Annotated in this window: 55 protein-coding genes and 1 pseudogene; 24 read left to right on the plus strand and 32 right to left on the minus strand. The window is 62.5% G+C overall.

Annotation, left to right across the window (positions count from 1 at the left end; genetic code table 11):
• The first annotated feature begins 155 nt into the window (after positions 1-155).
• Entirely contained in the window at positions 156-1397 is a 1242-nt protein-coding gene (locus NKJ37_RS10465) for an MFS transporter (RefSeq protein WP_023809817.1), read from the plus strand.
• A 76-nt stretch (positions 1398-1473) separates the two neighbouring features.
• Here the strand turns inward: NKJ37_RS10465 and NKJ37_RS10470 are convergent, their stop codons facing one another.
• Positions 1474-2331, minus strand: coding sequence for an alpha/beta fold hydrolase (locus tag NKJ37_RS10470; protein WP_352674781.1), 858 nt, complete (start codon positions 2329-2331; stop codon positions 1474-1476).
• Positions 2332-2481: 150 nt separating this feature from the next.
• Here NKJ37_RS10470 and NKJ37_RS10475 point away from each other — a divergent pair, with 150 nt between their 5' ends.
• Positions 2482-2910 carry a MarR family winged helix-turn-helix transcriptional regulator gene (locus NKJ37_RS10475; RefSeq protein WP_352553456.1) on the plus strand — a complete coding sequence of 143 codons (429 nt, stop codon included), beginning with the start codon at positions 2482-2484 and terminating at the stop codon, positions 2908-2910.
• A 96-nt stretch (positions 2911-3006) separates the two neighbouring features.
• Here NKJ37_RS10475 and NKJ37_RS10480 read toward each other — a convergent pair whose 3' ends face one another.
• The 8 genes from NKJ37_RS10480 to NKJ37_RS10515 form a co-directional block, all read right to left on the minus strand.
• Positions 3007-3789 (minus strand): ABC transporter ATP-binding protein, encoded by a 783-nt coding sequence (locus NKJ37_RS10480; RefSeq protein WP_128303763.1) that lies wholly within the window; start codon positions 3787-3789, stop codon positions 3007-3009.
• Positions 3790-3838: 49 nt separating this feature from the next.
• Positions 3839-5188, minus strand: a complete 1350-nt coding sequence (locus NKJ37_RS10485; protein WP_352440471.1) for an ABC transporter substrate-binding protein — start codon at positions 5186-5188, stop codon at positions 3839-3841.
• An 86-nt stretch (positions 5189-5274) separates the two neighbouring features.
• Positions 5275-6606, minus strand: a complete 1332-nt coding sequence (locus NKJ37_RS10490) for an ABC transporter substrate-binding protein (RefSeq protein ID WP_128303762.1) — start codon at positions 6604-6606, stop codon at positions 5275-5277.
• A complete protein-coding gene (locus NKJ37_RS10495) occupies positions 6603-7673 on the minus strand; it encodes a branched-chain amino acid ABC transporter permease (protein WP_128303761.1) in 1071 nt (356 codons plus the stop codon). The genes NKJ37_RS10490 and NKJ37_RS10495 overlap by 4 nt, the downstream gene beginning before the upstream one ends.
• A 3-nt stretch (positions 7674-7676) precedes the next feature.
• Positions 7677-8558, minus strand: a complete 882-nt coding sequence (locus NKJ37_RS10500) for a branched-chain amino acid ABC transporter permease (RefSeq protein WP_023809823.1) — start codon at positions 8556-8558, stop codon at positions 7677-7679.
• Positions 8555-9349 (minus strand): ABC transporter ATP-binding protein, encoded by a 795-nt coding sequence (locus NKJ37_RS10505; protein WP_031212725.1) that lies wholly within the window; start codon positions 9347-9349, stop codon positions 8555-8557. The genes NKJ37_RS10500 and NKJ37_RS10505 overlap by 4 nt, the downstream gene beginning before the upstream one ends.
• A gap of 91 nt (positions 9350-9440) precedes the next feature.
• The gene (locus NKJ37_RS10510; protein WP_352553454.1) at positions 9441-10874 is read right to left on the minus strand and encodes an LLM class flavin-dependent oxidoreductase; all 1434 of its coding nucleotides are present in this window, start codon (positions 10872-10874) and stop codon (positions 9441-9443) included.
• A 482-nt stretch (positions 10875-11356) separates the two neighbouring features.
• Entirely contained in the window at positions 11357-13363 is a 2007-nt protein-coding gene (locus NKJ37_RS10515; protein ID WP_352773834.1) for a putative bifunctional diguanylate cyclase/phosphodiesterase, read from the minus strand.
• A 292-nt stretch (positions 13364-13655) separates the two neighbouring features.
• Here NKJ37_RS10515 and NKJ37_RS10520 point away from each other — a divergent pair, with 292 nt between their 5' ends.
• The 4 genes from NKJ37_RS10520 (at position 13656) to ychF (ending at position 17524) form a co-directional block, all read left to right on the plus strand.
• On the plus strand, positions 13656-14690 hold the full coding sequence (locus tag NKJ37_RS10520; protein ID WP_352773796.1) for a class I SAM-dependent methyltransferase: 1035 nt from the start codon (positions 13656-13658) through the stop codon (positions 14688-14690).
• Positions 14691-14938: 248 nt separating this feature from the next.
• On the plus strand, positions 14939-15580 hold the full coding sequence (locus NKJ37_RS10525) for a 50S ribosomal protein L25/general stress protein Ctc (protein ID WP_023809827.1): 642 nt from the start codon (positions 14939-14941) through the stop codon (positions 15578-15580).
• 23 nt (positions 15581-15603) lie between these two features.
• Positions 15604-16329 (plus strand): aminoacyl-tRNA hydrolase, encoded by a 726-nt coding sequence (pth, locus tag NKJ37_RS10530; protein ID WP_352553450.1) that lies wholly within the window; start codon positions 15604-15606, stop codon positions 16327-16329.
• A gap of 91 nt (positions 16330-16420) precedes the next feature.
• On the plus strand, positions 16421-17524 hold the full coding sequence (gene ychF, locus NKJ37_RS10535) for a redox-regulated ATPase YchF (protein ID WP_023809829.1): 1104 nt from the start codon (positions 16421-16423) through the stop codon (positions 17522-17524).
• Positions 17525-17591: 67 nt separating this feature from the next.
• Here the strand turns inward: ychF and guaD are convergent, their stop codons facing one another.
• Positions 17592-18956, minus strand: a complete 1365-nt coding sequence (gene guaD, locus NKJ37_RS10540; protein ID WP_352773797.1) for a guanine deaminase — start codon at positions 18954-18956, stop codon at positions 17592-17594.
• A 136-nt stretch (positions 18957-19092) separates the two neighbouring features.
• Between guaD and NKJ37_RS10545 the strand changes: the two genes are divergently transcribed.
• The 4 genes from NKJ37_RS10545 to NKJ37_RS10560 all read left to right on the plus strand — a co-directional run bounded on the left by NKJ37_RS10545 (position 19093) and on the right by NKJ37_RS10560 (position 22705).
• A complete protein-coding gene (locus tag NKJ37_RS10545; RefSeq protein ID WP_023809831.1) occupies positions 19093-20427 on the plus strand; it encodes a uracil-xanthine permease family protein in 1335 nt (444 codons plus the stop codon).
• A 236-nt stretch (positions 20428-20663) separates the two neighbouring features.
• The gene (gene corA / locus NKJ37_RS10550; RefSeq protein ID WP_023809832.1) at positions 20664-21638 is read left to right on the plus strand and encodes a magnesium/cobalt transporter CorA; all 975 of its coding nucleotides are present in this window, start codon (positions 20664-20666) and stop codon (positions 21636-21638) included.
• Positions 21639-21761: 123 nt separating this feature from the next.
• The gene (locus NKJ37_RS10555) at positions 21762-22238 is read left to right on the plus strand and encodes a MaoC family dehydratase (RefSeq protein ID WP_352440375.1); all 477 of its coding nucleotides are present in this window, start codon (positions 21762-21764) and stop codon (positions 22236-22238) included.
• On the plus strand, positions 22235-22705 hold the full coding sequence (locus tag NKJ37_RS10560; protein WP_023809834.1) for a MaoC family dehydratase: 471 nt from the start codon (positions 22235-22237) through the stop codon (positions 22703-22705). The genes NKJ37_RS10555 and NKJ37_RS10560 overlap by 4 nt, the downstream gene beginning before the upstream one ends.
• Before the next feature lie 45 nt (positions 22706-22750).
• On the opposite strand, the gene NKJ37_RS10565 is transcribed toward NKJ37_RS10560, so the two are convergent.
• From NKJ37_RS10565 to petA, 6 genes are all read right to left on the minus strand, one after another.
• Positions 22751-23296 (minus strand): adenine phosphoribosyltransferase, encoded by a 546-nt coding sequence (locus tag NKJ37_RS10565; RefSeq protein WP_013529989.1) that lies wholly within the window; start codon positions 23294-23296, stop codon positions 22751-22753.
• A gap of 9 nt (positions 23297-23305) precedes the next feature.
• A complete protein-coding gene (locus tag NKJ37_RS10570; RefSeq protein WP_023809835.1) occupies positions 23306-24451 on the minus strand; it encodes an alpha-hydroxy acid oxidase in 1146 nt (381 codons plus the stop codon).
• 176 nt (positions 24452-24627) lie between these two features.
• The gene (locus tag NKJ37_RS10575; RefSeq protein ID WP_023809836.1) at positions 24628-25323 is read right to left on the minus strand and encodes an acid phosphatase; all 696 of its coding nucleotides are present in this window, start codon (positions 25321-25323) and stop codon (positions 24628-24630) included.
• Between the two features lie 127 nt (positions 25324-25450).
• Positions 25451-26323 (minus strand): cytochrome c1, encoded by an 873-nt coding sequence (locus NKJ37_RS10580; protein WP_023809837.1) that lies wholly within the window; start codon positions 26321-26323, stop codon positions 25451-25453.
• Between the two features lie 28 nt (positions 26324-26351).
• Positions 26352-27653, minus strand: coding sequence for a cytochrome b (locus NKJ37_RS10585; protein ID WP_013529985.1), 1302 nt, complete (start codon positions 27651-27653; stop codon positions 26352-26354).
• Positions 27654-27669: 16 nt separating this feature from the next.
• Positions 27670-28230: a ubiquinol-cytochrome c reductase iron-sulfur subunit gene (gene petA, locus NKJ37_RS10590; RefSeq protein WP_023809838.1), complete on the minus strand. Its 561-nt coding sequence runs from the start codon at positions 28228-28230 to the stop codon at positions 27670-27672.
• 260 nt (positions 28231-28490) lie between these two features.
• Between petA and NKJ37_RS10595 the strand changes: the two genes are divergently transcribed.
• The 3 genes and pseudogenes from NKJ37_RS10595 to NKJ37_RS10605 all read left to right on the plus strand — a co-directional run bounded on the left by NKJ37_RS10595 (position 28491) and on the right by NKJ37_RS10605 (position 29534).
• A complete protein-coding gene (locus NKJ37_RS10595) occupies positions 28491-28766 on the plus strand; it encodes a type II toxin-antitoxin system Phd/YefM family antitoxin (protein WP_031212730.1) in 276 nt (91 codons plus the stop codon).
• Positions 28766-29188, plus strand: a complete 423-nt coding sequence (locus NKJ37_RS10600) for a type II toxin-antitoxin system VapC family toxin (protein ID WP_023809840.1) — start codon at positions 28766-28768, stop codon at positions 29186-29188. Before NKJ37_RS10595 ends, NKJ37_RS10600 begins: the two co-directional genes overlap by 1 nt.
• Positions 29189-29534, plus strand: a pseudogene (locus NKJ37_RS10605) (cupin domain-containing protein).
• A gap of 62 nt (positions 29535-29596) precedes the next feature.
• Here the strand turns inward: NKJ37_RS10605 and NKJ37_RS10610 are convergent.
• From NKJ37_RS10610 to NKJ37_RS10630, 5 genes are read right to left on the minus strand one after another with little or no spacing between them, the layout of a single operon-like run.
• Positions 29597-29908 carry a DUF6665 family protein gene (locus tag NKJ37_RS10610; protein ID WP_023809841.1) on the minus strand — a complete coding sequence of 104 codons (312 nt, stop codon included), beginning with the start codon at positions 29906-29908 and terminating at the stop codon, positions 29597-29599.
• A gap of 1 nt (position 29909) precedes the next feature.
• Entirely contained in the window at positions 29910-30401 is a 492-nt protein-coding gene (locus NKJ37_RS10615) for a GNAT family N-acetyltransferase (RefSeq protein ID WP_023809842.1), read from the minus strand.
• A 3-nt stretch (positions 30402-30404) separates the two neighbouring features.
• Positions 30405-32288, minus strand: a complete 1884-nt coding sequence (locus tag NKJ37_RS10620) for an ABC transporter ATP-binding protein (protein WP_352440373.1) — start codon at positions 32286-32288, stop codon at positions 30405-30407.
• A 10-nt stretch (positions 32289-32298) separates the two neighbouring features.
• A complete protein-coding gene (locus tag NKJ37_RS10625) occupies positions 32299-34185 on the minus strand; it encodes an ABC transporter ATP-binding protein (RefSeq protein ID WP_352440372.1) in 1887 nt (628 codons plus the stop codon).
• A gap of 29 nt (positions 34186-34214) precedes the next feature.
• On the minus strand, positions 34215-34610 hold the full coding sequence (locus NKJ37_RS10630) for a hypothetical protein (RefSeq protein ID WP_352440371.1): 396 nt from the start codon (positions 34608-34610) through the stop codon (positions 34215-34217).
• Between the two features lie 464 nt (positions 34611-35074).
• On the opposite strand from NKJ37_RS10630, the gene NKJ37_RS10635 reads away from it, so the two are divergent.
• Entirely contained in the window at positions 35075-35533 is a 459-nt protein-coding gene (locus tag NKJ37_RS10635) for a tRNA (cytidine(34)-2'-O)-methyltransferase (protein WP_023809846.1), read from the plus strand.
• 161 nt (positions 35534-35694) lie between these two features.
• Complete coding sequence (gene soxR, locus NKJ37_RS10640) at positions 35695-36156, plus strand: redox-sensitive transcriptional activator SoxR (RefSeq protein WP_023809847.1); 462 nt, start codon at positions 35695-35697, stop codon at positions 36154-36156.
• Here the strand turns inward: soxR and NKJ37_RS10645 are convergent.
• A complete protein-coding gene (locus tag NKJ37_RS10645) occupies positions 36153-36410 on the minus strand; it encodes a hypothetical protein (protein ID WP_013529975.1) in 258 nt (85 codons plus the stop codon). The two genes, soxR and NKJ37_RS10645, sit on opposite strands and share 4 nt — an antisense overlap.
• A gap of 167 nt (positions 36411-36577) precedes the next feature.
• On the opposite strand from NKJ37_RS10645, the gene hemF reads away from it, so the two are divergent.
• The 3 genes from hemF to NKJ37_RS10660 all read left to right on the plus strand — a co-directional run bounded on the left by hemF (position 36578) and on the right by NKJ37_RS10660 (position 38478).
• Entirely contained in the window at positions 36578-37492 is a 915-nt protein-coding gene (gene hemF, locus NKJ37_RS10650; RefSeq protein WP_023809848.1) for an oxygen-dependent coproporphyrinogen oxidase, read from the plus strand.
• A gap of 311 nt (positions 37493-37803) precedes the next feature.
• Positions 37804-38064, plus strand: a complete 261-nt coding sequence (locus NKJ37_RS10655; RefSeq protein ID WP_023809849.1) for a DUF1344 domain-containing protein — start codon at positions 37804-37806, stop codon at positions 38062-38064.
• A gap of 228 nt (positions 38065-38292) precedes the next feature.
• Positions 38293-38478 carry a DUF1059 domain-containing protein gene (locus NKJ37_RS10660; RefSeq protein WP_013529972.1) on the plus strand — a complete coding sequence of 62 codons (186 nt, stop codon included), beginning with the start codon at positions 38293-38295 and terminating at the stop codon, positions 38476-38478.
• A 1-nt stretch (position 38479) separates the two neighbouring features.
• On the opposite strand, the gene NKJ37_RS10665 is transcribed toward NKJ37_RS10660, so the two are convergent.
• From NKJ37_RS10665 to NKJ37_RS10675, 3 genes are read right to left on the minus strand one after another with little or no spacing between them, the layout of a single operon-like run.
• Entirely contained in the window at positions 38480-39745 is a 1266-nt protein-coding gene (locus NKJ37_RS10665) for a CCA tRNA nucleotidyltransferase (protein WP_352773798.1), read from the minus strand.
• Positions 39742-40374, minus strand: a complete 633-nt coding sequence (locus NKJ37_RS10670; RefSeq protein ID WP_023809851.1) for a CoA pyrophosphatase — start codon at positions 40372-40374, stop codon at positions 39742-39744. The genes NKJ37_RS10665 and NKJ37_RS10670 overlap by 4 nt, the downstream gene beginning before the upstream one ends.
• On the minus strand, positions 40374-41003 hold the full coding sequence (locus NKJ37_RS10675; RefSeq protein WP_352773799.1) for a DUF1285 domain-containing protein: 630 nt from the start codon (positions 41001-41003) through the stop codon (positions 40374-40376). Before NKJ37_RS10675 ends, NKJ37_RS10670 begins: the two co-directional genes overlap by 1 nt.
• Positions 41004-41157: 154 nt before the next feature.
• On the opposite strand from NKJ37_RS10675, the gene NKJ37_RS10680 reads away from it, so the two are divergent.
• Genes NKJ37_RS10680 through NKJ37_RS10695 form a run of 4 tightly spaced genes read left to right on the plus strand, consistent with a single transcriptional unit; the run spans position 41158 to position 48026 of the window.
• Positions 41158-42162 (plus strand): AAA family ATPase, encoded by a 1005-nt coding sequence (locus tag NKJ37_RS10680; protein WP_352773800.1) that lies wholly within the window; start codon positions 41158-41160, stop codon positions 42160-42162.
• A complete protein-coding gene (locus tag NKJ37_RS10685; RefSeq protein ID WP_023809854.1) occupies positions 42162-43127 on the plus strand; it encodes a DUF58 domain-containing protein in 966 nt (321 codons plus the stop codon). Before NKJ37_RS10680 ends, NKJ37_RS10685 begins: the two co-directional genes overlap by 1 nt.
• A complete protein-coding gene (locus NKJ37_RS10690; protein ID WP_352773801.1) occupies positions 43124-45946 on the plus strand; it encodes a DUF4159 domain-containing protein in 2823 nt (940 codons plus the stop codon). The genes NKJ37_RS10685 and NKJ37_RS10690 overlap by 4 nt, the downstream gene beginning before the upstream one ends.
• Position 45947: 1 nt before the next feature.
• Positions 45948-48026: a hypothetical protein gene (locus NKJ37_RS10695; RefSeq protein ID WP_352773802.1), complete on the plus strand. Its 2079-nt coding sequence runs from the start codon at positions 45948-45950 to the stop codon at positions 48024-48026.
• A gap of 2 nt (positions 48027-48028) precedes the next feature.
• Here NKJ37_RS10695 and clpS read toward each other — a convergent pair whose 3' ends face one another.
• From clpS to NKJ37_RS10715, 4 genes are all read right to left on the minus strand, one after another.
• Positions 48029-48334 carry an ATP-dependent Clp protease adapter ClpS gene (gene clpS, locus NKJ37_RS10700; RefSeq protein WP_023809857.1) on the minus strand — a complete coding sequence of 102 codons (306 nt, stop codon included), beginning with the start codon at positions 48332-48334 and terminating at the stop codon, positions 48029-48031.
• A 240-nt stretch (positions 48335-48574) separates the two neighbouring features.
• Positions 48575-48940, minus strand: a complete 366-nt coding sequence (locus tag NKJ37_RS10705; RefSeq protein ID WP_352773803.1) for a hypothetical protein — start codon at positions 48938-48940, stop codon at positions 48575-48577.
• A gap of 215 nt (positions 48941-49155) precedes the next feature.
• Positions 49156-49389, minus strand: a complete 234-nt coding sequence (locus tag NKJ37_RS10710; protein ID WP_013529962.1) for a hypothetical protein — start codon at positions 49387-49389, stop codon at positions 49156-49158.
• Between the two features lie 39 nt (positions 49390-49428).
• Positions 49429-49731, minus strand: a complete 303-nt coding sequence (locus NKJ37_RS10715; protein ID WP_023809859.1) for a hypothetical protein — start codon at positions 49729-49731, stop codon at positions 49429-49431.
• Positions 49732-49983: 252 nt separating this feature from the next.
• Between NKJ37_RS10715 and NKJ37_RS10720 the strand changes: the two genes are divergently transcribed.
• Both NKJ37_RS10720 and NKJ37_RS10725 read left to right on the plus strand, forming a co-directional pair.
• Complete coding sequence (locus NKJ37_RS10720) at positions 49984-50700, plus strand: response regulator (RefSeq protein ID WP_127290180.1); 717 nt, start codon at positions 49984-49986, stop codon at positions 50698-50700.
• Positions 50697-52103 (plus strand): ATP-binding protein, encoded by a 1407-nt coding sequence (locus NKJ37_RS10725; RefSeq protein ID WP_352773804.1) that lies wholly within the window; start codon positions 50697-50699, stop codon positions 52101-52103. The genes NKJ37_RS10720 and NKJ37_RS10725 overlap by 4 nt, the downstream gene beginning before the upstream one ends.
• Before the next feature lie 51 nt (positions 52104-52154).
• On the opposite strand, the gene choV is transcribed toward NKJ37_RS10725, so the two are convergent.
• The 3 genes from choV to NKJ37_RS10740 form a co-directional block, all read right to left on the minus strand.
• Complete coding sequence (choV, locus tag NKJ37_RS10730; RefSeq protein ID WP_352773805.1) at positions 52155-53336, minus strand: choline ABC transporter ATP-binding protein; 1182 nt, start codon at positions 53334-53336, stop codon at positions 52155-52157.
• Positions 53333-54187 (minus strand): choline ABC transporter permease subunit, encoded by an 855-nt coding sequence (choW, locus tag NKJ37_RS10735; RefSeq protein WP_023809862.1) that lies wholly within the window; start codon positions 54185-54187, stop codon positions 53333-53335. Before choW ends, choV begins: the two co-directional genes overlap by 4 nt.
• Positions 54188-54310: 123 nt before the next feature.
• The gene (locus tag NKJ37_RS10740; protein WP_023809863.1) at positions 54311-55246 is read right to left on the minus strand and encodes a choline ABC transporter substrate-binding protein; all 936 of its coding nucleotides are present in this window, start codon (positions 55244-55246) and stop codon (positions 54311-54313) included.
• Positions 55247-55394 lie beyond the last annotated feature (148 nt).

The following is a 55394-nucleotide window of genomic DNA, read 5'->3' on the forward strand; positions in this document are numbered from 1 at the left end:
GAAACTATTGGACCAAACCACGAAAGAAGTCATCCCGCTAGCAGCTTATAAGGCACCGTCCCCAAGCGCTCCACAGGAGCGTCCGACAAGGCGGCCGCAGGTGCGTCCGTCAACTGCCTGCGGGCCTGCCCGCCAAAAAGACCACGGAGCCTACCTTGACCGATACGATAGCCGCCAGCGTCGCCCCACCGGCGACCACCAGTCACGCTTCAGCCCAGGCGACGGCCTTCACCGTCATCCTGGCGGTGAGCTTCTGCCATTGCATCAACGATATCATGCAGTCGCTGCTGTCGGCCATTTACCCGCTCCTGAAAGAGAATTATGGCCTCGATTTCTGGCAGATCGGCTTGTTGACCTTCACCTTCCAGGTGACCGCGTCGCTGCTGCAGCCTGTGATCGGCATGATCACCGACAAGCGGCCGATGCCCTACTCGCTGCCCTACGGCATGGCGTCATCGCTGATCGGCCTGATCGTGCTCGCCTATGCCGGGCATTATTCGCTGCTGCTGATCGGCGCCTCGCTGATCGGCATCGGCTCGGCGATCTTCCATCCGGAATCCTCGCGCATCGCCCGCTTCGCCTCCGGCGGCCGCTTCGGCCTGGCGCAGTCGCTGTTCCAGGTTGGCGGCAATTTCGGCCAGTCCATGGGGCCGCTGCTGGCGGCCTTCATCGTCGTGCCGTTCGGCCAGACCAGCATTTCCTGGTTCGCCGTCGGCTCGCTGATCGGCATCATCGTTTTGTGGCAGGTCGGCGGCTGGTACAGCCGGCTGCGTGCCGCGCAGGGCACCCGCAAGGCGGCGAGCTTCGTTTCGCCTTTCCCGCGCCGCAAGGTGACGAATGCATTGATCGTGCTGACATTGCTGGTGCTGAGCAAGAATGCCTACATCGCCAGCCTCGCCAGCTACTACACCTTCTATTCCATGCATAAGTTCGGCGTTTCGGTGCAGATGTCGCAGGTCATGCTGTTCCTGTTCCTCGGTGCCTCGGCGCTGGGCATCCTGCTCGGCGGCCCGTTCGGCGACCGCTACGGACAGAAGGCGATGATCTGGTTCTCCATCGTCGGCGTGCTGCCTTTCACGCTCGCCCTGCCCTACGCCAATCTGGAATGGACGATGGTGCTGACGGTGCTGATCGGCCTGATCCTGTCCTCGGCCTTCTCGAACATCGTCGTCTTTGCGCAGGAGCTCGTGCCGGGCCGCGTCGGCATGATCGCCGGCATCTTCTTCGGCTTCGCCTTCGGCATGGGCGGCATCGCGGCGGCCGTGCTCGGCATCGTCGCCGACATGAAGGGCATCGATTTCGTCTTCCAGATCTGCTCGTATTTGCCGTTTCTTGGATTGCTCACCGTGTTCCTGCCGAACATGAAGGAAGCACGCAAAGCGCAGTTAGTTGCCTAGATCACGCTAATCTGAACCTCACAAAAAATGCACCCGCCTGATGGCGGGTGCATTTTTGTAGGCTATTCGGAAAGCCCTATGCCTTGAAGAAGGCCAGCAGGTCGGCGTTGATGACATCGGCATGGGTTGTGGCCATGCCGTGCGGAAAACCCTCGTAGACCTTAAGCTCGCCCTTCTTGAGCAGCTTGATCGTCAGCAGCGCCGAGTCGGCGATCGGAACGATCTGGTCGTCGTCTCCGTGCATGACCAGGACCGGCACGTCGATTGCCTTCAGATCCTCCGTGAAGTCGGTTTCCGAGAAAGCCATGATACAATCATAATGCGCCTTGGTGCCGCCCATCATGCCCTGGCGCCACCAATTGTCGATGACGCCCTGCGAGATGTCCGCGCCCGGGCGGTTGAACCCATAGAATGGACCGGCGGGAACATCGCGGAAGAACTGGGCGCGATTGGCTGCCTGGGCAGAGCGGAAGCCGTCGAAGACCTCGATCGGCAGGCCGCCGGGATTGGCAGCGGTCTTGAGCATGATCGGCGGCACCGCGCCGATCAGCACCGCCTTGGCGACACGGCCTTCGGCGCCGTATTTGGCGACATAGCGCGCCACTTCGCCGCCGCCGGTCGAATGGCCGACATGGATGGCGTTCTTGAGGTCCAGATGAGCGGTGAGTTCCGCGACGTCGGCGGCATAGGTATCCATCTCGTTGCCGATATCGGTCTGGGTCGAGCGGCCGTGGCCACGACGATCATGTGCAATGACACGGTAGCCCTGTGACAGGAAGAACAGCATCTGAGCGTCCCAATCGTCGCTGCTCAACGGCCAGCCGTGATGAAAGACGACAGGCTGCCCGGTCCCCCAGTCCTTGTAGTAAATCTGCGTTCCGTCCTTGGTGGTGATCGTACCGCTGCCGGAACTGGGCTTGGTTTGCGAGGTCATCTCAATCTCCTTCTGTTATTTTCGCGATAAACGATGTCGCGATAACGATTTAGCTAGCGCGACTCAAAACCCTTGTCCACAAAAATATGTATCGCGATATTATTTTTCGTGGTATCGAATTGACGCCCATATTGGCAAAAGGAATGCGCCGTGCCTCTCCCGTTGGACAATCAGCTCTGTTTCACGCTCTATGCCACCAGCATGGCCATCAACCGCAGCTACAAGCCTATGCTGGACGAGATGGGCATCACCTATCCGCAGTACCTGGTACTGAACGCACTTGGAGAGGCTGACGGCATGTCGGTCGGCACGATCGCCCACAGGCTCGCTCTGGAATCGAGCACCGTCACGCCGCTGGTAAAGCGAATGGAGCAGGCCGGGCTGGTGACCCGCCAGCGCAGCCAGACCGACGAACGCCAGGTGCAGGTCGACCTGACATCAGCCGGGCGCGGGCTGCTGGTGCAATGCAACTGCCTGAATGAAGCCTTGATCGAGCGCTCGGGCATGACGCTGGCGCAGCTCGATGCCTTGAACCGGCAGATCCAGGCGCTACGCACCGCGTTGATCGGCGACCGGTAGCCGGCCCGGCCTTCTCGACGGTCGGACCTCACCCGCCGGCCTCTGCCCGCGAGATGCATCCTCGAAGACATTCGCGGATCGAACGCGACGACTGCGTCAGGGCGCGTCGCCCAGATAGATGCGGTGGAGATCGTCACGCGCTGCAAGGTCGGCCGCCGGCCCTTCGAGCGCCACGCGGCCGGTGTCAAGAACATAGCCGCGCTGTGCGTAGGCAAGCGAGAGAGCCGCATTCTGCTCCGCCAGCAGAAAGGCCGTCCCTTTCTCCCGGTTAAGGCGCGCGATGATCGCGAAGATTTCCTGAACGATGCGCGGTGCGAGCCCCATGGAGGGCTCGTCGAGCAGGACGAGCCTTGGTTGCGTCAACAACGCCCGGCCGATGGCCAGCATCTGCTGTTCGCCGCCGGACGCAAGCCCGGCATGCGTGCGCCGCTTGTCGCGCAGGCGTGGAAACCAGCCGTAGACGTCGTCGAGCTGACGCTGCAGCTCCTTGCGGCTTGGCCGGTGCAGAAATGCGCCGGTCAAGAGGTTCTCCTCGACCGTCAGATGCGAAAAGACATGGCGCCCTTCCATGACGTGGACGATGCCCCGCGTTGCCAGTCTGTTGGCCGCAAGCCCGAGAATATCCTCACCGTCGAGGCGAATATGCCCCCGGCGCACCTTGGCCCGATCGGCGCTGGCCAGGCCCGAAATCGCCTTGAGCACAGTACTCTTGCCGGCACCGTTGGCTCCAAGCAAAGCAACGATTTCGCCGTTGCCGATCGTCAGCGACACATCGGCGACGGCCAGAATGGCGCCCCCATAGACGACTTCGATGCCCGACACTTCGAGAAGGGTGTCCTGATCAGCCGCCGGGGCGACGGGCTTCGATGTCGTGGTCATGGCGTTTCTCCTTATCGTGGGAAACCGTCAAAGCGGCCGCCGCGTCCTGTCAGTTGCTGCCGATATCGCGGGGCGTAATTCCATGCTCCTTGGCATAGGCCTCGGATTTCGCGTCGATCAACGGACGCAGCGTTGTGCGATCGGCCTGCACCCAGTCGCTGACGAGAGACCATTTGGACCCGTTCCATTGCTGCACGCGCACCGCGCCGCCGCCCTCATGGTCCGCGGGCGTCAGTTGGAGGTTCTGCACCAGGCCTCGGAAACCTGCCCTTTCAAGGGCTGCGTCATCAAGCTTCAGGTGCTCCAGCGCCCACTGGCCTTCTTCTCCGGTGATCGGGCGGTTGCCGAACTTGGCCTGGGCCTGCCGAACGATCTCCACAGAGAGCAGGGCGCCGACGAGACCTGAATTGTAATAGACGCTGCCGAAGGCCTTGGTATCGCGCAGGTCGGACTTGCCGGCGTCGATGATGTCCTTCTTCAAACGCTCGTGGATCTTGAAGTCGGCGCCGGCCGGATAAGGCGTCAGCGCCAGATATCCCTTCGCCGCTTCGCCGGCCGGGATCACGTCTTCCTCGGACGAAGCCCAGACATCGCCGATGATGTGGTCGGCGGGAAAGCCGAAACGCACCGCGGTCTTGATGGCTACCGGCGTCGAAACACCCCAGGTTCTCAGGAACACCCAGTCCGGCTTTGCTTCGCGGACCTGCCGCCACTGCGAGGATTGTTCGCTGCCCGGATCGGCAACGGGAATCTGGATATTCTCGAAACCGTATTTCTTTGCCAGAAGGGCGAGCGGATCAAGCGTCTCGCGGCCATAGGCGCTGTCATGGTAGACGGTGGCGATCTTCTTTCCCTTGAGCTTGTCGAAGCCGCCTTCGCGCTCGGCAACATAGTTCACGACCGCCGACGCCTCGCTGTAGAAGGTCACCATGACCGGAAAGATATAGGGGAACACACGCCCGTCGGTGGCCTCGGTGCGACCGTAGGCAAGTGTTACCAGCGGTATCTTGTCCGCGGCCGCGCGGTCGGAAAGTGCATAGGCGGCAGGCGCGCCGTTCGGGAAATAGGCGGCGACCGGAGCGCCGTTCAGCCCGTGCTTGAAGCGCTCATAGCATTCGATGCCCTTTTCGGCCGTCCATTCCGTCTCGCATTCCTGCCAGGCAATCTTGACGCCGTTTATGCCGCCTTCGACTTCGTTGATATAGCGGTAATAATCGATCTGCCCGGCCCAGATGGAAGCGCCCGACGCCGCATAGGGGCCGACGCGATAGCTGGCGATCGGGAAAAACTGTTTGTCGCTGTCGGGACCCGGCTGGGTTTCAACGGCCTTGGCTGCACTGGCAAGCAGCAGCAACGAAGTGGCAGCCGCCAGGGCAGCGCGCAAGAGCTTTTGGTGCATGGCGAGCTTTTGGTGCATGGTGAACTCCTGTTTCAGGCAAGGAGGGGCACGACGCCCCTCCCCCGGTGGGACTATCAAGTGGAATATCAATTGGTTTCGGTATCTGGCGTACGCGGTGCGATGCCGTGTTCCTTGGCATAGGCGGCGGCTTGCTGCTCGATCAGCGGCCGTAGCGCTTCGTGGTCGGCCTTGATCCAGTCGGTCTGGAGAACCCACTTCTTGCCATCCCAGCTCTGGATGCGGGCAGCGCCGCCGCCTTCATGGTCAAGCGGCGTGATCTGGATCGGCTGCAGCAGGCCGACAAAGCCGATCTCCTTGAGACGGTTTTCGTCGATGGTCAGATGCTCGAAGGCCCACCGGCCTTCCTCGCCATTCAGGGGACGAGCGCCAAACTTCTTGTAGCCGGTGCGGAGCGCCTCCACGGCGAGCGCGGCATTGACCAGACCGACATTGTAATTGACGGCGCCGAAATACTTCTGATCGCGCAGGTCGGACTTGCCGGCGTCGAGAATGAATTTCTTGAGCCGCTGATGGATCTCGAAATCGGCCCCCGCCGGATAAGGCGCAAGGGCGGAATAGCCGATCGCCGCCTTCCCGGCCGGGATGACGTCGGATTCGGAGCCGGCCCAGACGTCGCCGATGATATGATCGGCCGGAAAGCCGAAGCGGGCTGCCGTCTTGATGCCCACCACGGTGGAGACACCCCAGGTGCGCAAGAACACCCAGTCCGGCTTCAGCTCATGGACCTGGCGCCATTGCGGCGACTGTTCATTGCCTGGATCGGCGACGGGGATCTGGATGTTCTCGAAGCCGTATTTCTTGGCGAGCAGGTCGACAGCGGGCTGGGTGGCACGCCCATAGGCGCTGTCGTGATAGACGGTTGCTATCTTCAAGCCCTTGAGCTTATCGAACCCACCGACCTTGGACGCGATATAGTTGATGCCGGTCGAGGCCTGGCTGTAATAGCTGAACAGCAGCGGGAAGGCATACGGGAACACCCTGCCGTCGATGGATTCGGTGCGCCCACCGGCCGGATCGATCAGCGGGATCTTGTCGGCGGCAGCCTTCTCGAGCAGCGCATAGGTCGCGGGCGTGCCGTGCGTGAAGAAGAAAGCGATCGGCGAACCATCCTTGCCGCCCTTGACCCGCTCGTAGACCTCGACAGTCCGGTCCGGGCTCCACTCGGTCTCGAACTCTTCGTAGTTGAGTTTTATCCCGTCGATGCCGCCCTCGACCTCATTGATATAGCGGAAATAGTCCCTTTCGCCTGCCCACCAGAGTTCGCCCGAAGAGGCGTAGGCACCGACACGATAGGTCGGCAGCGGGATATATTGCGACACGTCCGCGGCGTTGAGCGTGGCGGGGCTCGCCACGAAGGCGCCACCCGCCAAAAGCGCGGCAATGATCAGTTTCTTCACGTCTGTCTCCTGATTTTGAGCCGCGCAAGGCGGCGATTGCCTAAATCTCCACGCTGTCTTTGCAGCAAGCGGGCTAGTCCCTCCGGTTCCTTGATGAGAAACCAGAGGATGAGGACCCCGAAGATCACCTTCTGGATGTTTTGAAGCAGTCCGGCGTCGACATGGCCGCCGAGCAGCCGCTGGAACAGCCAGTCGAGCGCCAGCGGCAACAGGCTGACGAAGGCGGCTCCGAAATAAGCGCCGCGAATGGTGCCCATGCCGCCAATGATGATGATGAAGAGTATCTGGTAGGATCGCGTCAGGCCGAAGCTCTGCACGCTGGCCGATCCGAGATACGCAAATGCCCAGAGTGCGCCCGCAATGCCCAAGATGAAGCTCGATACGGCGAAGGCCTGGAGTTTCGCGCGCAGGATCGGCACGCCGATCACGGCCGCTGCCGTATCCATGTCGCGGATGGCCATCCAGTTGCGACCGGTCTGGCTGCGCACGAGATTGTAGGAAAGCCAGGTCAGCACGGCGACGCTGGCGAGCGTCAGGTAATAGCGTCCGTGCGGGCTGTTGAGATCGATGCCGAAGACGGACAGACCCGCTGGAAGCGAGATCGTGGCGGACGGATCACCGTTGTAGAACCACGGAAATTTGAGAAACAGCCATTCGAAGAAGAACTGCGCGGCAAGCGTGCTGACGATCAGATAGAAACCCTTGATGCGGGTCGAGGGAAAGCCGAAGGCGAACCCGACCGCGCCGGCGACGATGCCGGAAGCTATCAGCGCGAATGGCAGCGGCAGTTCGGGCAGCCGCAGCTGGAAGGCAAATGCCGCATAGGCGCCCACCATCATGAACGCACCGGCGCCGAGCGATATCTGGCCGGCATAACCCGTCAAAAGGTTAAGGCCGAGACCTGCCAGCGACAGAATAAGGAACGGCACGGCGATAGCATTGATCCAGTATTCCGTGGCGAGGAAAGGTAGGGCAACAATGAGGGCAGCTGCGGCTATGCCGGCCAGTGTCCGGGTGCTTGCGCCCTCGCCTATGCCGCCGGTAAGCCGGAGTTCAATATCGGACATGATTCAGACTCTTTCGATTTTCTGTTCGCCAAACAGACCGGCGGGGCGGATGAAGAGGAAGGCGAGCGCCAGCGCATAGGCAAACCAGGGCGTGATGCCGCCGCCGAGGAAGGGGCCGATATAGGTTTCGGCTAGGCTTTCCGTTGCACCGACAACGAGCCCGCCGACGATGGCGCCGGCAATAGAGGTGAAGCCGCCGATGATGAGCACCGGCAGGGCCTTCAGCACCACCAGCGACAATGAGAACTGCACGCCCTGGCGGGCGCCCCAGAGCAGACCGGCCACAAGCCCGACGAGCCCCGCAATGGTCCAGACGATCTGCCAGATGCGGTTGACATCGATGCCGATGGAGAGAGCGGCGCGAGTATCGTCGGCCACGCCCCTGAGCTCAACTCCGAGGCGGGTCTTGTTGAACAGCAGCGACAGGGCCACCACCAGGACGAGCGCGACTGCGGCGGCGGTGAGATCAAACTGGCTGATCATGATGTCACCGAGGAAGATCGGCAGATCCTCGATGCCGAGATCGAGCGCCCTGACCTGCGACCCCATGAGCCCTTGGGCTGTCCCTTCGACGATGTAGGCCAGCCCGAGCGTCGCCATGAACAGCGTCATCGGGCTGCGGTTGACGAGCGGGCGCAGGATCAGCCTCTCGATCCCGACTGCCATCAGCGCAAGCACGACCACCGTGATCGCCAGCGCCACCAGCACCGGCACACCCTGATCGGTCAGCGACACGAAGGTCAGGGCTGCAAACAGCAGGATGGACCCCTGCGCGTAGTTGAAGACGCCGGAGGCCTTGTAGATAAGCACGAAGCCGATGGCGACGAGCGAGTACATCGTGCCCGCCAGCAGGCCGCCGATGAGGGTTTCGAGAAACATGTTCATGCGGCGATCTCAACCTTGTCGTGGCCCAGATACGCGGCGATGACCTCGGGATTGTCGCGAATGGTATCCGGCGCGCCATCGGCCAGCTTGCGCCCGTAATCGAGCACGACGACATGGTGAGCGAGCTTCAGCACGATGCCGATATCGTGCTCGATCAGCACGATCGTCAGCTTCAGGTCGCGGTTCAGCCTGGCAATGATCTGCGCGATTTCCTGTTTCTCGGCGCTGTTCATGCCTGCCAGCGGTTCATCGAGAAGCAGCAGGCGGGGAGCCGCGACAATGGCGCGCGCTAGTTCGACCTTCTTCTGCACGCCGTAGGGCAGCAAGGCCACGGTGGTCTCGGCATGCCGCTCCAGATCGAAGAGGCGCAGGACTTCATGGGCGCGCTCGCGGAAACGGCGCGCCTCGGCGCGTGCGCGCGGCAAAAGCAGTGCTTCTTCCAGGAGCGTTGCGCGAGCATGCCTGGACAGGCCGGCAATGACATTGTCGGCGACACTCATTCCCGAAAACAGCGCGTTGTTCTGGAACCCGCGGCCGATGCCGCGGCGCGCGGCCTCCAGCGGCTGCATCCGATGGAAATGTTCGCCCTCGAAGATGATCTCGCCTGAATCGGGAACATAGACGCCGTTCAGTATGTTCAGCAGCGAGCTTTTTCCCGCCCCATTCGGGCCGATCAGGGCGCAGATTTCCTGAGGCGCCACCTCGAAACTTAGATCGGAGATCGCCTTCACGCCTTTGAATGCGAGGGAGATGTTCTTGACTTCCAATGCGGGTGCGGATGGCGTTGTCATGAATTCAGCGCTCCATGGTGGCTAACAGAGGCAAAGTCCGACGGTCCGGCGGCGCGGGCCGCTTTCCCTTCGGCGCCGTGCAGGGATGATGTCAGGCCGGTTCGGATTGGCGGGCGTGCCCTTCGGTCAAGGTTGATTGCGCCGCGGCCTCGTCGCGCTTGACGCGTTCGATGTCGCGGAAGCGATGGGCCGGATGGTTTGCCGGCAGATAGGGGCCTTCGCCGAACAGCTTTTCGCGCAGTGTGCCCTCGCGATACTGCGTCGCGTAGACCCCGCGCTTCTGCAGTTCCGGCACGACGTATCCGATGACGTCGGCAAAGCTGTCATGCGCCAGCGCATAAGCCAGGTTGAAGCCGTCGATGTCGGTTTCCTCGACCCACTCCTGCAGAAGATCGGCGATCGTCGATGGCGATCCCACGAAAAGCGGCCCGAGACCGCCAATGCCGCCCCATTTTGCAAGCTCTTCGATGGACCAGACCTTGTCGCCTCCGGCCAGATGCTCGACGGCGGAGATGATCGCGTTTGTCTTGACTTTCTTGACCGTATCCGTCGGTTTGTAGTGTCCGAAATCGATGCCGGTCCAGCCAGACATCAGGACCAGGGCGCCGTCATAGGAGGCGTGGTTCGCGTAATCCTGATATTTAGCCCGTGCCTTTTCGTCGGTTTCATCGACGATGATGGTTGCCATCGCATAGATCAGCACCTTTTTCGGATCGCGACCCTGCTCGGCGGCGCGCTTGCGGATTTCCGCGACATAGGCGCGGGTGGCATCCTTCAGAGGCGTCGAGATGAACACGCATTCGGCGTGGCCGGCGGCGAACTGCTTGCCGGCACCCGAGGCGCCGGCCTGGAAGAGAACGGGCGTGCGCTGTGGCGAAGGTTCGCATAGGTGAAAGCCCGGCACATCGAAATATTTTCCCTTGTGGCCGATCTCGTGGATTTTTGTCGGATCGGCAAATATCCCGCGCTCCTTGTCGCGCAGCACGGCTCCCTCTTCCCAACTGCCCTCGAACAGCTTGTAGAGGACTTCGACATATTCGGTTGCAACGTCATAACGATTGTCGTGGCTGCGCAGCCCGCCCTGGCCGATGTTCTTGGCCCCGCTCTCCAGATAGGACGTGACGATGTTCCAGCCGATACGGCCCTTGGTATGGTGGTCCGCCGTCGAGAGGCGGCGTGCGAAGGTGTAGGGATGCTCAAAGCTCGTCGAAGCCGTGATGCCGATGCCGAGATGTTTGGTGGCCAAGGCGATCGGGTTGGCGAGCTGCAACGGATCGTTCACCGGGATTTGCACGCCTTGCAGCAACGCATTGTCGAGGTTGCCCTTGTAGACATCATAATAGCCGATCACATCGGCGATGAAGACGGAGTCGAAGAACCCGGCCTCCAAAAGCCTGGCGAGATCTGTCCAATACTCCAGATCCTTGTAGTCCCAGGACCGGTCACGCGGGTGGCGCCAGAGGCCGGGCGACTGGTGACCGACGCAGTTCATTTCGAAGGCATTGAAGCGGATGGTCTTGCTCATTGTCGGTTCCGGAATCCTGCAAGCAATCGTGGTTGAGCTGGCAGGGTAGGGCCGGGAGCCAAATATCAAAGTAAATATATGGTTTTAATAGACTAGTCTAGGGAATAGCATTCCTCGATCGAGCCGTTTCGCGGAAGCAAGGTGTTTTGCGCGAGATCCCCATCAGGAAAAAGTAGACGCAATCACCTTGCCGCCGGTGGCGATCTTGACCCGGTCCGCCAAGCGGATGGTGCGATGATCCTGACGGCGATGGTCGGGCTGATCTGTCGCCGGCCTTCTCCACGTGGTCGTCTTTGGTGCCGGGCCGCGTCTCGACATCCGCCGCGGCTCAGCCCGCTGACGGTGTTCCTGCCGATATGAAGCAGGCCAGAAACTGGAAGCCGGCGCGGCGCTCAGATGAAGTCAGCTAGACTTCGGCTTTTGGCCCGTCGCGGCCAAATAGCGGCCTAAGCTCTAAGCCAAATGCCACCGCCCACACGTCATCATGCGGACTTAAGCACGGCAAATGACCGTTTGCGCATGGCCCGCTTTGCCTGGAAACTGACGGCGGGAGCGGGGCGGCCGACATGGAAGCCCTGGATCTTGTCTATGCCGAATTCGCGCATCAAGACCATCTGCTCGTCGGTTTCCACCCCTTCGACCAGGATCTTGTGGCCGCGATTTCGGACCAGGGTGATAATGTCCTGCAGCATTGCCTTGCCGCTCGGGGAACTGCAGTCGTGAAGAAACGAGCGGTCGATCTTCACCGTATCGAAATCGATCAGGCGAAGCCACGAAAGGCCCGCGAAGCCCGTCCCGAAATCATCGAGCCATATCTTGATCCCGAGCAGCTTCAGGTCGCTGATGCAGCGCAGGATGTCCGAATGCATCTCCATCTCCAGCCCTTCGGTGATCTCGAAGGCCAGTCTGCTGCCGGCGACGCGGGTCTCGCCCAGAATGGTCGCAACAGACGTTGCGAAGCCCGGTGTCTTAAGCTGGATCGGGGAGACGTTGACACTGACGACATGGACGTGATCGTCTGCCAGGAGCTCGGCGCACACTGTCCTTATCGCCCAGCGCCCGAGTTCCAGGATCGCGCCGGTTCGTTCGGCGACGGGAATGAACAGGCTCGGCGGAACCGATGTGCCGTCCAGCATCTTGAGGCGCATCAGAGCCTCTACCGCTTCAACCCGGTCCGATTTGACATCCTGGATGGGCTGGTAAACGAGTGAAACGAGATTCTGGCCGATCGCGATCTTCAGCAAGGCCGCAATGTTCTCACTCTCGTCGCTGCTTTGCGGATCGGTTGGATCGAACAGCCGGGCACAATTTCGGCCGCCGGCTTTTGCCAGATAGAGAGCGCGATCGGCCTCGTGGATGATCTTCTCCAGCTTGGCCCCGGTCTGCGTCCTGGTGAATGCGGCGCCAACGCTCACCGTTACGATCGAGACGCCGTCGCGCCGGAGCTCGTGGGTAAGCGCCAGGTTCTCCACCGTGCTGCAAATGGCTTCCGCGATGTTCAGGATCTGCTCTTTTGTCTCCATGCGCGCCAGGACGATGAACTCTTCGCCGCCGTAGCGGCCTATGGAACCATTATACTGTTTGATCATCTCGCTAAGGGCATTGGCGACATGGATCAGGCAGCGGTCGCCTTCCTGATGGCCGTAGCAGTCGTTGAATTTCTTGAAGAAGTCCACGTCGATGAGGATCGCCCCGAAGCTGGTGCCGACCTTTTGCCAATCGCTCCAGTAGTCCCGCAGCTTCTCGTCGATCGCGCGCCGGTTCTCCAGACCTGTAAGCGGATCGGTCCGCGACAATCTCAGCAGGGCCTTGCCGCGTTCGGTCGCCTCATTGTGCTGGATCTTGGCTTCCAGGGCATTCAGAAAGACGTTGTAGCGTTCCTCATTTAGTTTCCAGTTCACATACGAGGTGAACGTGAAACAAGAAACATAGAAAGCCCCAAAAACCATTTTGTATGTGAGGGTTGAAGGAACAAAGTAGTTTACAATGTAAAGTATAAATAAAATTATTGCGGAAGTTACGATAGAAAGCTTGAAATTGAACGTAAAGAAAAGATTGGCGCTCATCATGAATATGGTCCCAAAGACCATATAGTAAGAGACACTTTCCTTGTCCGCGCCCATAATCGCCGGACACAGCCAACCAACATAGCCAAAGATAATGGCCCCGGCGCAGGTCACGTCGAGCCATTCCGTCCCGACACCATGGCGAAGCTGCGCTTCCAGGATCAAAAGCGCGCTCAATCCGACCGTGAAGCGCGCCGTGATCGTATAGGCGGCCACATCCGGGATCAGCAGCAGATCGGTTGCCGAAAACAAGAGATAGATCGCAACCGCGATCCAAAGCCCTGGCCTGGCTTCCCCTCTTCGCGTCGCCTGCGCTTCCGTGCGGTAAAGGGTGCGAAGCTCGTCGGCCCCCAGTTCGTAGCGCGGCTCGTACGGCTCCGCATCAACCGCATCGACCAATACGGAGGACAGGTGTTCGTTCATCACAATAGACCCCGTTTGAAAGGGATTTTGTTTTCCGAACTCATTTCCAGCTTCTGCCCCCACGCGGGCCGGCTCCTTGGACGCGACGGCGATTGCGACGCCGGGCAAACAAATGCAATCGCGCAAGACAAGTTTCCGTTAACTCGAACCCGGAATTCGGGCCGAAAGCCGTCTAAAGAGGAACATGGTTGGCGGGAAATTAATCATAACGATAAAATGCCGTCGGCCCGACATTGGCAAAGGGAGCATTCTACGCAATAAGTTAACCGACTGTTAACTATGGAGTGATGGCGTGCAGACCGTTCTTGATGGCAAAAGCTTGATTACTGCCGAGATGCTCGCCGGCACGCTGCCTCGGGGAAAGCTCGAGCATCATGGCGAAGCGTTCGAAACCGCGCGTGCTGAGCTGGCCCTCATTCTCCACGCGACACAGCAGCAGGTCGAACAGGACAAGAACCCGGCCGAGATCGTCGGTCGCTTGCTGTCCTTTCTGAATGGCCTGCATTCCAAGGTTCATCCCGACGTCTGGCATGCGTTGATACCGGTCGCGCAGAACCATCCGATCCTGAAGTATTTTCTCGAGGATCCGCTGACGCACTGGTCCTTCACCAAGCCCAGGGGCTATTCCGGCGACGCGCAGTTGCTTGATTACATCTATTGCGATCCGCATGTGGCAGAGAGCGTGGCCAACGCCTCGGAGATCGGCAAGGCCCTGTACAGCCATACCCAGAACGTACCGTCATGCGTCGCCGCACGGGAGCGGCGCGATCTCTTGACCCGATACGTCGATCAGATCGCAACCAAGAACGGACCGGAAACCGAGGTCCTGGCGATCGCGGCCGGCCATTTGCGGGAAGCCAATCGTTCGGTCGCCTTGGCGGAGGGCCGTCTCAAGCGTTGGGTAGCGCTCGATCAGGATCCCCAGAGCGTTGGGCTGATCGCGCGCGATTTCCAGGGCACCGCGGTCGAAGCCATCGACGGCTCGGTGCGGACCGTGCTCACGCGGGGTCACAAGCTTGGCAAGTTCGATTTCGTCTATGCCTCCGGCCTTTATGACTACCTCGCCCACAACGTCGCGGTGAAACTCACGAAGACCTGCCTGCAGATGTTGAAGCCGAACGGGACGTTCCTGTTTGCCAACTACGCCGAGGGCACGCCTGACGCCGGCTACCGGGAGACATTCATGGACTGGGTGTTGCTGCTGCGGTCGGAGGTCGATATGTGGAACATCGTCAATGCCAGCGTCGACCGCAACGCCGTCGAGGCGCAGGTGTTCTTCGGCGAGAACCGCAACGTGCTTTATGCCGTCATCGAAAAGCGCGGATAGCGACCGCCTGGACTGCACCAGGCCGGGCGTGCCTTGGCTTGCACCTCCGGCCGCCTTCCGCTATAGAGCCGCCACCCGCGTAGACACCCTTGGAGGCAACGCGGCGGAAGGCCGCCTTCCCGCATGATCCCGAAAAGTGGATTCCGGTTTTCGGACCAGATCATGCATGGGTATGTCGGCTTTCGACGTTTACGGTCCAGGCACTCTGCCCACCGTGAGCGCTCCAGAACAAACCGAAAGGAAATGCCATGAGCCACGACACTTACGAGCTCAAGGCCGAAGCACGCGAACAGGTCGGTAAGGGGTCCGCCCGTGCAGTTCGCCGCAACGGTAAAGTGCCTGCAGTAATCTATGGTGACAAGCAGCCTCCCCTGGCTATCGCGCTCACCTACAAGGACATCTACTACAAGATCCATGGCGGCGGGTTTCTGACCACGATCGCCACGATCGATGTCGACGGCAAGAAGATCCAGGTCCTGCCGAAGGACTTCCAGCTCGACCCGGTCAAGGATTTCCCTGTCCATGTCGACTTCCTGCGCATCGGCAAGGACACCCAGGTCAATGTCGACGTGCCTGTCCACTTCATCAATGAAGACAAGTCGCCCGGCATCAAGCGCGGCGGCGTGCTCAACATCGTGCGTCACGAAGTCGAGTTCCACTGCCCGGCCAATGCGATCCCGGAGTTCATCACCGTCGATCTCACCGGCGCCAACATCGGCGACTCGATCCACATCTCGGCGGTCAAGCTGCCGGCTGGCGTCAAGCCTGTGATCTCCGACCGCGACTTCACCATCGCGACCATTGCCGGTTCGTCGGCGATGAAACCGGAGACGGAAGAGACGGCTGAAGCGGCTGCACCTGAAGCGGCTCCTGCCGCCGAAGAGAAGTAACTCTTTCCCGCCCGGAGCAGACGATGCTTGTCTTTGCAGGCCTCGGCAATCCGGGCGCGAAATACGCCAGCAACCGCCACAATGTCGGTTTCATGGCGGCGGACGCAATCGCCCGCCGCCATTCCTTTTCGCCCTGGACGAAGAAATTCCAGGGCCTGATTTCTGAAGGCACGCTCGGCGGCGAAAAAATCGTCCTGATCAAGCCGCAGACCTTCATGAACCTGTCCGGCCAGTCGGTCGGCGAAGCACTGCGCTTCTACAAGCTCGAGCTTTCCGCGCTCACCGTCTTCTATGACGAGATCGACCTTGCCGAAGGCAAGCTGCGCATAAAGACTGGCGGCGGTGCCGGCGGCCATAACGGCATTCGCTCGATCGACGGCCATGTCGGCAACGCCTATCGCCGCGTACGCATCGGCGTCGGCCATCCCGGCGTCAAGGAAATGGTCCAGCACCATGTGCTCGGCGATTTCGACAAGGCCGACCGCGAATGGCTCGAACCGCTGCTCGACGCGATCGCCGACAACGCCGCCATGATCGCCAAGGGCGACGAGTCCGGCTTCATGAACAAGACCAGCCTCGCCGTCCAGGGCAAGGCCGGCTCGCAACCGGAAAAGCCGGCACCGAAGCAGCCGGCGCAGAAGCAGCAAAGTCACGTCCGCCAGGCACGGCCGCAGCAGGTGCCAGCCAAGCTGCCGGAAAGCGGTCCAATGGCCGCCATGCTGAAGAAGCTGTTCGGCGGCAAGGACTGAGCATCAAGGGGACCGAAGGGCTTGACGTTGATCACCCCTATCGCCCATAGCCCTGATCAAATTTCTATTTTCCCGATAGGACCGAACAAAAATGGGTTTCAAATGCGGCATCGTTGGCTTGCCCAACGTCGGCAAGTCGACGCTTTTCAACGCGTTGACCAGAACGGCTGCGGCGCAAGCCGCCAACTATCCATTCTGCACCATCGAACCGAACACCGGCGAGGTGGCGGTGCCAGATCCGCGCCTGCAGAAGATCGCCGCGATCGCCAAGTCGAAGGAGATCATCCCGACCCGCATATCCTTCGTCGACATTGCCGGTCTGGTGCGCGGTGCCTCGAAGGGCGAAGGGCTGGGCAACCAGTTTCTCGCCAACATCCGTGAGGTCGACGCCATCGTGCATGTGCTGCGCTGCTTCGAGGATGACGACATCACCCATGTCGAGGGCCGCATCGACCCCGTCGCCGATGCCGAGACGGTCGAGACCGAGCTGATGCTCGCCGACCTCGACAGCCTCGAACGCCGCATCGTGCAATTCCGCAAGCGCGCCGGCAGCAAGGACAAGGAAGCGACGACCGTGCTGCCGCTGATGGAGGCAGCGCTCGAACTGCTGCAGGCCGGCAAGCCGACCCGCATTCTGCTCAAGGGTATTTCGCCCGAAGATTTGCGCATCCTGCAGGGCTTGAACCTTCTGACCTCGCATCCCGTGCTCTATGTCTGCAATGTCGCCGAGGCCGACGCCGCCACCGGCAACGAGCACACCAGTGCCGTGGAAAACATGGCCACCGCCCAAGGCGCCGGCACCGTGGTGATCTCGGCGGCGATCGAGGCGGAAGTCGCCCAGCTCTCCGACGAGGAAGAAATGGAATTCCTGTCGTCGCTGGGCCTCGACGAACCCGGCCTGAACAAGGTCATCCGCGCCGGCTACGACCTGTTGCATCTCATCACCTATTTCACCGCCGGGCCGAAGGAGACGCGCGCCTGGACCATCCATAAGGGCGACAAGGCGCCACAGGCCGCCGGTGTCATCCACACCGATTTCGAGCGCGGCTTCATCCGCGCCCAGACCATCTCCTACAACGACTTCGTCACACTGGGCGGCGAAGTGGCGGCCAAAGAAGCCGGCAAGGCGCGCGACGAAGGCAAGGAATATGTCGTCCAGGACGGGGACGTGCTGTTGTTCAAGTTCAACACCTGATGTGACGGATGTCACGCCGCCGTGGCGGCGTGATCAGCGCCCTCTCCGGCTAGCCCGGGAAAACCAGCTATTGCCCAACTACCCTCCGGCCACTCACCCAGACCGTGGCGATGTTGGCCCGCGCTGCGTTGAGCACGATCTTCTGGAATATCTCCTCAAGCGTATCGTCGGCCATGCCGATGTGGATGTTCGATGCCCTGGCGCTGGTGTCGATCAGCAGCGCGTCAAACTCATAGCCGACGCGAAAATTGCCCGTCGGCAGATCAAGTGCTTCCGCACCGCCGGCGGTCGCCAGCCAGAACGCCTCCTGGTGCGTGATGGGTTCGCCGGGCGCACCGCGTTGCTCCGGCGGCAGGCCGGCATGCACACCGCTTTGCAGCGTCCTCGACGCTGACAATGCATGTCGGCAGCCATCGAACAGTGACGGGCTGTAGCCTCCGGAAATGTCGGTTCCGAGCCCGACGTGCATGTGCCGGTCAAGTGCTGCGCGCAGCGGAAATGCGGCATTGGCGAAATAGAAATTGGACAGCGGGCAATGGGCAACAGCCGCGCCCCTCTCATCTATGAGGTCCATATCCTGCTCATCGATGAAATTCGAATGCGCCAGGATCGTATGCCGGGTGAGCAGGCCGAAACCATCAAGGCTTGCCGCATCGGTGCGGCCGAAGCGCGTCTCGACGAACTGCTTTGCCCAGTCGCTCTCCGAGCAATGCGTCTGCACGTGGCAGCCGAATTCGGTTGCCAGCTCGCCGAGTCCTTGCAGCGCCGCATCCGTGCAGCTTGGGATAAAGCGCGGTGTGATCGCCGGCTGGACGAGCGGCCTGTCGCGCGGATCCAGCGACTTGACCGCCTCGATGAACCGTCTGGTGTCCGATACCGCGCTTGCCGCATCGGCATCGCGGTAGAAAGGTGGACACTGCTCTGGATCGTCCATCACCACCTTGCCGACGAGCGCGCGTTGACCCTTCTCAAGACAGGTCTCGGCAAGCGCCAGGCTCGCGTCAACATGGACCGTGGCGAAATAGAGCGCCGTGGTGGTTCCGTTGGCCAGCAGGTTATCGACCAGATCGGCATAGACCTCGCGGGCATAATCGACATCCGCATAGCGGGCTTCGAGCGGAAAGGTGTATTTCTGCAGCCAGACTTCGAGCGGCACATCCAGCGCCTTGCCCATCTGCGGCCATTGCGGCGCATGGATATGCAGGTCGATGAGACCGGGCAGCAGGAATTGGCCATTGGCAAGCTCAACAAGCGTGCCCGCCAGGCGGGCAGCGTTCTGCCTGACCTCGTACTCGCGATGATCCGGCGCCAGCATTTCCGCGATGCGCCCCTGTGCATCGACGCTGAACAGATGGTCCTTCAGCACCTCCAGCCTGCCGCGTTGGGGCGTGTGGAAGGCGGTGCCGAGCAGCGTGAAGGGTTCTCTCGTCATTGCGGCTCCGGTTTGGCTAACGGTCTGCTTGGCCTACAAAAAAACAGTTGGCAAATGTTGTGGCCGCTGTCCTTCGGCACCGACTGATCCCATGATCGAGCGGGAATTTCCAGAGGGGTCAGAAGGGGAACGGTACATGGAACGCGTTGCGTCAGAGATCACATTGATTGCCCAACCGGACGATCCGCTGCCATGGGGCAAGGCAGCGCTGCTCGGCCTCCAGCATGTACTGGCGATGGACGTCTACATCGTGCCGTTTATCATCGCATCGGTGCTCGCCTTCAGCGTCGGCGATGCCGGCGCCTTTATCCAGTCCGCATTCGTGGCCGCAGGCATTGCCACACTGATCCAGTCGCAGCTTTTGATGCGGCTGCCGGTCGTCCAGGGGCCGTCCTTCGTCCCGATCGGCGCGGTGCTGGCCATCGCCTTCGGAGCAGGCGGCGGCGTTGGCGGTCTCTCCGCCGTGGTCGGAGCGCTCATTCCGGGCGCCATACTGGTCATCCTGCTCGGTTCGCCGACAAGAATCTTCCATCGCCTCGTCAACCGCTTCGTACCGCCCATCGTCGGCGGTGCGATCATCATCGTCGTCGGCGTCGCCTTGATGCCGGTGGCGCTCAAGGAGAGCGTGTTCGCGGTCCACGGCACCGCCACGGTCGGCGGCAACATCGTCCTCGCTTTTATCGCCGCTGCCTTCCTCGTCGGCTGCATGCTGACCGGCATGGCACTTGGCGCGAAGGGCGCCTGGCTGCGCCTGCTGTCCGTGATCATCGCCCTGGTGGCAGGCAGCGTGGCCGCCGCCTTCATGGGCCAGTTGAACATGGCGGGCGTTGCGGACGCGACATGGTTTTCCATGCCGCGAATCGCCTTCCTCAATCTCGACGTGACGTTCTCGCTGTCGGCGACACTGACGATGCTGATCGTCTATATCGTCGTTCTCGCCGAAACCACCGGCACCTGGTTCGCCGTCGGCGCCGTCATCGACAAGCCGCTGTCGGACGAGCAGCTCGACAAGGGCGCGACAGGTGAAGGCCTCGGCTGCCTGGTCAGCGCGCTGCTGTGCAGCACCCCGGTGACCGGCTATTCGTCCAATGCCGGCATCATTGCCATCACCGGCATTGCCAGCCGCGCCGCCTTTGCCGCCGCCGGCATCTTCCTGGTGCTGTTCGGGCTGATCGGCAAGCTTTCGGCGGTCATCGCCTCGATACCGGGGCCTGTCATCGGCGGCGTTTTCGGCGTCCTCTGCGTCGTCATCGCCATGAACGGTTTCCGCGTCGTGCGCGGTACACCCCTGACCGAGCGCAACATGCTGGTCATCGGTCTGCCGATCCTGATGGCGCTGTTTGCCACGCTGGCGCCGCCGGATTTCGTCAAGACGCTCCCCGACCTCGTGCAGTACATCCTCGGCTCATCGATCGCCTTCGGCGCCGTCTGGGCCATCGTGCTGCACCAGATCCTGCCAAACTCCCGGTAGACGTATCCTAAGATGGCGGGCGGCAATGTGCCGTCCGCTATCTCTCTGCATCGTTGACAGCACTTGCCGTTGACCTGTTTTGCGGGCGGCATGGCCTGCCTTGACCTTGTCACATCACGGGTCTAATCGGCTGGGGCACGCGGTCGGCGCTTTCGGCGAAAGTGTCCGTCTCGTGCAATCCAACACGACGCGTCAATCCGAACGCACCCTTTGACCCCAGCAAGGGATATCAGGCGATGATCAAGGCCTTCGTCGTGGACAATGACCGCCTGCGCGTCGTCGACGATCTCCTGGCAAACAGCGAGACCATCGTCTGGGCGGACCTGTTCAACCCGACAAAGGAAGAGGAAGCGACGATCGAGAGCTGGCTCGGCGTTGCCATTCCGACGCGCGAGGAGATGGAGGAGATCGAGATTTCGAGCCGCCTCTATGTCGAGGACGGCGCCTACTTCATGACCGCCACCCTGCCCGCCCAGACCGAGGTCGACGATCCCTTGATGTCGCCGGTCACCTTCGTGCTCGCCGGCACAAGGCTGATCACGGTGCGCTACCACGAGCCGAAGGCCTTCAAGACCTTTCCGCAGCGCGCCGAGAAGGTGGCGACCGGCTGCACCAGCGGCGACACCATCCTGATCGGCTTGCTGGAGGCGATCGTCGACCGTCTCGCCGACATTCTGGAACGCGCCGGCCGCGACATCGAGGCGATCTCGCGCGATATATTCGAGGCGCGGTCGACCAAGGTTTCCAAGCGCAACCGTGATTTCCAGGAGTTGCTGAAAGCCATCGGCCGCAAGGAGGACATCGCGTCTTCGATCCGCGACAGCCTGATCTCTCTGCAGCGGCTGGCAGGCTTCTTCGCCCATGCCTCGACCCGCACCAAGATGAGCAAGGACACCAAGGCGCGCATCAAGACGCTGTCGCGCGATGTGCTGTCGCTCGCCGACCACGCCACCTTCCTGTCGCAGAAGATCTCCTTCCTGCTCGACGCCACCCTCGGCATGATCTCGATCGAGCAGAACGCCATCATCAAGATCTTCTCGGTCGCCGCCGTCATCTTCCTGCCGCCGACTTTGGTCGCCTCGATCTACGGCATGAATTTCGACGTCATCCCCGAGTTGAAATGGGAGCTTGGCTATCCCTTCGCCATCGCCATGATGGTGCTGTCGGCGATCCTGCCCTTCTGGTACTTCCGCCGCCGCGGCTGGCTCTGAGTGGCCCTGTCGATCGGCTGCCACAGGCTGGCGCAGTAGAAATCGCTTGACCAAACGAACGCCGGCCTGCATCCGGAAACCCCGATCCTGGGGATCGTGGGTCGACAAGCCGGATTCCAGACCATGACTGCAGAGATAAAAACATGGGCCTATGAGGACTTCATCGAGGGCGCATCGATCGACCTCGGCTCGAAGCTCGTGAGTGCCGCCGAGATCGTCGAATTCGCCGGAGAATTCGACCCGCAGCCGATGCATCTCGACGAGGAAGCCGGTAAGGCCAGCATCCTCGGCGGGCTGGCAGCGTCGGGCTGGCACACCTGCGCAATGTTCATGCGCATGCTGTGCGGTGCGTTCCTGCTGGACTCGACCTGCCAGGGCGCGCCCGGAGTCGATCAGGTCAAATGGAAGAAGCCGGTCCTGGCCGGCGACCAACTGACCGGCACCCTGATGGTTATTGCCAAGCGCCTGTCGAAATCGAAGCCGCAACTCGGCTTCGTCACCATGCGCAGCGAACTGTTCAACCAGCGTGGCGAAAGCGTCTTCGAGCTCGAGAACTCCGTCATGTTCCTCACGCGCGATGCCGCGGGGAGCCAAGCATGACACTGGACGAGTTCTTCCGTATCGGCACCACCGTCACGCTCGGCTCGCACTCATTCGAGCCCGAGGCGATCAAGGCCTTCGCCCGTAAGTACGACCCGCAAATCTTCCATATCGACGAGGAGGCCGCGAAGAAAAGTGTGCTCGGCGGCCTCTGCGCGTCCGGCTGGCACACGGCCGCGACCTGGATGAAACTCAATCTGGAAAACCGTATGGACGCCGAGATCGCTGCGTGGAGCGGTCCCGGTCCAGTGCCGGAATTCGGTCCCTCGCCCGGCTTCAAGAACCTGAAATGGCTGAAGCCGGTCTATGCCGGGCAAACCATCACCTTCACGCGCACCGCGCTGTCGCACCGCCCAATCGCCTCACGCCCCGGCTGGCGGCTGCTGGCGCTGCGTTCGGAAGCTTTCGATTCCACCGGCGACAAGGTGCTCGAGTTCGAAAGCGCCGTTCTGGTGAAGGCCGAGTAACGCCACTTTCCCTCTCCCTTCTTGTAGGAGAAGGGAGAGCACTCCTCAATGTCCTTCGAACCCTATCAGCGTTCTGACCGGCACACCGAGGGCTTCGAGCTTGGCGCGGCCGCCGAGGTCCGGCAGGTCGATGACAAAACAGGCAGCGAGGATGTCGGCGCCGATCTGGCGCAGAAGTTTGACCGCGGCTTCAGCCGTTCCGCCGGTGGCGATCAGATCGTCGACAAGGATCACCTTCTCGCCCGGAGCAACGCCGTCCTTGTGCATCTCCATCTCGTCCAGCCCATATTCCAGGCTATAGGCGACGCGCACCGTTTCGTAGGGCAGCTTGCCCTTCTTGCGGATCGGCACGAAACCGGCCGAGAGCTGATGGGCGACGGCGCCGCCAAGGATGAATCCACGTGCCTCGATGCCGGCGATCTTGTCGATCTTCTGGCCGGCATAGGGATGCACCAGTTCGTCGATGGCGCGGCGGAAGGCGCGCGCATTGCCGAGCAGCGTGGTGATGTCGCGAAACAGGATGCCGGGCTTGGGATAATCCGGAATGGTGCGGATCGCGGCGAGCAATGTGTCTTCGAGGGAGGATTTCATGGGTCGAGATTACCTGAAACGGACGTTCTTGCGCGACAATTGTTCGATCGAACTGCAGCCCATCAGCTTCATGCCGCGTTCGATCTCGACCCGCATCTGCTCAAGCGCCCGTTCGACGCCGGGCTGGCCTGCCGCCGCGAGCGGGAACAGATAGTAGCGTCCGACGCCGACGGCCTTGGCACCGAGCGACAGCGCCTTCAGCACATGGGTGCCGCGCTGCACGCCGCCATCCATGATGACGTCGATCCTGTCGCCAACGGCGTCGACGATCTCGGCAAGCTGATCGAACGCCGCCCGCGAGCCATCCAGCTGCCGCCCGCCATGGTTCGACAGCACAATGCCGCTGCAGCCGATGTCGACGGCGCGTCTTGCATCCTCCACCGATATGACGCCCTTGAGGCAGAACGGACCCGACCAAAGCTTGACCATCTCGGCCACGTCGTCCCACGTCATCGACGGGTCTAGCATCTCGGTGAAGTAGCGGCTGATCGACATCGTGCCGCCACCCATGTCGACATGCTCGTCGAGCTGCGGCAGCTTGAACCCCTCATGGGTGAAATAATTGATCGCCCAGGCCGGCTTGAGCGCGAACTGCGCCATTCCGGCGAGATTGAGCTTGAAGGGAATGGCAAAGCCGGTGCGTTTGTCGCGCTCGCGGTTTCCCCCGGTGATGCTGTCGACGGTCAGCATCATCACCTCGACGCCGACCGCCTTTGCGCGCTGCATCATCGCCCGGTTAAGACCTCGGTCCCGGTGGAAATAGAACTGGTAGACCTGTGGGCTGCTGCTGATGCCGCGCGCCTCCTCGAGGCTGACGGTGCCAAGCGAGGAGACGCCGAACATGGTGCCGTATTTGGCGGCGGCCCTGGCGACCGCGCGCTCACCCTGATGGTGGAACAGGCGCTGCAAGGCGGTCGGCGAGCAATAGAACGGCATCGCCAGCTTCTGGCCCATGACCGTCACCGACATGTCGACCTCGCTCACTCCGCGCAGCACGTTGGGAACAAGGTCGCAGGTCTCGAAGCTTTCGGTGTTGCGGCGATAGGTGACCTCATCGTCGGCCGCGCCGTCGATGTAGTTGAAGATCGGCCCGGGCAGCCGCTGCTGTGCCATCCGCCGGAAATCGGAAAAGTTGTGACAGTCGCTGAGCCGCATCATCGAATTCCAAAGGCCATGGCGGGACGAGCTTCTCGCCACCGTTCGATGCGTCGAATATCAACCTGATGCCGCCATGCCAACGGACTAATTGCCGAACTTTCGCTTGAGCACGAGCGTTAACAAAAAAGGAGCGCCTTAAGCGCCCCTTCCCGTCTAAATCCGGCTGACGAGGATTACATGCCGAGATCGGAACGAAGCTCGGCCCTGGCCACTTCATATTCAGCCTTGAAGTCGTCCCGGTTGAGCAGGACCGCGGCAATAACGCTGCCGGAAATCTTGCCCATCTCGACGTCGGACGCATAGTGGATGCCGCCGACCTCGCGGTTGTGGGCGTATTCGGCCGCACGCGCCATGATCTCGGCGCGCTTTTCCGGGACCATGTCGGACAGGATGATGCCCATCATCGTGCCTACGGTGGCATGGCCGGACGGCCAGGAACCGGAGCTCGACAGCTTGACCGCCGGCTTGACGAGATCGCTGAGCTGATGCGGGCGCGGGCGCTTCCAGACATCCTTGGCCGGGTCGACTACAGCCCCTTCGGTAGCCACCACGCGATCGAAGAAAGCGCTGAATTTCGGCAGCGTTTCCTTGTTGAATTTCGGCCCCATGACGTCGGCAAAGCGCCAGACATTCTCCTCGGCATCAGCCACCGCGCTGGCGACCATCTCCGGGGTGCGCGTCACCTGCAGCGTCAGCACCTCGCCGAGTTCGGCCTTGGTCTGCGCCGAATCGTTTGCCGGCGGCGGCGGCAGGATCATCGTCAGGTCGACGTCCTTGTTGGTGACGAAGGGCTGGGCGTCTTCCGCTTGCGCTGCCGAGCCGAGGATGAGCAGCAACAGGCCTGCCGCGAGCGATGCGTATCTTTTCATGAATGCGATCCTTTGATGAGAGCAGCACAGGATCGCCGGATGCGATGACGGCCATGTGACATGACCAGCCTCCGGAAATGCAAAAGGGCGCCTCTCGGCGCCCTTCGCGATCACTTGATTGTATGGCCTAGTGGGCCACGCCTTCCCACACCTTGCGCTTGGTGAGATAGACCAGCGCGCCGAACAAAAGCAGGAACACCAGAACGCGAAAACCGGTCTTCTTGCGGTCTTCCATATGCGGCTCGGCCGCCCACGCCAGGAAGGCGGAGACGTCGCGGGAATACTGGTCGACGGTCTGCGGCGCACCGTCATCATAGGTCACCTGGCCGTCGGAGAGCGGCTTGGGCATTTTCAGCGACACGCCGGACATGAAGTACGGATTGTAGTGGGTGCCTTCCGGGATCACCATGCCGGCCGGCGGCGTCTGGTCGTAGCCGGTCAGCAGCGAGTGGATATAGTCGGGACCGCCGGCATCGTATTGTGTGAAGATGTCGAAGACGAATTGCGGAAAGCCGCGCTCGACGCCGCGCGCCTTGGCCAGCAGCGACATGTCGGGCGGGGCAGCGCCGCCATTGGAAGCAGCAGCCGCTTCCTCATTGGCGAAGGGCGGCGGGAAATGGTCGGACGGCTTGCCGGGACGGTCGAACATGTCGCCGGCATCGTTGGGGCCGTCATGGATTGTGTACTCGGCCGACAGCGTCTTGATCTGCGCATCGGAATAGCCGAGGTCCGACAGCGTGCGGAACGCCACCAGGTTCATCGAATGGCAGGCCGAGCAGACTTCCTTGTAGACCTTGAGGCCGCGCTGCAACTGCGCCTTGTCGTAAGTGCCGAATGGGCCGGTGAAACTCCAGTCCATTTCCTTTGGCTCGTCGATCGGGAAATGCGTCGGATTGGCCACATTGTGTGCCTCTTCGGCGGCGATCGCCCGAGTGCCCGCGGCCCCAGCGGCGACCGCCACGAGGCCGATCAGCGCCAGCGAGGTGAGAATCTTTTTCATGCCAAATCCCCTTAGATTCTCTACCCGCTCAGCCTTTGGTTTCCGGAGCCGCCGTAGCGCCCGCCGGATGTCCGCTGCCGCCCTTGTTCTTCTCGAGCACCGCCTCGGTGATCGAGTTCGGCAGCCGTCGCGGCGTCTCGATCAGGCCGAGCACCGGCAGCGCGATCAGGAAGAAGGCGAAGTAGAACAATGTCGCCATCTGCGCCATGAACACATAGCTGCCTTCGGCCGGCTGCGAGCCCAGCCAGCCAAGCAGGATGGCATCGGCCACGAACAACCAGAAGAACAGCTTGTACCAGGGCCGGTAAACGGCCGAGCGTACCTTCGAAGTGTCGAGCCACGGCACCAGGAACAACATGACGATGGCGCCGAACATGCACAGCACGCCGCCGAGCTTGGAGTTGATCGGCCCGACATTGAAGGTGATGGCGCGCAGGATCGCGTAGAACGGCAGGAAGTACCATTCGGGCACGATGTGGGCCGGCGTCTTCAGCGGGTTGGCGACGATGTAGTTGTCGGGATGGCCGAGATAGTTCGGCAGGTAGAAGACGAAATAAGCGAAGAAGAACAGGAACACGATCATGCCGAACGCGTCCTTGATGGTCGCGTAGGGGGTGAAGGCGACAGTGTCGGTCTTCGACTTGACCTCGATACCCGTCGGGTTCGACTGGCCCACGACATGCAGCGCCCAGATGTGCAAAACGACGACGCCGGCAATCATGAACGGCAACAGATAGTGCAGCGCAAAGAAACGGTTCAGCGTCGGGTTGTCGACGGCAAAGCCGCCGAGCAGCAGCTGCTGAATCCAGTCGCCGACCAGCGGAATGGCGCTGAAGAAGCCGGTGATGACGGTGGCGCCCCAGAAGCTCATCTGGCCCCATGGCAGCACGTAGCCCATGAAACCGGTCGCCATCATCAGGAGATAGATGATGCAGCCGAGGATCCAGAGCAGTTCGCGCGGCGCCTTGTAGGAGCCGTAATAGAGGCCACGGAAGATGTGGATGTAGACGGCGACGAAGAAGAACGAGGCGCCGTTCGAATGCATGTAGCGCAGCAGCCAGCCGGAATTCACGTCGCGCATGATCTTCTCGACCGAGCCGAAGGCCAGATTGGTGTCAGCCGTGTAATGCATGGCCAGCACGATGCCGGTCAGGATCTGCGCCACCAGCATGATCGAAAGGATGCCGCCAAAGGTCCACGCATAGTTGAGGTTGCGCGGCACCGGATAGGCAACGAAGCTGTCATAGACCAGCCGCGGCAGCGGCATGCGGGCGTCGAACCAGCGTCCGAGACCGGTTTTGGGCGTATAGGTCGAGTGTCCCTCGCTCATCGAAATATCCCCTGCCTCAACCGATAAGGATCTTGGTATCGGAAATGAACTTGAATACCGGAACCGCCATGTTCTCAGGCGCCGGGCCTTTGCGGATGCGGCCGGCCGTATCGTATTGCGAACCGTGGCACGGGCAGAACCAGCCGCCGAAATCGCCTTCCTGGCCAAGCGGAATGCAGCCGAGATGCGTGCAGACCTGAACCATCACCATCCAGGCCTCCTTGCCGGGCGTGGTGCGATTGGCGTCGGTCGCCGGCGCATCGGACGGCAGATTGGCGTTGCGGGCGATCGGATCCTTGAGATCGGCGAGATTGACAGCCTCGCCGTCCTTCATTTCCTGTTCGGTGCGGTTGCGGACCACGACCGGCTTGCCGCGCCACTTGACGATCAGCGACATGCCCGGCGTCAGCGAGGCGACGTCGACTTCGACGGAAGCGAGCGCCAGCGTCGAGGCATCGGGGCGCATCTGGTCGATGAACGGCCACGCGAAAGCACCCGCGCCGACCACTGCGGCCATGCCGGTGGCGACGTAGAGAAAATCACGACGGTTGGGATCCTGGGTGTCGGTTGCGCTCACGGGTGCCTGATCCTTTCGCCTCTTCCGTGCCGGTGGCTGAGCCTTGTTCCCCGCTCAATTACGCCAACCCGACAGCGCATGGCGAACAGGCTTGCGAATTCCTCCGGCATTTGGACTTCGGTTTATGCGTGAAGCCCGTTTTTGTCCAGACGGGTGAAGGCACAAGGGCAGATTGTCGCGGGCGTTCCGCACAGCGATGAATTTGACGTGCTTGGCTAAATGTAGCAATATGTCTACATCTACTCGACGGAGGTGCTGAAATGAACATCTCAACGAAGACGATCACCATCATGTCGAGCCGTGAATTCAACCAGGACACGGCGCTTGCGAAGCGGGCTGCCAGGAACGGACCGGTTATCATCACCGATCGCGGCAAGCCTTCCCATGTGCTGATTTCGATGGAGGAATACGAGCGGTTGGAGAAGAAGCCGAGAAGCCTCGCGGACGCGATTGCCGACGATCGCCCCGAAGCAGACTTCGACTGGGAACCACCTCGCCTGGAAGGACCGTTTTTCAAGATTCCCGATCTCGACTGATGTTTATTCTCGACACCAATGTCGTTTCGAATCTGCGTCGTCGGGACAAGGCCGATCGCAACGTTTTAGCCTGGTCTGAGACCCACGACGTCGCCAGCTTTTTCATGTCGGTGATTTCGATCCTGGAACTCGAAATCGGAACACTGTTGTTGTCGAGGAAGGACACCCGCCAGGCCGCCATGTACCGTGAGTGGTTGGATCAAATACTAATTCCACAGTTCGACGACCGGATACTGAGCATAGACACGGCCGTTGTCGTGCGTTGCGCAAACCTCCACGTTCCTGACCCTAAGCCGGAACGCGATGCTCTCATTGCCGCCAGCGCGCTTGTCAATAATTTGACAGTCGTGACACGCAATACCAAGGATTTTGAGGGCACCGGGGTGAAGCTTTTCAATCCCTGGATACCCGCGAAGGGCTAGATAGCCAGGGCACAAATCATAGACCGCGACACCTGGTCTGTTCGCTCCGACCATTGGAAGGGCGAATTGCAATGTGGCGCCTACGGCTCTCCTGCCTGATCTTCAACTATCTGCCTGGCGTCGGAGGCGGCCCCGCCTGCATACACATCCCTACGCTGAGATCTTCATCATTCGCCAGGGCACCGGCCTGTTCACCGTCGGCGACCAGGAGATCGAGGCATCCGCCGGCCAGATCCTGATCGTGCCGCCCAATACGCCGCACAAATTCACCAATCTCGGCCCAGGCCCGCTGGAGACGACCGACATCCACGAGAATGGCAGCTTCATCACCGAATGGCTTGAGTAGACCATGATCCCGAAAAGTGGGAACCGGTTTTCGGAATAAGATCATGGTCCAACAAAAGAGAGTTATTTCGCGCCGAGCCTGGCCAGCACCGCTTTCGGGATGTTGTATTCACGAATGACGGTATCGTGCTTGCGCAAGCCGCACAGCTCGCGCTGGATGAAATAGCCATGCACCGCCTCGGCGGCATCCTTGAGCAGCCGGGGGCGCAGTTGCTCGTCGGCATTGTCGCGCAGCCTGGCCAACGTTTCCTCTACCCGCTGGCCGGCGCGGCCAAGTGCTGCCGCCTTTTCCGCCAATATTTCATGGCCGAGCGCGTCGAAGGCGGCTTCCGCGGACGAGGCGCCGGCTAGATGAGATGGCGGACGCAAGGACATTTCAGCTTCCTTTCCCGAAGACCATGCGGTGTGTGACGAATTCTTCGCCTTCCACGCGCTGAAAGCCAAGCCGTTCGTAGAAACCGAAGGCTTCTTGCGGCGCGCGGGTGTTCAGCACGGCGAAATGGTGACGTGCCCTGTCGATAACGGTCTCGACCAGCATCCGGCCAAGACCGTTGCGACGGTGGCGCGCACTGACGAACAGGTGCCGGACCCGGCCGTGGCCCCTGGCCTCGAAATAGGGATCGATGTTCAGCCCGCACACGCCGGCGAGTTCCCGGCCATTCCAGGCTCCGTAGAGTGCCTCGCCGCGCTTCAAGAACTTGTTGCGGCCGCTAGCCCAGCCATCCGCCAGGCGCACCAGCATCCAGTAGCCCCCAAACCGGCTTTCCTGCTTCAGCGCGTCGAAGGCCGGCGTGGTTGGCCGGAGCCGCTTGAGCACATAGCTCACTCCGGGGCCGATCTCTGGAATTACCTCTGCCGATCCAACCATGCCCTACTCCGCAGGCCGCGTCTCTTCGAGCACGCTGTCCTCGTGATAGAGAAAACCGCCGGACTGCCGCTTCCACAGCCGCGCATAGAGCCCGTCGAGCGCCACCAGCTGGTCATGCGTGCCTTGCTCGACGATGCGGCCGCCGTCGAGCACCACCAGCCGGTCGAGTGCTGCGATCGTCGACAGCCGGTGGGCGATGGCGATGACCGTCTTGTTCTCCATCAGCCGCGTCAGATTCTCCTGGATTGCCGCCTCGATATCCGAATCGAGCGCCGAGGTCGCCTCGTCGAGGATCAGGATCGGCGCGTCCTTCAGGAAGACACGGGCGATCGCCACGCGCTGGCGCTGGCCGCCCGACAGTTTGACGCCGCGCTCGCCGACAAAGGCCTCGTAGCCGGCGCGGTCCCTGTTGTCGCGCAAGGTCAGGATGAACTCGTGCGCTTCGGCCTTTTTCGCCGCCGCGATCACCTCCGCATCGGTCGCGTCAGGCATGCCGAGCTTGATGTTGTCGCGCAGCGAACGGTGGAACAGCGCCGTGTCCTGGCTGACGACGCCGATATTGGCGCGCAGCGAATTTTGCGTGACTTTGGCGGCATCCTGGCCATCGATGGTGATCGACCCGCTCTCCAGATCGTAGAGCCGCAGGATCAGATTGGCGAGGGTCGTCTTGCCCGCGCCAGACGGTCCGACCAGCCCGACCTTCTCGCCCGGCTTGACGACAAGGTCGATGCCGTTCAGTACGCCGAAACCTTTGCCGTAATGGAACTCGACGTTCTTCACCTCGATACGCCCGCCTGCCACCACGAGTTCCTTGGCGTCGGGCGCATCCGTGAGGCCGAGCGGCTGCGAAATCAGCGCCTTGGAGTTCTCCAGCACGCCGAGGTTTCGCAAGATGCTGTTGAGCTGCATCATCAGCCGGCCAAGCAGCATATTGAGCCGCAGCACCAGCGACAGGGTGAAGGCGACAGCGCCGACGGTGATCGAGCCCTCGACCCAGAGATAGACGGCAAAACAGCCGATCGCCGTGATCATGATGCCCGACAGTGTCGTCAGCGCCATGCGCACGCCGGTCAGCCGGCGGGTGAACGGGCGCAATGCGTCGAGGTAGATGTCGAAACCGTTCCTGATGTAGCGGTCGTCGCCATCGGCCGAGAACAGTTTCAGCGTCTGCACGTTGGAATAGGAATCGACAATGCGGCCGGTGATCATCGAGCCGGCCTCGGCTGTTTCCTCGGCATGCTTGCGGATTGCCGGCAGATAGAGCTTGGCCAGCCAAGCGAAAGCGGAAATCCAGATCACCACCAGCACCGCCAGCCTGAGATCGAGGCCTGCGACCAGCGCCAGCGTCGTCACCGTATAGACGATCATGAACCAGACGACCTCGATGAAGCTTTCCATCAGGTCGCCGGTGGCCTGGCCCGCCTGCCAGACCTTTGTTGCGATGCGGCCGGCGAAATCGTTCTGGAAGAAGGCGTAGGACTGGCGCGAGACATGCCGGTGCGCCTGCCAGCGCACCAGATTGTAGAAGCCGGGCGTGATCGTCTGTTCGTCGACCAGCGCCGAAAGGCCGACGACGACGGTGCGGATGACCAGCACCACCACGGCCATGAAAACCAGTTCAGGGCCTGCGGCGGCCCACAGTGCGTGCCAACTGCGCTCGGCGGGAAGCTGGTCGAGAATATCGACCAGCCGCCCGACGAAGTAGAACAGGCCGGCCTCGACCAGCGGCGCGATGCCGCCGATGACCAGCATGGCGAAGAAGGCGAACTTCGCCTGGCCGACATAGTGCCAGAGAAAGCCGCCGACGCTGGTCGGTGGCCGAAGATTCGCTGGCTCCCTGAACGGATAGACCCAGTTCTCGAACCAGCGATAGACGGCTGTCATCATGCGGCGGCCATCATTCTGCGGCTTGCCCCTTTGCAAGTGCGTCGTTGGCGGCGTCGGCGGGACCGTCCTCAAGCAGGAACCCGCCCGACTGGCGCTGCCAGAGCTGCGCGTAGAGCCCGCCCTTGGCGACGAGTTCCTCGTGCGAACCTTCCTCGATGACACGACCCTTGTCCATCACCACCAGCCTGTCCATCGCCGCGATGGTCGACAGCCGGTGCGCTATGGCGATGACGGTTTTGCCTTGCATGAGCTTGTAGAGATTCTCTTGGATCGCCGCCTCGGCTTCGGAATCAAGCGCCGAAGTCGCTTCGTCAAGGATAAGTATAGGTGCGTCCTTCAACATAACGCGAGCAATGGCGACGCGTTGCCGCTGGCCGCCGGACAATTTGACGCCGCGGTCCCCGACATGGGCATCGAAGCCCTTGCGGCCGCTGGCATCCGAAAGCCCTGATATGAAGTCCAGCGCCTCGGCGCGGCGCGCCGCCTCGACAAGCATCTCGTCGGTGGCATCGGGCCGGCCATAGAGGATGTTCTCGCGCACCGAACGATGCAGCAGCGAGGTGTCCTGCGTGACCATGCCGATCTGCGCACGCAGCGAATCCTGCTTCACACCGGCGATCTCCTGGCCATCGATCAGAATCCGGCCGGCTTCGAGGTCGTAGAAGCGCAGCAACAGGTTGACCAGCGTCGACTTGCCGGCGCCGGAACGGCCGACGATGCCGACCTTTTCGCCCGGCTTCACCGCCAGCGACAGGCCTTCGATCACCCCCTTCTGCTTGCCGTAGTGGAAGCGGATGTCCTCGAAGCGGATCTCACCCCTGGAAACGCTGATCTCCTTCGCGTCCGGCCTGTCCTCGACAAGGCGCGGCAGCGAGATCGAGGCGATGCCGTCCTGCACCGTGCCGATGTTCTCGAACAGGCCCGACATTTCCCACATGATCCATTGCGACATCCCCCACATCCTGAGCACAAGGCCGATGACCACGGCGACCGCGCCGATCGTCACTGCTTGCCCCAGCCACAGCCACAACGCCATCGCGGTGACAGAGAACAGGAGCAATGCATTCAGGATGTAAAGCGAGCCAAAAAGCACTGTCACCAGCCGCATCGACCGGTAGACCGTTTCGAGAAAGCCGGACATGCCGTCTTTGGCGAATGACGCTTCGCGGCGTGCATGGCTGAACAGCTTGACCGTCTGGATGTTGGAGTAGCTGTCGACGACACGGCCCGTCATGATCGAGCGCGCATTGGCCTGTTCCTCGCCAACCTTGCCCAGCCGGGGAATGAAAAACCGCAGCAAAAGGATATAGCCGACCAGCCAGACGCCGAGCGGCGCGGCCAGCCGCCAGTCGGCCGAGCCGACGATGAGCAGCATGCCGAGGAAATAGACGACAACGTAGTTCAGGACGTCGATCACCTTGATGACGCATTCGCGCACGGCGAGAGCCGTCTGCATCAGCTTGGTCGCGATGCGGCCGGCGAACTCGTCCTGGTAGAAACTCATCGACTGCTTGAGCAGATAGCGGTGCACCTGCCAGCGGATGCGCATGGGATAATTGCCCATCAGCGTCTGCTGGTTGAGAAACGAATGCAGCCATACCGTGCCCGGCAGCGCGAACAGCACGATGAAGGCCATGCCGGCGAGCTTCCAGGCTTCCGTCTGCAGGAAGGTTTCGCGATTCTGCCCCGACAGCCAGTCGACGATGCGGCCGAGGAAGCCGAACATCCATACTTCGGCAATCGCGATGGCCGTCACCAGCACCGCGTCGAAAAGGATATAGGGCCATGCGCCGCGCGTATAATGCAGGCAGAAGGCAACCAGCGTCTTGGGCGGCTCGACCGGTTCCGCTGCGGGGAACGGATCGAGCCTTTTTTCAAACCAGCTAAACAACAACATAGGTTATGCCTGTGAAATGTGTTTGCCGCTTACGCGGCACGTGAGCGTACGAAATCCCCGGTACCCATGGCATCAAGGGCCGACGGTCCAGAATCACCCGGACCGTCGGCCATCCCTCGTGCAATATAGGGGCTCGCGGGCTTTTCGCCGACAGCTGCGCCAGCCGATCCTGACGACACGGTGCCGCCAGCCCGATTTTTCGCGCCCGGCCTGACCAGCCGGATGATCCGGCGCACCAGCGACGGGCGGCTCGGATCGGGAACCGCGCGCGAAAAATCGACATCCGGCAGCATGCCGCGATGCGGCCGGCGGCGAACCTCGGCGTGAACCGCCGACGAATAGGTGTCGCCGATCAGCAGCGCCCAGGTCGGCAGTCGGTGAATATGCAGGCTCCTTGAGCCGGGTATTCTGTAGGGATCGAACATCGGTCCGTCCTCCGTGTGAAAATAGAGATAAAAAGGCGAAGCAACATCGTCCGCCGGCATTCGGCCGGAGGCACGCATTGCGTCGGTCTGGACACGATAAGCATCGGTCGGGGCACGATAAGCATCGGTCCGGACAGCTTCAGTTGGGGCGTTTAGCCCTTTTGACTTTTTGAAAAACATCGCAGGATTCCTTCGAGAGCCGAAAAATCGTTTCGGCGGGAATCGGTGCGATCAAGTCTTAGAGAGTCAGGAGAATCGTCGTACCGAAACCGCCGGCAGGCAGGTAAGCCCACGAGAGGGGCGCTGGATGTGCATGGTCATCATGAATTACCCCTCCATCGGTTCGGGTTGACAATGGAGCTGACATACCCGACTTCGCAGAAAATGGCCACCCGCAGGTCCAGCAATTTCCAAAACCGCGAGCCCGCTGTGGCCGATTTGCCACTTATTAGAAAGACGCGGAAATGAACTGTCGTCTCCGCATCGCGCTCTACCAGCCGGATATCGCCGGCAACACCGGGACAATCCTGCGCTTCGCCGCTTGCCTCGGACTTGGCGTCGACATCATCGAACCGGCCGGATTTCCGCTCTCCGACAAAGCGCTCAAACGAGCCGGCATGGACTACCTCGAAATGGCTGCCCTGACCCGGCATGTCGACTGGCACGCCTTCGAGGAACGGCGCAAGGCTGGTTCGCACCGGCTGGTGCTGCTGTCGACCAAAGCCACGACGGCCTACACCGACTTCACCTTCGCCGAAGGCGACATTCTGCTGTTCGGTCGCGAATCCGCAGGCGTGCCGGATCCTGTCCATCAGGCGGCGGATGCGCGGCTGACCATCCCCATGCAGGGCACGGCGCGCAGCATCAATGTCGCGCTTTCGGTCGCCATGGCGGCGGGCGAAGCCATCCGGCAACTCGGATAGGATCCGCAACCCATCGACAACACCATGCTTGCCGCCGCCGACGACAGTGGTTTCTCCACTCATTCTTACCCAGGCACACATCGCCTTCTCCTTCGTTTGCAGACCCCGGGTTTCTTCGCTACAAGCTCAGCTTAACTTGAGGTCAAGCGGGAAAATCAGGAATGGCACCGATAACGGAATTAACGGTCGGCCAGGTCGCCATGCGCAGCGGTGTGGCGGTGTCGGCATTGCATTTCTATGAGGCCCGCGGCCTGATCCGCAGCCACCGCACGGCGGGAAATCAGCGCCGCTACGGCCGTGACGTGCTGCGGCGCGTGGCGATCATCAAGGTGGCGCAGGAGGTCGGCATTTCGCTGGCCGAGATCGGTGAAGCCCTGGCATCGCTGCCAGAAGGCCGCACGCCGACGCGCGATGACTGGAACCTTTTGTCGACCGCCTGGCGCGACGGGCTCGATCACAAGATCGCCCAGTTGAAGAAACTGCGCGACGGGCTGACCGACTGCATCGGCTGCGGCTGCATGTCGATCGACAAATGCCCGCTGCGTAACAAGGGCGACCGGCTGGCGCGCGAGGGGACAGGGGCAAGAAGGCTGGTTGCTCCGCCTCTCTCGAGGACATCCTAGTCAGCCGCAGGCAACCGCCTGATGGTGAACTCAATCAAGTCGCCCGGCCGCTCGAACCAGCTTTCGATCTCGGTCCAGTAGGCCTGCTTGGGAAAGCGCTCGAACCATTCCTTGGCCTTGAGCCGCGCATCGGAGCGCGGCAGCACGAAGGTCTCGCGCAGGAAACCGTCGCGCGGCATACGAACACGCTCGGCACGGCTTTGGTCGAGCCTTTTCTTCAGGCCATCCAGCGGCGGTCTTGCCGGGGTGCGCACGAAACAACTCCTTGCACCTGGCGCATGACCCCGAAATCGGAATCGAGTTTCGGAAAGGATCATGCGCAAAACCAAAGTGACTTGACCCTTGCCCTTAAGAGATTAGGGATCGCGCCGGCAAAAGACGAGTCATTTGTGGGACTCGCCGCCCCAACCGGAGACGGCACTTGGAACGACCAGAAATACCGGCAGGCCTGCCCGCCGACATCGAACAGAAGAAGATGAAGGCAAGGCTGTGGTTCGAGGCGCTGCGCGAACGCATCTGCGCCACCTTCGAGCAGATCGAGCAGGATCTTGGCGGGCCGCTGGCCTCGTGGTCGCCCGGCCGCTTCGAAAAGACGCCATGGGAACGTGACGAGGGGCGCGGCGGCGGCGGCACCATGTCGATGATGCACGGCCGCGTCTTCGAAAAGGTCGGCGTCCACACCTCGACCGTCCACGGCGAGTTCTCACCCGAATTCAGGAAGCAGATGCCGGGCGCCGAGGAAGACCCGCGCTTTTGGGCATCTGGCATTTCGCTGATCGCGCATCCCTGGAACCCAAACGTTCCGGCCGTGCACATGAACACGCGCATGGTGGTCACATCTCGCCAATGGTTCGGCGGCGGCGCCGATCTAACGCCGGTGCTCGACAGCCGCCGCACGCAGGACGACCCCGACACGGTCGCCTTCCACCGCGCCATGCAATTCGCTTGCGAGAAGAACGCCGACGTCGCCGATTACCCGAAATACAAGGCCTGGTGCGACGAGTATTTCTATCTGTCGCACCGCAACGAGCCGCGCGGCACCGGCGGCATCTTCTTCGACTGGCTGCATTCGGGCGAGGACAAAGGCGGCTGGAATGCCGATTTCAACTTCGTCCAGGATGTCGGCCGCTCTTTTCTCGTCGTCTACGGCCACCTCGTGCGCGCCAACTTCAACGAGAACTGGACCGATGGCGACCGCGACGAACAGCTCATCCGCCGCGGCCGCTATGTCGAATTCAATCTGCTTCACGATCGCGGCACCATCTTCGGACTGAAGACCGGCGGCAATGTCGCGTCCATCCTTTCCAGCCTGCCACCCGAGGTCCGCTGGCCGTAACAAAATGGTGAGCCCGGCGTGAGCCGCATTGATGTCCCATTCGCTCGAAATGGGCATGGAATGTGGCACACGGTGCGGCGAAAAATTTCTTTTCCGTCTAATAGGCTGTTGAAAAGACTAGTCTATTTGTGGCGCCGGGTCGGGAAGCGCCGGCGGCTCGCCTGCGCGCAATTCCAGGAAAGTGCGAAACGGCTTTCCGACGGGAATTGCGTCAAGACAAAGCGAGCCGCGACCCGACGCGACCGGACGGCCCAAGACGATGCGGGACATCTTCGTCAAAAAGATACCCGCCTTTCCAGGAGTACTTCGCAATGCGCAAGATCATTGTTTCGGCTGCCGCCGCTGCCCTTCTCGCTTCCGGTTCAGTGGCATTCGCCGCCGTCAAGCACACCACCGGAACGATCAAGACCTTTGACACGACGGCCATGAGCCTGGTCCTCGATGATGGATCGTCTTTTACGCTTCCCAAAACCTTCAAGGATCCTGGCCTGACGGTCGGTGAAAAGGTCCGCGTCTCATGGGATATGAAGGGCAAGAACAAGGTCGCCGAGGCCGTCAAGGTCGCAAAATGATGGCTTGCCCGCCAGAGCAGGATGAGACGATATCCGGTCCTGTTTGGGGGTAGCGTAAGAGGGCGGAGCAGTGCCTGCTCCGCCTTTTCGCCGTTGACTGCAACCAATGCCACCCCATCTGTGTTATGCTTCTCCCGCTCGCGGCCCCAGGATCCGATCTCGGATTTGGACCGTCAGCCAAAAAAGTGCCGGAGCCTCGGGCTCCACGGAGGAAAAGGAGAAAATCCCATGAAGGAATTTCACTGCGGGTCGCTCGTGCCCGGCTGTGACTGGCACACGCGTGCCGACGAGGAGGCCGAGGTCATGCGCCGTGCCGTCGAGCACATGCGCGAGACGCATGGCGAGACGGTGATCCGCGAGACGATGATCGAGGCGATCCGCTCGCGCATCGAAAAGACCCGCGACGCGGCCTGATCTACCCGGCCTTCAAGGCTTCGGCGGCGCGCTTGAGGAGCGCGTCGCGATCAGGGGCAAACCCGGCTTCGACCCATTCCGCCTCGAGATTCCTGAGGACTTCGCCGAGTTTCGGCCCCGGAGTTGCGCCGAGCGCCGAGAGATCGGCACCTTTCAGTGGAAACAACGGCTTTTCCCATTTGATGGCGAAGGCGAGCAGGCGCGAAAAACCACCGGCTTCGAGCAGCGCCTCATTGTCCTCGACGGCGCGCACCCTGGCTGCCGCAAGCGACAGCCGCAGACGGTCGACAAACCCCTGCCGGTCACCGCGATAGAGCCTTTTCGCCAGTTCGCCCTCGGTCGTCTTCGGCTCGACGGCGCTGGCAAGCGCCCAGTGACGCAGGCGATCCGCTTCGGCGGTCGAGAGTTTGAGCCGCTCGGCGAGCGTCTTCATGCGCGCGGCATCGGGCGGCACGATCGCTTCCAGTCTGAGCAGCGGGTCGGGTGCCCAGCCCAGATCCTTCCCGGCCTTGGCCAACCCATGGATGGCATCGATGCCCCATTTCTCGCTTTCCGGCAGCGCTGCGGTCAAGACACCTGCCTGCCGCATCCAGAGCAGCGCCCGTGACGGATCGGGCGCCGACAAAAGTTTCTTCAGTTCCGACCAGATTCGCTCGGACGAAAGCTGGGCCAGCCCTTCCTTAAGCCGGGCACAGGCTTTCAGCCCTTCGGCGTCCGGCCGCCCGTCGCCGTACCAGGCGAAGAAGCGGAAGAAGCGCAGGATGCGCAGGTAGTCTTCGCGAATGCGCGCTTCCGGGTCGCCGATGAATCGCAGCCGGCGCGCCTCGATGTCGGCAATGCCGCCGACCAGGTCGACCACCTTGCCATCGGCCCCGGCATAGAGCGCGTTGATGGTGAAGTCGCGCCGCTCAGCATCGAGCTTCCAGTCGCGCCCGAACGACACTTTCGCGCGCCGCCCGTCGGTCTCGATATCAGCGCGCAATGTGGTGATTTCATAAGGTTTTCCGCCGGCAACCACGGTGATTGTCCCATGCTCGATGCCGGTTGGCACCGCCTTGAACCCTTCCGCTTCGGCGCGGCGGAGGGTTTCCTCCGGCAGGCAGGTGGTGGCGATGTCGATGTCGGCGACCGGCTGGCCCATCAGCGTGTTGCGCACCGCGCCGCCTGCGACTCGCGCCTCTTCACCGCCTTCGGCCAGTGCGAACAGCAGGCGCTGCAGATGCTTGTCGCCGAGCCAGTCGGCCCTGTCCGCGATCGAGACACTCACGCATAAAGCCTTTCATAGAGGGTACGGATGATGCCGGCGGTGACGCCCCAGATGCGCCGTTCACCGTAAGGCATGTCGTAGAAGAACCATTCGAGATCGTTCCACATACGGCTGTCGCGCTTGTGGTTGGCCGGGTCCATCAAGAAGCGCAGGGGCACTTCGAAAGCGGCGTCGACCTCGTCGGCGTTGAGCGTCAGTTGGAAACCGGGCAGCACGATGCCCAGCACCGGCGCGATGCGGTAGCCGCTGCCGGCCACATAGTCGGGCATGCGGCCGATGATCTCGATGCGGTCTCGGCCAAGCCCGATCTCCTCGAAGGTCTCGCGCAGCGCCGCAGCCTCAGGGCTCGGATCGGTCGGATCGATTGTGCCGCCGGGAAATGCCACCTGCCCCGAATGGCTGCGCAGCTTTTCGGCCCGTTTGGTCAGGAGAACCGTCGCATCGCCCTCATGATCGACCACCGGGATCAGCACCGCGGCATTGCGCAGCGCCATGCCCTGATTGAGGCGCGGATGGCCGGGGTTAAAGCGATGATCGCCATAATCGTCGCCTGCATGCGCATCGGGCTGCACGGCAAAACGCGCGCGAAAATCCGCGGATGAAAACGGCGCCGGCGTCACCTGGTCCATCACGCGCTCAGCCGCTTCAACTGGTCCGCCGGCATGATCGGGAACACGGCGCCCTTGGAGCGCACCGCGAACATCGTCTCGCCGCCGATCTCGACCTCCTCGCAATGCCCGACCAGTTCATACATCACCGGCCGCGCCACCAGCGCCTCCAGACGGCCACGCACCAGCACATAGGGCTTCAATCCGCCGGTCTCGTTCTCGTCGACAAAGCGCAGCGGCCGTTCCGGCCCGGCCTCGACGACATCGCCGACATTGGTGCGGAAGGTGATGGTCTGCGCTTCGCCGCTACCCGAAACGTCCATTTCGACGGCGATGAACGGCGCATCGGCGACGCGGATGCCGACCTTTTCCACCGGTGTCACCAGATAGGTCCTGCCATCGGCGTCCTTGCGCAGCACCGAGGAGAAAAGCTGCACCAGCGGCATGCGCCCGATCGGCGTGCCCAGATAGAACCAAGTGCCGTCGGACTTGATCTCCATGTCCAGATCGCCGCAGAAGTCGGGATTCCAGCGTTCGACGGGTGCCGCGCCCTTGCCGGCACGGGCGGCGCGCGAGATGAGTGCCTCGAGGCCACGCGCCTCGGTGGCACCAGTCAGGCTTTCTTCACGATGTCCCAAGGGTCCCGTCATGGTCACGAAATAGTCACTGTTGTTCCGCTTGTCAGCCTAAGTCTGTGATTTAAGTTTCGACATAGGCGCCACGCGAGGCCGAATCGCGGCAACTTATGGTATGGTGCAGCCGTTGTTCCAGCCATGGTATTCCAACCACAAGGATCGATGCGGCATGAGCGTGATGGTCAAGGAAAGCCCGATCAGCGAAAAGGACATGATCGCCGAGGCCGAAAAGGCGCTTGCCGACATCTCCCGGATCCGCGACGGGGTCGGCCGGGTCATCTTCGGACAGGAAAGCGTCGTCGAGCGTACGCTGGTGGCGCTGCTGGCCGGTGGACATGCGCTTTTGGTCGGCGTGCCGGGCCTCGCCAAGACCAAGCTGGTCGAAACACTTGGCATCGTGCTCGGCCTCGATTCGCGTCGCATCCAGTTCACGCCGGACCTGATGCCGTCCGATATCCTCGGCTCCGAAGTGATGGAGCAGGACGAGACCGGCAAACGCTCCTTCCGCTTCATTCCCGGGCCGATCTTCGCCCAGTTGCTGATGGCCGACGAGATCAACCGCGCCTCGCCGCGCACCCAGTCGGCGCTGCTGCAGGCCATGCAGGAATACCACGTCACCATTGCCGGCGCCCGCCATGACCTGCCGGCCCCCTTCCATGTGCTGGCAACCCAGAACCCGCTGGAGCAGGAAGGCACCTATCCGTTGCCCGAGGCCCAGCTTGACCGCTTCCTGATGCAGGTGGATATCCTCTATCCCGAAATCGAGGCAGAGCGCCGCATCCTTCTGGAAACCACCGGCATCGAGGACGCGAAAGCGCAAAACGTGCTGCAGCCGGTGCGGCTGAAGGAGATCCAGACGCTGATCCGCCGCATGCCGGTGCCGGAAAGCGTCGTCGAAGCGATCCTGACGCTGGTGCGCTCGGCGCGCCCGGGCCAAGGCAACGCCGAGACCGACAAGAACGTCGCCTGGGGTCCCGGCCCGCGCGCCAGCCAGGCGCTGATGCTGTGCACAAGGGCGCGCGCGCTTTACGACGGACGGCTGGCGCCCTCGGTCGACGACGTGCGTGCGCTGGCCGAGCCGGTGCTGCAGCATCGCATGGCGCTGACCTTCGCCGCCCGCGCCGAAGGCATCAGCGTGCGTGACGTGGTGGCGAAACTCGTGAAAGGGATTTGATGCCGCGCATCGGCGAGGTCCAGGCTCCGGCAGCGACGCGCGACGCGCTCGCCCGTGGCCGGTTGCGGGCCTCGCTTGTGCCAGACCTGCTGGTCGAGGCGCGGCGCATCGTCAACACCGTGATCGCCGGCTGGCACGGCCGCCGCAAGCGCGGCATCGGCGAGAATTTCTGGCAGTTCCGGCCCTATGTCGAGGGCGATTCCTCGCGCATCGACTGGCGCCGCTCGGCCCGCGACGACCACACCTATGTGCGCGACCGCGAATGGGAAGCCGCCCATACCGTCTGGCTGTGGGCCGACCCCTCGCCGTCGATGCTCTACAAATCGACCGGCGCCAGCGTTTCCAAGCAATCGCGCGCGCTGGTGCTGGCGCTGGCCATGGCCGAGCTGTTGTCGCGCAGCGGCGAGCGCATCGCCTGGCCGGGCCTCACCGATCCGTTCACCGCCCGCAACGGCGCCGAACGCATCGCCGCCCAGTTGATGCATGCCGGCGATTTGCCGGCAAAACCCGATTTGTCCGATATCAGGCGCTTCTGCGACATCGTCATCGTCAGCGATTTCCTCGATCCCGTCGAAGAGACGATGGCCTGGCTCGACGTGCTGGCCCGCCACGGCGTACGTGCCCACCTGATCGAGGTCGCCGACCCGGCCGAGGAGACCTTCCCCTATGCTGGCCGAACCGAGTTCACCGATCCCGAGACCGGCGACAAGCTGACCGCCGGCCGCGCCGAAATGCTGGGGGATGAGTATCGCCTGCTCTACGCCGCCCGACGCCACGAACTGGCAGCCTGGTGCAAACGGCTTGGCTGGAGCTTTACCGTCAACCACACCGATCGGCTGGCTTCCGACGCGCTGGTGCGGCTGCACATGGCGATGACCACTGATGGCCCCTCAGTCAGGCCGACCGCTGACGGTCGTGCCGGCACGATCGCCGGTGGCGATCGGCCAGGAAAGGCTGTCGCATGAGTTGGCTGCCGCTTTCCTTTGGCGCCCCCATGGTGCTGTGGGGCCTCCTGGCACTGCCGGTGATCTGGTGGCTGCTCAGGCTGACGCCGCCCAAGCCGCAGACCGAAATCTTCCCGCCGCTGAAGATCCTGGCCCGCGTGCTGAAGCGCGAGGAGACGCCGCAGCAGAGTCCGTGGTGGCTGACGCTGCTCAGGCTCTTGATGGCGGCCCTCATCGTCGCCGCATTGGCCGACCCGGTCTTCAATCCGCGCGAAAAGCTGCCGGCCGAGGGTGCAGCGCTTGCGCTCGTCATCGACAATGACTGGGCAAGTGCCGCCGACTGGGGCAAACGCGTCGCCACCGCCGAGCGGCTGATCAACGACGCCGGCTCCAACGGCGTGCCGGTCGTCATCGCCTTCACCGCCGAAAAGGCCAATGCCGAGATCGGGCCGTTCGATGCCGCCACCGCCCTTGACCGGCTGCGTGCCGCCAAGCCGCGGCCGATCCCGACCGACCGGCCCGCCGTCTATGCCCGCGTCGCCGGCGTGCTGGAGACCTTGCCCGGGGCCAGTGTCGCCGTGCTTGCCGACGGCCTGGCGGCAAAAGGCGATGAAGCCGCCTTCAACACACTTTTGTCGAAAAATGCCACCCGTGTCGTCTGGGCAACCGCAGACAGGCTGTCGCTGACCGGCCTGACCACCGCCGACAACCAGGTCGACGGCTTTGCACTGACCGCCATCCGCGCGCCGGGCGACCCTGCCCCGGCTCAGGTCACCGCCGGCGCCTTCGATGACAAGGGCCGCCGCATCGCCGATGCTACGCTGACCTTTTCGCCTGGCGAAACCACCGCCACCGGCACCATGGCGGTGCCGTTCGAGCTGCGCAACGACTTCGCATCCATCGCGCTCGACGGCGAGCGGCAGGCCGGTGCGGTCCGCGTGCTCGACGAAAGCTCCAAGCGGCGGCGCGTCGGTCTATTGTCGCAGGCCGAGGCCGACCAGGCACAGCCGCTTTTGTCGCCGCTCTACTACATCAGGCGGGCGCTGCAGCCATTCGCCGATCTGGTCGAACCCTCCAGCGCCGATCTTGCCGACGCCATCCCGCAGATCCTCGACCAGAAGCCCGCGATGATCGTCATGGCAGATATCGGCACCATTCCCGGACAAGTCCGGCAGAGGCTTGTCGATTGGGTCGACAATGGCGGCACGCTGGTGCGTTTCGCCGGTTCGCGGCTGGCTACTGCGGGCGATGACGACGATCTGCTGCCGGTCCGCCTTCGCACCGGCGAGCGTTCGCTCGGCGGCGCGCTATCATGGACGTCGCCGCAGCCTGTCACCGAATTCCCCAAGGCCGGCCCGTTCGCCGATCTGGCGCCCCCGACCGAGGTCACCGTCAGCAGGCAGGTGCTGGCCGAGCCGACACCCGATATCGTCGAGCGCACCTGGGCGGCCCTTGCCGACGGCACGCCGTTGGTCACCGGACTGAAGAAAGGCAAGGGCACGCTGGTGCTGTTCCACGTCACCCCTGAGGCAACCTGGTCGAACCTGCCGATCTCTGGCAGCTTCGTCGAGATGCTGCGCCGCATCGTGCAGCTGTCGCGCAACCAGGGCGCGGCCATCGCCAATGCCGAAGCCGCCGCGGCGTCGCTGGCGCCCTATCGCATGATTGCAGCCGACGGCTCGCTGGTGCCGCCGACGCCGGACGCGCGGCCGCTTGTACCGGGCGCCGGCGCGCTGCCGGTGACTTTTGAAAACCCGCCCGGTCTCTATGGTTCCGAGACAGGTGTATTTGCCCATAATTTGCTTGAAGCCGACAGCACGCTGGCTCCGCTGGCGCGCCCGCAAATCACTGTTCCCATCACCTCGATCCAGTATGCCTTTGACGAATCGCGCAATTTGAAAGGCGCGCTGGTCGCGGCCGCCCTGGTGCTGATGCTGCTTGATACGCTGGCGGTGTTCTGGATGGGCGGCCTGTTTTCACGCCGGCCGCGTCGCGCCGGTGCCGTGGCAACCACCGCCGCGGTCCTTATTGCGCTGGGTAGCCTGTTCGGTCATGCCGACCTTGCCCGCGCCGACGACGCCACGCCGGGAGACGAGGTGGCCATCGAGGCGATTTCGAAGACCCGCATCGCCTATGTGCTGACCGGCGTGCCGGGTGACGATTCGATCAGCCGCGCCGGGCTCGAGGGCCTGACCCGCTTCCTGGTCGAAAAGACGGCACTAGAACCGGGCGAGCCGGCCGGCGTCGACATATCGAGGGACGAGCTGTCGTTCTATCCGCTGATCTACTGGCCGATCGATCCGGCCGCCCCGATGCCCAGCCAGGCCGCCATCGCCCGCATCGACGCCTATATGCAGCAGGGCGGCACGGTGCTGTTCGACACCCGCGACCAGTTCGCCAACGGCATCGGCGCCGATTCGACCAGCCCAGCGACGGAGCGGCTGCGCGACATCCTCGGCAAGCTCAACGTGCCGCCGCTGGAACCGGTACCGTCCGACCACGTGCTGACCAAATCCTTCTTCATCCTGCCCGAATTCCCCGGCCGCTTCGCCGGCAGCCCGCTCTGGGTCGAGGCCTCGCTCGACGCCAGCAACGCCGAGAACCGGCCGGTGCGTACCGGCGATGGCGTCTCGCCGATCATGATCACCGCCAATGATTTCGCCGGCGCCTGGGCGGTCGACGAGAATGGCGATGCGCTGCTGCCGACCGTGCCGGCGGACCCGATGCAGCGCATCTACGCGCTGCGCGCCGGCGTCAACATCATGATGTACATGCTGACCGGCAACTACAAATCCGACCAGGTGCACGTGCCGATACTGCTCGAACGGCTGGGGCAGTAGAATGAACTGGTCGATCTCCTTCGAACCGCTGATCTCCTGGCCCTTGCTGGCCTTGGCGCTGGTGCCGCTGGCGCTGCTTGCGCTGGTCGGCCTGTGGTTTCGCCAGCGCGGCTCGGTCTTCCGCTTCATCGCCCTTCTGGCGCTCGCCGCCGCTTTGTTCAACCCGGTGTTCCTCAACGAGGAGCGCGAGCCGCTGAAAAGCGTCGTCGCCCTCATCGTCGACCGCAGCCAGAGCCAGGACATCGGCGACCGCACCAAACAGACCGACGAGGCGCTGGCCGGGCTGCAGCAGCGTCTTGGCCGCTTCAAGCAGTTCGACGTGCGCGTCGTCGAAGCGGGTAAATCCGAAGCCGCCGAGGAGCGCACCGAGACACGGCTGTTCGGCGCGCTCGAGGGCGCCTTCCGCGACGTGCCGCCGTCGCGCATCGGCGGCGCCATCATGATCACCGATGGCGAGGTCCATGACGCCCCCCCGGCCGCGCCCGATTTCAACGCCCCGCTGCATGCCCTGATCACCGGCAACGACCACGAAAAGGACCGCCGCATCCGCTTCGAGAACGCGCCGCGCTTCGGCCTTGTCGGCAAGCCGCTCGACATGACCTACCGCGTCATCTCGACCGAAAACGAGACCGGCCCGGTCGATGTGCGCGTCTCGGTCAATGGCGAACAGGTCGCGGTCGAGCACGCCACCGTTGGCCAGGCGATGCCGCTGCAGGTGACCATTCCGGGTGCCGGGCGCAACATCGTCGAGCTCGCCATCGACCGCGAACCGGGCGAACTGACCGACACCAACAACCGCGCCATCGCGCTCATAGACGGCATTCGCGAGAATCTGCGCGTGCTGCTCGTCTCCGGCGAGCCGCATGCCGGCGAACGCACCTGGCGCAACCTGCTGAAATCCGACGCCTCGGTCGATCTCGTCCATTTCACCATCCTGCGGCCGCCGGAAAAGCAGGACGGCACGCCGATCAACGAATTGTCGCTGATCGCCTTCCCGACCCGCGAACTGTTCGTCGAGAAGATCAAGGATTTCGACCTCATCATTTTCGACCGCTACCAGCACCGCGACGTGCTGCCGATCCTCTATTACGACTACATCTCCGAATATGTCGAAAAGGGCGGCGCGCTGCTGATCGCGGCCGGCCCCGAATATGCCGGCGAAAGCTCGATCGCGCGCACGCCGCTGATGTCCGCCCTGCCGGCGATGCCGACCGGCGAGGTGGTCGACAAGGCCTTCTATCCGCGCCTCACCGAACTCGGCCAGCGCCACCCGGTGACGCGTGGGCTGGATGGCTCCGCCACCGAGCCGCCGCACTGGAGCCGCTGGTTCCGCACCATCGGCGTGCAGAACCCCGAAGGCGCAGTGGTGATGAAGGGCGCCGACAACCGGCCGCTGCTGTTGCTCGACCGCAAGGGCGAAGGCCGCGTCGGCATGCTGCTGTCCGATCAGGGCTGGCTGTGGGCGCGCGGCTTCGAGGGCGGCGGCCCGCATGTCCAGCTCTACCGGCGCATCGCCCACTGGCTGATGAAGGAGCCTGAGCTCGAGGAAGAGCGGCTGACCGCCGACGGCCGCGGCATGGTGCTGGAAATCCGCCGCCAGACGATGGCCGACGATCCCGGCCCCGCGCAGATCATCACCCCGTCCGGCAAGACCTTGACCGTCAAGCTCGATAAATCCGAGCCCGGGGTCTTCCTCGGCAGCGTCGAGACCAGCGAGATCGGCCTCTATCAGGTCGCCAATGGCGACCTCACCGCGCTCGCCCATGTCGGGCCGGTCAACGCACCGGAATTCGCCGACGTCATTTCCACCGAAAGCCGGCTGAAGGCGCCGGCTGAAGCCACCGGCGGCAGCGTGCGCCGGCTGGCGTCGTCCACAGCCCTTGGCAGCGACGTGACGCTGCCCTCCATCGTGCCGGTGCGCTCGGCTGGTGCCGCGTCCGGCAACGACTGGATCGGACTGCGCACCACGGACGACAGCGTGCTCAAGGCCGTCTCGCGCGTGCCGCTGTTCGGCGGCTTCCTCGGCCTCGGCCTGCTGCTTCTGGCAATGGGTTCGATGTGGTACCGCGAAGGACGGTAGGGCTACTCTTCCGGCTCCGTCGTGAACATCAGCGGATAGCCCTTGGCCTTGCCGGCATCGGTGGCACGCGTCGCCTTGGTCTCGGCGACATCCCTGGTGAACACGGCGACGACGCAGACGCCACGCCGATGCGCGGTGATCATCACCCGGTGCGCCTGGTCTTCGCTGAGCTTGAACTCGCCCTTCAGCACCGTCACCACGAATTCGCGCGGCGTGAAATCGTCATTGATGAGGATGACCTTGTAGAGCTTTGGCCGTTCGACCTGCGGCTTGACCTGGACGCGCGGTTTTGTGGTGATTTCAGGCATCGGAACCGACCGTTAGAGCAATTCCCGGAAAAGTGTAAAATGGTTTTCCGCCCGGAATTGCGTCAAGACAAAAGATCAGAACAGTTCGCCGTTTCCACGAAACGGTGAATTGCTTCTGGCGTAGCAACCTTGCCGCCATTCTGGCACCAGCGAAAGCGGCCGTCTATTTCGAGCGACGCGCAAAGCCGATGTCCGCGGGCGCGGCCATTCGCAACTATGTGGGAAAGTGTCGGTTGCCGTTCAACGGTCCTGACGGCCGAACATGCGGCGGCTGGGAATCTGCCGAGCGGCCGTGGCCGACGGCATATCGGACCGAAAGCGGTTTCCACCGGCATCCGCCCGGCGTTCCAGCCAGGTCGCGATCGGCCACGCGGCGACGCAGATCAGCGTCGCGCCGGTCAGCACGACCAGCAGCCAGGTCTGTGCCGGCGTGATGTAGTCCCAGCTGGTGGAAATCGCCGGCGCGAACAGCGAAGGCTCGGTGCGTCCGCTGGCCGGATCGGGCACCGGGCTGGCGGTGAACAGGATCAGCACCCTGGCGACGCCGGTGGCAACCAGGCCGCCGATCACCATCGAGCGCAAAATGGACGAAAGCCGCTTCTTCATGCGGATTGTCCTACACGGTCGGCGTTGCAAACGGGTTAAGTGTCAGTCGAGGCGGAAGCTGCCGGTGCCAGACTTCGCCAAAGATCGGTTGAACCATCGACCCGCTTCATCGCCAACGTCAGGGCTTCAGCGGTTCGGACAGGAAGAAGGCCGCTCCAGCCGAAACCAGCTGGAGCGGCCTTGGTCAACAGGCCGGCATTTTGCGCCGGACCTTATTAGGTCTTCGGGGCGTCCTTCTTGACGGCCTTCTCGGCAGCCTTCTTGTGCTTCTTGACGGTCTTCTTGACGACCTTCTTCGGAGCAGCCTTGGCCGGAGCGGCAGTCGCCGGAGCGGTGGTCGTCGAAGCAGCCGGAGCAGCGGTCGTGGTGGCGGCGGCGTTGCCGAGAGCCGGCATCGCGAAGGCGAGAGCGACGGCGAGACCGGTTGCGGAGAGGATGGACTTTTTCATGGCTTCGTTTCCTTTTTATGCGGGTCAAGTTTCGGAGTGTTACTGAACCGGGTCGTTCGGCGTCACTCCAAGCAGCTTCAAAGCACTGGCGAGCATCCGGATGCCCTGCGCCTGTTTCTTGGCGGCGCAGTACCGGTTGCCCTTTCTCTGAAGTGCCTTTGCCGCGGTGACCTGCGTTGCCGTGGCATGGGTTTCGAGGGCTTCATCAAATTGGTGGCTAAGATTGGCGCACCGTTCGCTCCGGGTTGTGAGCGTCACCTTTGCGTCCGATTGTCCGACAGCGGCAGTGACCAGGCAGAAGCCCAGCAACGCACCCAACAAACTGATCGACAATCTTGGCATCGGTTTACCCGTAAACCCGGAGACTAGCGTCGCAGCCGATGACCTGACCGCCACGAGACCAGTTATGCCCTTGAAATTTTTCAGGAGTTTTTCTGAACTGTAGAATTTTGTTTCTGGATTGTGTCTGAGAAAGCCGGTGTGAACCCGTCATAGCCACTGGCCAACATATGGCCTGAATTCTATCGTGTGGGTTGCGACAGAAGGGCTTGGCAATCAAAGACAGAAGGGCTTGGCAACAATGACAGGGCTGCTGTGAAATCCGACGCACACATACTGATCGTCGACGACGACAAGGGTATCCGCGACCTGCTGCAGGAATTCTTCCAGAAGCGGGGCCTGCACACCTCGGTTGCCGCCGACGGCATCGAGATGGAGACCATCCTGCGGCGCGTCCAGGTGGACCTCATCGTCCTCGACGTGATGCTGCCCGGCAAAAGCGGGCTGGAGCTGTGCCGCGACCTGCGCGCCCAGTATTCGACGCCGATCATCATGCTGACCGCCGTCACCGAGACGACCGACCGCGTCGTCGGCCTGGAAATGGGCGCCGACGACTATGTCCCCAAACCCTTCGATCCGCGCGAGCTTTTGGCGCGTATCCGCGCCGTGCTCAGGCGCAATGGCACCGCCGAGCCTAAGCGCGCCACCACCAAGCAGATCTACCGCTTCGCCGGCTGGACGATGGATTGTGCTCGGCGCCGGCTGATCGCACCCGACGATGTCAGGGTCGAGCTGACCATGGCCGAATTCAACCTGCTGCAGACCTTCGTCAAGAGCGCGCAGCGCGTGCTGACCCGCGACCAGCTCATCGAGCTGTCCGGCGGCGACAGCGACTATTCCTTCGACCGCAGCATCGACATCCTGGTCAGCCGGCTGCGGCGCAAGATGGAGGACGACCCGAAGACGCCCAAGCTGATCCTGACCGTACGCAGCGGCGGCTACCAGTTCCTGCCCGAGACGACCTCCGAATGAGACGTTTCCTGCCGCAGACCTTGCCTGTCTGGGTGCTGCTGATCGTCATTGCCGGCCTGCTGATCAGCCAGGTCGCGACCCTTTACATCGTGTCGCGCGACCGCGCCGCCGCCAACGGTGTCGTCGACCTCTACCGGCTCAACGACCGTGCCTTCTCGCTGGTTCAGCTCATGCATGACGCCAGTCCGGACGAGCGCAAGGCGACGGCGACCGGCCTGTTCAACTCCACCTACGCGCTCACCGTCTCGGACACGCCGGCGGTCACTTCGTCGATCGCCGGCGACGACGAACTGGCCGAACTCGAAGACATCCTCGTCGGACGGCTGTCGAAATTCGGCATCACCGATGCACGCGTACGCCGCGATCCGGCGACGCGCGAGGCCGATGACGCGGACGGCACGGCGCCGGGACCCGACATCGGACAGGTCGAGCGTGACCTTCTGGTGCTGGCCGCCGACTTCGCCCAGAGCGACAAGCTGACGGCCTCGCTGCGCTTCGCCGACGGCCAATGGCTGAACTTCACCGAACCGATCACGCCCGTCGGCCCGATCCTGAGCTTCGACAGCCTGCCGCTTTATTCGCTGATCGCAGGGCTGGTGGTGATCATGTCGATCTGGTCGCTGCGCCGGCTGACGGCGCCCTACCGGATGATGGAAACCGCCGTGAACCGGATCGGCAAGGATCTGAAGAGCCCACCGATCGCCGAGAGCGGCAGCCGCGAGGTCCGTGCCGCCGCCAAGGCGATCAACGCTATGCAGGCGAGGTTGCGCGAATATGTCGAGGACCGCGAACATCTGGCGGCGGCATTGGCGCATGATCTGCGCACGCCGATGACCAGGATGCGCCTGCGCCTGGAGCTGTTGCGCAAATCGGCGGTTCGCGAGGCGTTGGCGCACGACCTCGCCGATGTCGAGAGCATCGCCAGCTCGGTGATCGACTTCGCCACCTTCGAAGTGACCGAGGAAAAGAACGAACGCATCGATTTCTGGTCGCTCGTGGAATCGATCGCCGACGGCTATGACGACGTGTCGTTCGACGACGAGACCCGTTCGCGCGGGCTGATCTGCATGGCGCGGCCGGTCGCGCTCAAGCGCTGCGTCACCAATCTGGTACAGAACGCGGTCACCTACGGCAAGAAGGCGCATCTTTCGCTGCGCCGGTCGGAGGACATGATCTTGCTCACCATCCGCGACGAAGGGCCGGGCATACCGCAGGCACAGATCGACGCCGTGTTCGGCTCGTTCGTGCGCCTTGAACAATCGCGCAACCGCCAGACCGGTGGTCTGGGCCTCGGCCTGACCATTGCCCGCAACATCGCGCGCGCCGCAGGTGGCGAGATCCGCCTGTCCAACAACCCGGGCGGTGGCCTGCTGACGCAACTGCGCCTGCCGCTGGTGGCATAAAAAGCATTCAAGCAGCCTCCGCTGCCCGCGGCGGCGTCCACGAATTTGGCGTTACCGCCGCAGCACCGCGCTCAGCACATCGCGGATGCCGATGGCGCCGACGAAGCGCGACTGGTCGTCGAACAGCGCAACGGGAGCGGTCTGCGAACGGTGCATGGCCAGCATGACGGTTTTCAACGAGGTGCCGGGGTTGGCCCAGAACACCTGCGCTACTTCCTCGGGCTGGCCTTCGACGTCGGCGCACGACACCCACACCGCCGGCTTGCCGTCGCGTTCGGCCGCCGCCACCAGCCCGTGATCGTCGATCTTGAAGCGCGTCGTCTTGCGGCGGTCGAGCCACACCCAGCCGTCCTTGCCGTGCTCCAGATCGCGACGGTCGCGCATCACGTTCCAGGCGGTCAGCACCGACAGCGGGTTCACATTGGCGATGAAGTCGCGGACATAGTCGTTGGCAGGCCGCAGCACGATGTCCTCCGGCGCGCCGGTTTGCACGATGCGCCCACCCTCCATGATGGTGATGTGGGAGCCAATCTTCAGCGCCTCCTCGAGGTCGTGGCTGACGAAGATGATGGTCTTCTTCAACTCGGCCTGCAGCTGCAGCAATTCGTCCTGCAGCTTGGTGCGGATCAGCGGGTCGAGCGCCGAGAACGGCTCGTCCATCAACAGGATCGGCGCCTCGGTGGCGAAGGCCCGCGCCAGGCCGACGCGCTGCTGCATGCCGCCCGACAGCTCATGCGCGTATTTCTTCGACCACTGGTCGAGATTGACCAGCTTGAGCTGGCGTTGCACGCGCTCCTTGCGCTCTTGCTCCGGTACGCCGGCGAGTTCGAGGCCGAGACCGACATTCTCCTCCACCGTACGCCAGGGCAAAAGGCCGAACTGCTGGAACACCATCGCCACCTGTTTCTGGCGCAGGCGCCGCAGGGTCGCCTCGTCGCAGGTGACGACGTCGACGGTCTTGTCGCCATCCTTGACCAGCACCTGGCCGCGCGACACCACGTTGAGCCGGTTGACCGCCCGCAGCAATGTCGACTTGCCCGAACCGGAGAGACCCATCAGCACGGAGATTTCGCCCTCGTTCACGGTCAGGCTGGCGCCGGCGCAACCCAGTACATTGCCGGTCTTGTCGAGGATCTCGGCGCGGCTGGCTCCGGCGTCGACCATCTTCAGCGATCCGGCCTGGTCGGCGCCGAAGACGATATCGACGTTCCGGAAATCGACGGCGACGGTCATTTCTTGCCTCCAACGGCGATGCGGGTCATCCGGTCGAGCACGATGGCCAAGACGACGATGGCGAGGCCCGCCTCAAGCCCGAGGTCGATCTTGCGCGAACCCAGCGCCCGGTTGATTTCGGTGCCGAGGCCGCCAGCGCCGATCAGTGCGGCAAACACCACCATCGACAGCGACAGCATGATGGACTGCGTCAGACCGGCCATGATGGTGGGCAGCGCCGAGGGCAGCTCCACCTTCCACAGCAACTGGCTCTTGGTGGCGCCGAACGCCTCGCCGGCTTCGACGATCGACTTCGGCACCGAGACAACGCCGAGATGCGTGAGACGAACCGCGGTCGGGATGACGAAGATGATGGTGACGATGAGGCCGGGCGCATTGCCGAGGCCGAACAGCGTCAGCACCGGGATCAGGTAGACGAAGGTCGGCAGCGTCTGCATCAAATCGAGCACCGGCAGCATGACGCGATAGACCTTCGGCTTGTGCGCCGCCCAGATACCGAGTGGCACACCGATGGCCATCGAGACGGCGGCGGCGGCAACCACCAGCACCAGCGTCTCTACCGTCTGCTTCCAGAGGTTCTGGTTGAGGATGAACAGCAACCCGAGAAAGACAGCCACGGCCAAGCCTCTCGATCGCTGCAGATAATAGGCAAGCAGTGCAATCAGCGCGATGAGAAGGACCGGCGGTACCAGCAGCAGCGTGTCGACCACTCCGTCGAGCAGGAAATTCAAACCGCCGGAGAGACCGCGGAAGAAGGTGTTGAAATTGTCGGTAAGGAAGGTGAAGAACGCTTTGCCCCATTCGCCTATGGGGATCTTGTAACTGACAAAGAATTTTGAAATCGGATCCATCTTGCCCCTCTTTGACAGTCGCCGTCCTTGCCGGACGGTCATCTTGTCACAGGATATGAAAAAGGGCAGCCCCTTCTAAAGTGACTGCCCTTCTTGATCGGTCACGCCGAACGCAAGACCTGCTCAGCTTCCGAGCGCAGTCTTCACGGCTGCAGCCGCGTCGCCGCCATCGAAAGTGGTCACGCCGGCAATCCATGGAGCAACCGCGTCCGGATGCTTCTTGAGCCAGTCGGTCGCAGCCGTATTGGCATCGGCGCCCTTGAGGATCGCGTCCATTATCTCGCCTTCCATGTCGAGATTGAACTTCAGGTTGGCGATGAATTTTCCGGCATTCGGGCACTCGGTGGTGTAACCCTTGCGCACATTGGTATGCACGGTGGCTGCGCCAAAGCCGCTGTCGCCCATGCCATCGAGATAGGTGATCTTCATGGCACCCATCACCGGATGCGGCGTCCAACCGAGGAACGCGATCCACTCATTGCTCTTGATCGACTGCTCGGCCTGCGTGAGCATGCCAGCCTCCGAGGATTCGACCAGCTCGAAGCCTTCGAGATTGTCCTTCGGGTTCTTGATCATGTCGAGGATGATGCGGTTACCATCATTGCCGGCCTCGATGCCGTAGATCTTGCCGTCGAACTTGTCCTTGAACTTGCCGAGGTCGGTCAGCGTCTTGACGCCGGCGTCCGCGACATAGGTCGGCACGACGATACCGTAGCCGGCGCCACTGAGGTTTTCGCTGATGGTCTCGACCGAACCGTCGGCGGTGTAGTCCTTGATGTCGTTGGTCATCGACGGCATCCAGTTGCCGAGGAAGACATCAAGATCCTTGTTCTTCAGCGACGCCATGGTCACCGGCACCGACAGCTGGATCGTCTGCGGTTCGTAGCCGAGCGCGGTGAGCAGTACCGATGCGACGCCGGTCGTCGCCTGGATGTCGGTCCAGCCGACATCGGAAAGACGCACCGCCTTGCAGCTCGCCGGATCGCCGGCAAAGGCAGCGCTGGTGGACAAAAAAGCCGCCAGGCCGAGGCCGGCGACGAAAGAGTTCATACGCGACATAGACAGTCTCCCATTGTGATTCTTTGGCGAAGCGTAGCTACGGTTTCTATGCCCGCCTTGTTTCGTCAGCCAAACACCATTCTGGTGTGGTTTCAAGCATTAAGACAATCACGATCAACGGCGCGGGCTGGCCAATCAGCGACACATC

This window comes from Mesorhizobium sp. M0140 (assembly GCF_040322475.1).
GTDB lineage: Bacteria > Pseudomonadota > Alphaproteobacteria > Rhizobiales > Rhizobiaceae > Mesorhizobium.

Excerpts from the sequence above, each read along its gene's own strand:
- NKJ37_RS10500 (WP_023809823.1), bottom strand. The coding sequence starts at position 8,558 with ATGAACATGTTTCTCGAAACCCTCATCGGCGGCCTGCTGGCGGGCACG.
- NKJ37_RS10655 (WP_023809849.1), top strand. The coding sequence starts at position 37,804 with ATGCGCAAGATCATTGTTTCGGCTGCCGCCGCTGCCCTTCTCGCTTCC.
- NKJ37_RS10575 (WP_023809836.1), bottom strand. The coding sequence starts at position 25,323 with ATGAAAAGATACGCATCGCTCGCGGCAGGCCTGTTGCTGCTCATCCTC.
- NKJ37_RS10600 (WP_023809840.1), top strand. The coding sequence starts at position 28,766 with ATGTTTATTCTCGACACCAATGTCGTTTCGAATCTGCGTCGTCGGGAC.
- NKJ37_RS10560 (WP_023809834.1), top strand. The coding sequence starts at position 22,235 with ATGACACTGGACGAGTTCTTCCGTATCGGCACCACCGTCACGCTCGGC.
- NKJ37_RS10565 (WP_013529989.1), bottom strand. The coding sequence starts at position 23,296 with ATGAAATCCTCCCTCGAAGACACATTGCTCGCCGCGATCCGCACCATT.
- NKJ37_RS10710 (WP_013529962.1), bottom strand. The coding sequence starts at position 49,389 with ATGAAAAAGTCCATCCTCTCCGCAACCGGTCTCGCCGTCGCTCTCGCC.
- NKJ37_RS10635 (WP_023809846.1), top strand. The coding sequence starts at position 35,075 with ATGAACTGTCGTCTCCGCATCGCGCTCTACCAGCCGGATATCGCCGGC.
- choW (WP_023809862.1), bottom strand. The coding sequence starts at position 54,187 with ATGGATCCGATTTCAAAATTCTTTGTCAGTTACAAGATCCCCATAGGC.
- NKJ37_RS10670 (WP_023809851.1), bottom strand. The coding sequence starts at position 40,374 with ATGGACCAGGTGACGCCGGCGCCGTTTTCATCCGCGGATTTTCGCGCG.
- NKJ37_RS10545 (WP_023809831.1), top strand. The coding sequence starts at position 19,093 with ATGGAACGCGTTGCGTCAGAGATCACATTGATTGCCCAACCGGACGAT.
- NKJ37_RS10470 (WP_352674781.1), bottom strand. The coding sequence starts at position 2,331 with ATGACCTCGCAAACCAAGCCCAGTTCCGGCAGCGGTACGATCACCACC.
- NKJ37_RS10505 (WP_031212725.1), bottom strand. The coding sequence starts at position 9,349 with ATGACAACGCCATCCGCACCCGCATTGGAAGTCAAGAACATCTCCCTC.
- NKJ37_RS10480 (WP_128303763.1), bottom strand. The coding sequence starts at position 3,789 with ATGACCACGACATCGAAGCCCGTCGCCCCGGCGGCTGATCAGGACACC.
- choV (WP_352773805.1), bottom strand. The coding sequence starts at position 53,336 with ATGACCGTCGCCGTCGATTTCCGGAACGTCGATATCGTCTTCGGCGCC.
- NKJ37_RS10555 (WP_352440375.1), top strand. The coding sequence starts at position 21,762 with ATGACTGCAGAGATAAAAACATGGGCCTATGAGGACTTCATCGAGGGC.
- NKJ37_RS10625 (WP_352440372.1), bottom strand. The coding sequence starts at position 34,185 with ATGTTGTTGTTTAGCTGGTTTGAAAAAAGGCTCGATCCGTTCCCCGCA.
- guaD (WP_352773797.1), bottom strand. The coding sequence starts at position 18,956 with ATGACGAGAGAACCCTTCACGCTGCTCGGCACCGCCTTCCACACGCCC.
- NKJ37_RS10705 (WP_352773803.1), bottom strand. The coding sequence starts at position 48,940 with ATGAAGAAGCGGCTTTCGTCCATTTTGCGCTCGATGGTGATCGGCGGC.
- soxR (WP_023809847.1), top strand. The coding sequence starts at position 35,695 with ATGGCACCGATAACGGAATTAACGGTCGGCCAGGTCGCCATGCGCAGC.
- NKJ37_RS10615 (WP_023809842.1), bottom strand. The coding sequence starts at position 30,401 with ATGGTTGGATCGGCAGAGGTAATTCCAGAGATCGGCCCCGGAGTGAGC.
- NKJ37_RS10570 (WP_023809835.1), bottom strand. The coding sequence starts at position 24,451 with ATGCGGCTCAGCGACTGTCACAACTTTTCCGATTTCCGGCGGATGGCA.
- NKJ37_RS10630 (WP_352440371.1), bottom strand. The coding sequence starts at position 34,610 with ATGTTCGATCCCTACAGAATACCCGGCTCAAGGAGCCTGCATATTCAC.
- NKJ37_RS10515 (WP_352773834.1), bottom strand. The coding sequence starts at position 13,363 with ATGAACGAACACCTGTCCTCCGTATTGGTCGATGCGGTTGATGCGGAG.
- NKJ37_RS10675 (WP_352773799.1), bottom strand. The coding sequence starts at position 41,003 with ATGACGGGACCCTTGGGACATCGTGAAGAAAGCCTGACTGGTGCCACC.
- NKJ37_RS10685 (WP_023809854.1), top strand. The coding sequence starts at position 42,162 with ATGCCGCGCATCGGCGAGGTCCAGGCTCCGGCAGCGACGCGCGACGCG.
- NKJ37_RS10510 (WP_352553454.1), bottom strand. The coding sequence starts at position 10,874 with ATGAGCAAGACCATCCGCTTCAATGCCTTCGAAATGAACTGCGTCGGT.
- NKJ37_RS10610 (WP_023809841.1), bottom strand. The coding sequence starts at position 29,908 with ATGTCCTTGCGTCCGCCATCTCATCTAGCCGGCGCCTCGTCCGCGGAA.
- NKJ37_RS10495 (WP_128303761.1), bottom strand. The coding sequence starts at position 7,673 with ATGTCCGATATTGAACTCCGGCTTACCGGCGGCATAGGCGAGGGCGCA.
- NKJ37_RS10585 (WP_013529985.1), bottom strand. The coding sequence starts at position 27,653 with ATGAGCGAGGGACACTCGACCTATACGCCCAAAACCGGTCTCGGACGC.
- NKJ37_RS10485 (WP_352440471.1), bottom strand. The coding sequence starts at position 5,188 with ATGCACCAAAAGCTCTTGCGCGCTGCCCTGGCGGCTGCCACTTCGTTG.
- NKJ37_RS10715 (WP_023809859.1), bottom strand. The coding sequence starts at position 49,731 with ATGCCAAGATTGTCGATCAGTTTGTTGGGTGCGTTGCTGGGCTTCTGC.
- NKJ37_RS10725 (WP_352773804.1), top strand. The coding sequence starts at position 50,697 with ATGAGACGTTTCCTGCCGCAGACCTTGCCTGTCTGGGTGCTGCTGATC.
- ychF (WP_023809829.1), top strand. The coding sequence starts at position 16,421 with ATGGGTTTCAAATGCGGCATCGTTGGCTTGCCCAACGTCGGCAAGTCG.
- NKJ37_RS10595 (WP_031212730.1), top strand. The coding sequence starts at position 28,491 with ATGAACATCTCAACGAAGACGATCACCATCATGTCGAGCCGTGAATTC.
- pth (WP_352553450.1), top strand. The coding sequence starts at position 15,604 with ATGCTTGTCTTTGCAGGCCTCGGCAATCCGGGCGCGAAATACGCCAGC.
- NKJ37_RS10525 (WP_023809827.1), top strand. The coding sequence starts at position 14,939 with ATGAGCCACGACACTTACGAGCTCAAGGCCGAAGCACGCGAACAGGTC.
- NKJ37_RS10690 (WP_352773801.1), top strand. The coding sequence starts at position 43,124 with ATGAGTTGGCTGCCGCTTTCCTTTGGCGCCCCCATGGTGCTGTGGGGC.
- NKJ37_RS10695 (WP_352773802.1), top strand. The coding sequence starts at position 45,948 with ATGAACTGGTCGATCTCCTTCGAACCGCTGATCTCCTGGCCCTTGCTG.
- corA (WP_023809832.1), top strand. The coding sequence starts at position 20,664 with ATGATCAAGGCCTTCGTCGTGGACAATGACCGCCTGCGCGTCGTCGAC.
- NKJ37_RS10620 (WP_352440373.1), bottom strand. The coding sequence starts at position 32,288 with ATGATGACAGCCGTCTATCGCTGGTTCGAGAACTGGGTCTATCCGTTC.
- NKJ37_RS10660 (WP_013529972.1), top strand. The coding sequence starts at position 38,293 with ATGAAGGAATTTCACTGCGGGTCGCTCGTGCCCGGCTGTGACTGGCAC.
- NKJ37_RS10740 (WP_023809863.1), bottom strand. The coding sequence starts at position 55,246 with ATGTCGCGTATGAACTCTTTCGTCGCCGGCCTCGGCCTGGCGGCTTTT.
- NKJ37_RS10580 (WP_023809837.1), bottom strand. The coding sequence starts at position 26,323 with ATGAAAAAGATTCTCACCTCGCTGGCGCTGATCGGCCTCGTGGCGGTC.
- clpS (WP_023809857.1), bottom strand. The coding sequence starts at position 48,334 with ATGCCTGAAATCACCACAAAACCGCGCGTCCAGGTCAAGCCGCAGGTC.
- NKJ37_RS10680 (WP_352773800.1), top strand. The coding sequence starts at position 41,158 with ATGAGCGTGATGGTCAAGGAAAGCCCGATCAGCGAAAAGGACATGATC.